This is a genomic window from Aeromicrobium alkaliterrae (assembly GCF_039529015.1).
GTDB lineage: Bacteria > Actinomycetota > Actinomycetes > Propionibacteriales > Nocardioidaceae > Aeromicrobium > Aeromicrobium alkaliterrae.
In genome coordinates, this window is the sequence record NZ_BAAAME010000004.1 from 515,909 (window position 1) to 570,879 (window position 54,971).

Sequence of the window (54,971 nt, forward strand, 5' to 3'; positions counted from 1 at the left end):
GGCCCCTCGTCGTTCGTGCCGGGCGGCGGTGACGCCTCAGTCCTGCGTGGGCACCTCGCCCGTGACGAGGTAGACGACGCGGCGCGCCATCGAGACGGCGTGGTCGCCGATGCGCTCGTAGTAGCGGCCGAGCAGCGCGAGGTCGATCGCCGGCTCGACGCCGTGCGACCAGCTGTCGCTGAGCAGCACGCGGAACAGCTCCTTGCGGAGCTTGTCCATCTCGTCGTCGGTGTCCTCGAGCTTCTCGGCGGCGACGAGGTCACGGTTCGCGACGATGCGCGAGGCCGCGTGGATCATCTGGTCGGCGACCGAGGCCATCGCCATGATCGTCGGCTGGAGGTTGGTCGGCACGGCGACCTCCGGCGTGCGCAGACGCGACACCTTCGCGACGTGGACCGACAGGTCCCCCATCCGCTCGAGGTCGGTCAGCATGCGCAGGGTCGCGACGAGCTGGCGCAGGTCGGTGGCCACCGGCTGCTGGGTGGCGAGGAGCAGGAGCGCGCGCTCCTCGATGCCCTCGATGGTCTCGTCGATGACCTTGTCGCCGTCGATGACCTGCTCGGCAAGCGGGGCGTCGGCGTTGAGGAGGGCGGCGGTGGCAGCGGCGACGGCGCGACGCACGGAGCCCGTGAGGGTCACCATGTCGTCGACGATCGCGTCGAGCTGCTCGTAGTAGAGATCACGCATGTCGTAGAGGCTAGTCCGAGGCGGTGAACGAGGGGCGACCTCCGGTGAACGAAGGGTGAACGGCCGCAGAAAGCCCCGCGATGTCGGGGGTCGGAAGGCAAGGTCCAGGTGAACAGCGCCGTACGATCACGACTGTGGACACAGAAGTCGCGTGGGTGCTCTCGGGAGCCGTGGGACTCGTGCTCGGCGCCGCGATCACCTTCATCTGGAAGGCCGACGAGAAGCGGCGGATCGAGCCCGAGGCCGTCGAGGCACCCCTCGTCCCGCCGGGCGCCGAGGCCGTGCTGCGGTCGCTGGCCTCCTCGGCCGTGCTGGTCGACACCGGCGACGAGGTGACGCAGACGTCGGCACCCGCCGTCGCGCTGGGCATCGTGCGCGAGGGTCACCTGTACCCCGAGGCGCTCCTGGAGCTCGTGCGCCAGGTGCGTCGTGACGGACAGATCCGCGAGGCCGACGTGGAGGTGCCCGTCCGTCGCTCGGCGCCCCTGCAGGTGCACGCCCGGGTGGCGCCCCTCACCTCGCGCCTGATGCTGGTGCTGGCCGAGGACCGCACGCAGGCCCAGCGCCTCGACATGATCCGGCGCGACTTCGTGGCGAACGTCAGCCACGAGCTCAAGACCCCCATCGGCGCGATCAAGCTGCTCGCGGAGGCCGTGTCGGAGGCCACCGACGACCCCGAGGCCGTCACGCGCTTCTCGGCGCGGATGGGTGACGAGGCCGAGCGCCTGACCCGTCTGGTCCAGCAGATCATCGACCTGTCGCGCCTGCAGGCCGACACGTTGAGCGAGGACGCCGTGACGATCAAGGTCGGCGAGCTCGTCGCGGAGGCGTGCGAGCACTCGATGACCGAGGCCGAGTCGAAGGGCATCAGCCTGCGCTCCTCGGTCGACGGCGACCTGTACGTCCACGGCGACCGGGCCCAGCTGCACGCCGCCGTCAGCAACCTGGTCGAGAACGCGGTGACCTACTCCCCCGAGCAGTCCCGGGTCGCGGTCTCCGCGAAGCGGGTCGACGGCGACGTGAAGGTCACCGTGTCCGACAACGGCGTGGGCATCCCCGCCTCCGAGCTGGAGCGCATCTTCGAGCGCTTCTACCGCGTCGACCCCGCCCGTGCGCGGTCGACCGGCGGGACGGGCCTCGGCCTGTCCATCGTCAAGCACGTGGCCGCCAGCAACGGCGGTTCCGTCGAGGTCTGGAGCGAACCTGGACTCGGTTCCACGTTCACGTTGGTGCTCCCGGCGTTCGACTCCGAGATCGATGAGGAGAAGTAAGTGACCAGAGTTCTGGTGGTCGAGGACGAGTCCAGCTACAGCGAGGCTCTCTCGTACGTGCTGCGCAAGGAGGGCTTCGACGTCGCGATCGCGGAGACGGGTCCGGACGCGCTCCTGGAGTTCGACCGGGGCGGCGCCGACATCGTGCTGCTCGACCTGATGCTGCCCGGCCTGTCCGGCACCGAGGTGTGCCGGCAGCTGCGGCAGACGTCGGCGGTGCCGATCATCATGGTCAGCGCCAAGGACACCGAGGTCGACAAGGTCGTGGGTCTCGAGCTCGGGGCCGACGACTACGTGACCAAGCCCTACTCCCCCCGCGAGCTCGTCGCGCGCATCCGCGCAGTCCTGCGCCGGGGAACGGTGGACGAGATCGACGACACCGCGTCGCTCGACGTGGGCCGCATCCGGATGGACGTCGACCGCCACCTCGTCAGCGTCGAGGGCGAGGAGGTTCGCCTGCCGCTCAAGGAGTTCGAGCTGCTGGAGTTCTTCCTGCGCAACCCGGGTCGCGTGCTGACCCGCGGCCAGCTCATCGACCGCGTGTGGGGTGCCGACTACGTCGGCGACACCAAGACCCTCGACGTCCACGTGAAGCGCCTGCGCGCCAAGATCGAGCGCGACCCGGCCAACCCCGTCACCCTGACGACGGTCCGCGGCCTGGGGTACAAGCTCGACGACTGATGGGTGAGCCGAGCGCGCCCCGCGCGCGAGCGTGACGTCACGCAGCGCGGGGTGACGGTGACCCCTTCGAGGCTCGTTCCTCGCACCTCAGGGGCCGGGGTCGGCTGCCCGCGCCCTTCGCGGCACCTCAACCACCGGGGGTGGCGGACGCGGCCTCGAGCGCCGTCGCGACGACCGCCTGGCGGTCGACACCCGCCATCTCGCTGACGGCGTCGGCGAGGTCCTCGACCGTCGCGCACACGCGCTGGCGGCCGGTCGCCGAGGCGACGGTCCAGATCCCGAGCGCCGGACGCACCGCCAGGCCGCTCAGTGCGGACACGGCCGCGGCCGACGCGGCACGCCGACGGGGACCCGCCACGCGCTCGTCGGCCGCGGCGTGACCGCAGGCACCACACATCAGGGCATCACGTCGCCGGAGTTCGGGCCCAGCACCTGCCCGACGAACAGGTTGCCGCCCGGGTTCGAGGCCAGCAGGACGGCGGTCGGCGCGACCTCGTCCGGGGTGCCGAAGCGGCCCAGCGGCAGCTCGGCCCGCTTGGCCCGCTTCCAGTCCTCGTCGATCCCGTCGACGAGCGGCGTCTCGATCGGGCCCGGCGCGATCGCGTTGACGAGCACGCCGTCGCGCGAGACCTCCAGTGCGAGCGACTTCGTCATCGCGATCACACCGGCCTTCGCCGCGGCGTAGTGCGCGAGCGACGACCCGCCCTTGATGCCGAGCTGCGACGCGACGTTGACGATCCGGCCCTCGCCCTGCGGCAGCAGGTGTCGCAGCGCCGAGCGGTTGAGCAGGAAGACGCTCGTCAGGTCGACGTCGATCGTCTGCTGCCACTGCGCCAGCGACATCTCGGCCGCGGGCGACTGCGTCAGGATGCCGTGCGACGTCACCAGGACGTCCAGGCCGCCCAGCAACTCAGCGGCCGTGTCGACCGCCGCGTCGACGGCGGCCTCGTCGGTCGCGTCGACCACGACGTGACCCACCGCGCCGACCGCGGCCGCGCGGTCGCCGACCGCCGGGTCACGGTCGGCGGCGACCACGCGGGCCCCCGCCGCGGTGCAGTGCTCCACGATCGCGAGGCCGATGCCGGAGGCAGCCCCGGTCACGAGGACGCGGCGGCCGGCGAGCAGGTCGGTACGGGGGACGGGCATGGTGCTCCTTCTCTCGGTTGGTGGGTGGTCAGTCGCGCATCGCGACGGTGAGCGCACCGTCGACGACGATCGCCTGACCGCTGACGTAGGACGCGGCGGACGAGGACAGGAAGCCCACGACCTCGGCGACCTCCTCGGGGCGACCGACGCGGCCGGCCGGGATGTACTCGCCGGCCCGCTTCAGCCCGTCCGGGCCGAGCGAGTTGACCGGGTCGCTGGACTGCGGCGTCTCGATCAACCCGGGGATGATGGCGTTGACGCGCACCCCGACCGGCCCGTACTCGACCGCCAGGCTGCGGACGAGCCCCAGCACGCCGGCCTTGGCGGTCGCGTAGTGGGCGTGCGCCTGCCAGCCGTAGACGCCGCCGGCGATCGAGGAGATCGCCGTGATCGAGCCGCCCGCCGTGAGGTGGCGAGCCGCCGCGCGGGCCGTGCGCATGACGCCGTGCAGGTCGACCTGAAGGATGTCGTCCCACTGCTCGTCGGTCATCGTCGCGAAGGCGGCCTCCCGCAGGATGCCGGCGTTCGCGACGGCGACGTCGAGCCGGCCCCAGCGCTCGAGGGCGGCACCCACGAACGCGTCGACCGAGGCGGTCGAGCGGACGTCGACCTCGACGACCGCCCCCTCGCCGCCGACCTCCTGGACGGCGGCGAGGGTCTTCTCGGGGTCGTGCGGGTCGCCGGAGTACGTGCCGATCGCGACCCGGTGGCCGCTGCGGGCCAGGACCACGGCGGTCTCGCGGCCGATGCCGGAGGCCGCGCCGGTGACGACCGCGACGGGAGCCGCGCTCATGCGAGGACCTCCGCGGGCTCCACCGTCAGCTCCGACGGAGCAGGAGCGATCGACTTCGCGGCGAGCACGACGAGGCCGGACAGGACCACGCCGATGGCACCCACGTAGAGCGCGGCGGTCGAGTAGGGCACGGCCGCGGCGGTGAGACCCGTGAGGATGAATCCGCCGATGATGGCGCCCGGCTGGGACATGGCGCCGATGAAGGCGCTGCCCGTCGCCCGGCAGTCGGTGTCGAAGCACTCGGCCTGGAAGAACATGATCGCGGCGTACGGACCGAGCAGGAAGAACAGGCCCATCATGTAGGTCAGGACGACGAAGACCTGGTCGCTCGGGCCGAGCAGCATCGCGGCGAAGAAGCCACCGGAGACGATCCAGCCGAACGCGATCGTGTTGCGGCGACCGAAGCGGTCACCCGCCCAGCCGTGGGCCAGGTAGCCGAGCGCGCCGACCAGGTTCGAGACGACGACGAGCAGGAGGACGCTGGAGGCGTCGATGCCCTTGCCCTTCTCGAGCACCGTGGTGCCGAGCACCGAGAACGTCTGGATCGCGAACCAGTTGAAGATCCAGGCGAGCGACAGGACGATCGTGTTGCGGCGGTGCTTGACGTCGAAGATGCGGCGCAGCGGGGCGGCGACGGCCTCCGTGGCGGTACCGGTCGCAGCAGCGTACTCGGACGCCTCGGCGTCCAGCCCCTCCTTGCGCAGGCGCTTGACCTCCTGCTGGGCGAGGAACTGCGGGCTCTCGTTGAGCTTGCGGCAGACCAGCGCGACGATGATCGCGGGCACCGTGGCGAGCAGGAACGCGAGGCGCCAGGCGTCGGCACCCCAGATCGAGGTGACGATCGCGACGAACCCGGCGGCGAGCAGGGCGCCGATCGGCCAGCCGGTCTGCACCATCGAGTAGACGAAGCCGCGGTTGCGCTTGATCTTCTCGTCCTCGGTCACGGCGTACAGCTCGTTGAGGTACGTCGCGTTGACCGACTGCTCGGCCAGGCCCAGACCGCTGATCGAGCGGACGCCGATGAGCGAGGTCGCGCCCACCGTCGCCGCCGTGGCCGCCGAGGAGGCCGCGGTGCCGCCGACCGAGATGATCATGCCCTTGCGGCGGCCGAGCTTGTCGACGATGGGCCCGACGGCGAGCACGACGAACGCGGTGCCGATGCTGACGAACGTCGAGATCAGGAGCGCGTGGCTGGTGCTCCAGCCGAAGTCCTCCTCGATGCGCGGGAGCAGCGTGCCGAACAGGATGAAGTCGTAGACCGCGATGGTCCACGCGAAGAACGCGATGCCGGTGGCGACGCGGGTCTCGCGCACGCCGACCCGGCGCAGGCCGGGGGTGGTGTTTGTCATGATGGAGTCCTTCCGGGGGATACGTGTCGATACGGGTCGTTCTGGGAGAAGCCGGGTCGGGACGCGTGCCTGCGTCCCGGCTCGGTGCCGCCCTCCCTGGGGTGTCAGGGCTGGCGGGGGTTGCGGGCGATGAAGTCCAGCGCGATGTCGTCCATCGTCGAGAACCGCACGCCCTCGTGGCCGCGCATGTGGGCGATGAGCCGCTCGAGCATCAGCAGCACCTGCGGGCGTCCGGCGACATCGGGGTGGATCGTGAACGCGACGACCCCGTAGTCCTGCTCGCGGTAGACCCAGTCGAACTGGTCCTGCCACATCTGCTCGATGTCGCGGGGGTTCACGAAGCCGTGGCTGTTCGGGCTGCCCTTGATGAACATCATCGGCGGCAGGTCGTCGAGGTACCAGCTCGCCGGGATCTCGACGAGGTCGGTCTCCTCGCCGCGCACGTACGGCTTCATCCACTCCGCGGCGGGCTTGGAGTAGTCGATGCGGGTCCAGGAGTCCTTGACGCGCACGTAGTACGGCTCGAAGTCGCGGTGCATCAGCGAGTGGTCGTAGCGGATGCCCCGCTCGACCAGCAGCTCGTTGGTCACGTGGCTGAACTCCCACCACGGCGCGACGTAGCCCGTGGGGCGGCGGCCGGCGCGGTTCTCGACGAGCTCGATCGTGTAGTCGAGGACGTCGGCCTCCTGCTCGCGCGACATCGCGAGGGGGTTCTCGTGGCTGTAGCCGTGCAGGCCGATCTCGTGGCCCGAGGCGACGACCTGGTCGAACTGCTCGGGGAAGGACTCGACCGAGTGACCCGGCCAGAACCAGGTGGTCTGGATGCCCTCCCGCTCGAAGAGCTGGTTGAGCCGGGGCACGCCGACCTCGCCGGCGAAGACGCCGCGCGAGATGTCGCCGGGCGAGTCCTCACCGCCGTACGAGCCGAGCCAGCCGCCGATCGCATCGACGTCGACGCCGATCGAGACGAAGATCTCCTTGGGCATGGTGGGGGTCCTTTCCGGATGGGGGAATCGTGGGGTCGGTGGTCAGGAGTACGCCGCGAGCCGACGACTGACGTCGGCCCCGACGGGTTCGTGGGACAGGAGCAGGGCCAGCAGGACCCGCACCTGGTACGCCGGCAGGTCGCCGGCGACGTCGGCGCCCGCGCGTACCTNNNACCCCGCCGCCGTTGCCGTAGACGGGGCGCACCGGCCCCTCGGGGACGCGGCTCGAGAGCGAGACGACGACGCCGCGCTCGACGTGTCCCCGGACGGCCTCGACGACGGGCGGGTTGGCGTTGCCGATGCCGGTCGCGGCCAGGACGACGCCCCGCGCTCCCGCGGCGACGGCGGCGTCGAGCAGCCGCGCGTCGGCGCCCGGGTAGAGCGAGACGACGTCGACGCGGACGTCGTCGAACGCCGACGTCGCGCGCGGGAGCGGCTTGAAGCGCTCGGGCCGCTGGTTGATGCGCACCTCGTGGTCCTCGATGCTGCCGAGGGGCCCGGAGTCCAGGGCGCGGAACGGCTGGGGCGCGGTGGTGTGCATCTTGCGGGTGCCGCGGGCGGGCAGGATCACGCCGGAGAAGACGACCAGGACGCCGCTGTCGCGGGAGGTCGGTGCCGCGGCGACCGTGACGGCGTCGCCGAGGTTGCGCGGGCCGTCGCCGTCGACGGTGTCCGCCGAGCGCTGGGCACCCGTCACGACGACGGGGCGCGGGTCGTCGTGGACCAGGTCGAGCAGGAACGCCGTCTCCTCGAGGGTGTCGGTGCCGTGGGTGACCACGATGCCGTCGACCTCGGGGCGCGCGAGCTGCTCGGCGACGGCGTCCTGCACGGTGCGCAGGTCCGCGAGGGTCAGGTTGTAGCTGCCGGCCCGCAGCACGTCGACCGCCTCGACGTCGATCCCGACGACCCCGAGCGAGCGGCTCACCAGCTCGTCGGCACCATCGGTGCTCACCACGGCGTCATCGTCCTGGGGACGCGACGAGATGGTGCCTCCGGTGCTGAGGACGACGACGAGCGGCATGGGGTTCTCACTCCTGGGAGATCGGGGTGAACCGACCGGGTGTGATCGGGCTCACGGATGATCAAACCTCACACAAACGTTTGTGGCAAGCGTTTTGCGCAAACGATTGTGTAAATCTCGTGTCACCGTCACGTTGCCGCGCCCGGTCCCCTAGGCTGGCCGGACGCACACAGGGGAGGCGGCCGCATGAGTCGGAGACGGGAGACCGTGACGCTCCGCATGCTCGCGGACGGGCTCGGCGTCAGCGTCTCGACCGTGTCGCGCGTGCTGAACTCCCCCGGCGACGCTGCCCTCCGCTGGGGCTCGGCGGCCACGATCGAACGCATCCGCGCCTATGCCGACGAACGGGGCTACTCCCCCAATCCGCAGGCCGCGAGCCTGCGCACGTCCCGCTCGGGCTTGGTCGGGGTTCTCGTCCCACGACTGCAGGACTTCGTCCTGGCCACGATCTACGAGGGGATCGAGGAGGCCGCCGTCGAGAACGGCCTGTCGACGTTCGTCACGAACTCCCTGGACGACCCCGGAGCCCAGCGGGCGCGGTCGCAGATGATGATCGACCGCCGCGTCGACGGCATGATCTTCGGCGACGCCCACCTCGACCACCTGGTCGTCGACGAGGTGGCCGACCGCGGAGTGCCGCTCGTGCTGGTCTCGCGACGCGCGGGCGACCACGTCTCGGCGACGTGCGACGACGTCCTGGGCGGGCGACTCGTCGGCGAGCACCTCGTGCGCTCGGGCCGCACCCGTCCGGCGATCCTCGCGGGTCAGGCCTTCGCCTCGACCTCGCACGACCGCGTGCAGGGCGCCGTCGAGGCGTTCGCCGAGGCCGGCATCGAGATCCCGCGGTCGCGCATCGTGCACGGCCCGTTCGACGCTGCGGGCGGTCGCATCGCCGCCGAGCAGCTGCTGGCCGCCGGCGACGTGCCCGACGCCATCTTCGCGACCAACGACTTCGCCGCGATCGGTGCGCTCGGCGTGCTGCGCGACCGCGGGCTGCGCGTGCCGGACGACGTCGCCCTCGTGGGCTACAACGACACCCCGCTGGCCTCGGAGATCCTGGTGCCCCTGACCACGATCCGCTCGCCCATGCACGAGATGGGGCGCCGCGGCGTCGAGCTGCTCATCGAGCTGATCGGTGGCGGTTCCCCCGCGCCCGAGCTGCTGGAGCCGGTGCTCGTCGTGCGCGAGACGGCCTGACCCTCCCGGCCGGGAGGTCAGGACGTCGGCAGCGACTGCACGTGGGCGAGCGCCCGCTCGAGCCAGGACTCGAGGTCGGCCTCGCCGTCGATCGCCTCGGGCGAGACGTGCAGCCAGCCCCGCATCTCGCGGCCGCGCATGACGACGGGCTCGACGCCCGGCTTCTCGAGGAGGGCCGCGGTCTCGCCCGGCTCGCACCGCAGCATCAGGCCGCCCTTCGAGCTGGCCGCAGCGGCCATGCGGCCATCGGCCAGGAACGCGACGCCGCCGAACATGCGGCGCTCATCGGTGACACCTCGCTCGGCGAACCAGTCACGCAGCCGGCCGAGGAGATCAGGGTCGTACGACACGGTGGGACTCCTTCCCCCGCAGCGACCTTCTCATGCGCGGGGTCAGATCAACGACCTTGGTTCGCGACGGCCGCGATCGCGTCGGCCGCGGCCGACGGGTCGAGGTACTCGCCACCGCGCACCGTGGGGCGCAGGTCGGCGTCGAGCTGGTAGACCAGCGGGATGCCAGTCGGGATGTTGAGCCCCACGACCTCGTCCTCGCCGAGACCGTCGAGGTGCTTGACCAGCGCCCGCAGCGAGTTGCCGTGCGCGGTGACGAGCACGGTGCGGCCGTCGAGCAGGTCCGGGACGATCTCGTCGTACCAGTACGGCAGCATGCGGTCGAGCACGTCGGCCAGGCACTCGGTGCGCGGCAGCAGCTCGTCGGGCAGCGACGCATAGCGCGGATCGGCGGCCTGGCTGAACTCCGAGTCGTCGGCCAGCGGCGGCGGCGGGGTCGTGTACGACCGGCGCCACGTCATGAACTGCTCCTCGCCGAACTCCGCAAGGGTCGCCTTCTTGTCCTTGCCCTGCAGCGCGCCGTAGTGGCGCTCGTTGAGGCGCCACGACCGCTTGACCGGGATCCAGTGGCGGTCGATGCCGTCGAGCACGATCTGCGACGTGCGGATCGCGCGCCGCAGGAGCGACGTGTGCGACACGTCGGGCGCGATGCCGGCGTCGGCCAGCAGCTGCGCGCCACGGCCCGCCTCCTCGACGCCCTGCTCGTTGAGGTCGACGTCGACCCAACCGGTGAACAGGTTCTTGGCGTTCCACTCGCTGTGCCCGTGGCGCAGCAGGACGAGCGTGTAAGTCATGGCGTCGACCCTACCCAGCCCGCTCACCCCACGGCGACCCACCAGATGGGTGCGCTCGCGGGGGCCGAGGGCGGTGGGACCTACCGGTCTTCCTTCCAGGGTTCGCCACGCTCGTTCCGGACGCGCTCGAGCGACTGCACGTAGTCGTGCTGGGAGTGCACGCCCGAGAGCGACCACTCGTCGTCGACGACGATCGCGGGAAGCTGGTCGAAGCCCACGTCGAGCGCGCCGATCTCGAGGGACGCGGCGTGCTGGGAGCGGACCGCGTCGCCGTACTCGGTGCTGGCGAGCAGGCCCTCGGCGGTCTCCAGGTCGAGCCCGACGAGCGCGGCGCGCGTCGCGAGGACGAGCGGATCGGCGATGTCGGCACCCTCCAGGAGGTGTGCGCGCCAGAGCTGCTGCGCCAGGTCGAACTGCACCCCCGGGCCCGCCTCGTCGGCCCACGTCAGGAGGCGCCAGGCGTCGAAGGAGTTGGCCTCGACGGCGTCCTCGAAGTTGAGGTCGATGCCCGTGATGCGGGCCGCCCCGGTGACGCGGATGTTGAGCAGCTCGGCCTTGTCGGCCCCGCCGAGACGCTCGGCCAGCGCGGTCATGAGCGGGCGGCCGTTCGAGACGACGTCGGGATCCAGCAGGTGGGCGCGCAGCGTGGTGCGGACCGGCTCGCCCGTGAGGATCGTGTAGGTCGCGGCGGCCCGGGTGAAGCGGGTGGCGCCGATGAACGACCACGGGTCGGTGACGTCGACGAACAGCGTGGCCTTCATGGCCCCCACGCTACCGGCGACTCCTCAGGTCCCTGCGGCCTGTGAGGATGGACCGGTGGAGAGGTCGACGCGATGACCGGCGTGGTGCTCGCCGTGCTGCTGGGCACGGCAGCGATGGTCGCGCTGCTCGCGGTCGTGTTCACGCTGTCCGCGACCCGCAGGTCCGAGCCCGGCCTCGGCGCGCGCCCCCCGGCTCCGCGCGCCGCGGCCGTGCCGAACGGCGGGGTCGCCCCGCCGCCCCGCCCCGGGGCGGTCGACGGCAGCTGGAACGCGATGATCCTCGGCGGCGGCGTGATCGGCGCGATGGGCGGGACCCTCAACGCCACGTTCGGCCGATTCGACCTGGTCGGCGGGTCGCTGTCGTTCACGCGCGACGGTGCCTCCGGCGCCGACTGGACCGCCCCCTGTGGCCACCTGCGGGTCCACCAGCTCGGGCTGGTCGTCGCGAAGGGCGACGTGGAGCTGAACGGTCCGATGGGGCAGGTGCGTGCGACGGTCAGCCGCGAGCGGGTCAACCGGATCACCCGCAACAGCTTCAAGGACGTGCGTGAGCAGGGATACGCCCGTGAGTTCGTGCACGTCCTGCTCCTCAACGGTGCTTTCCACGGCTGACGCGCCCGTGCGATAGCACGTCGACCTGAACGCCGGGCACGACTGACCACGATCTGAGCGCCGGCGCTGAGGGCCTCGTGCCGACCTACGTTCGGGACGTCCGCACGTCCACCGCAGATCGGATCCCGTCATGACCACCCTGTCCCGCGCCCAGGACCCCCTCAAGTTCGCCTACTGGGTCCCCAACGTCTCCGGCGGACTCGTCACCAGCACGATCGAGCAGCGCACCGACTGGAGCTACGACTTCAACGTGAAGGTCGCCCAGCTCGCCGAGCAGGTCGGCTTCGAGTACGCCCTGAGCCAGGTCCGCTACACCGCCTCCTACGGCGCCGACCAGCAGCACGAGTCGACGAGCTTCAGCCTCGGCCTGCTGACCCAGACCGAGAAGCTCAAGGTCATCGCCGCCGTCCACCCCGGCCTGTGGCACCCCGCGGTGCTCGCGAAGTTCATCATCACGGCCGACCACATCTCGAACGGCCGCGCGGCGGTCAACGTCGTCTCCGGCTGGTTCAAGGACGAGTTCACGGGCCTCGGCGAGCCGTGGCTCGAGCACGACGAGCGCTACCGCCGCAGCGAGGAGTTCATCCGCGTCCTGCGCGGGCTGTGGGAGTCGAACGGCAAGGGCGAGGGCTTCGAGCACCGCGGCGACTTCTACCGGATCCACGACTTCACGCTGCAGCCCGGACCCGTCGACGTGCCGGGCCGCCCGCACCCGGAGATCTTCCAGGGCGGCAACTCCACGGCCGCCCGCCGCAACGGCGGCACCGTGGCCGACTGGTACTTCTCGAACGGCAAGGACTTCGACGGGTTCACCGAGCAGTACCTCGAGGTGAACCAGAACGCCGCCCTGGCCGGCCGCGAGGGCCAGGTGCGCTTCGGCCTCAACGGCTTCGTCGTGGCCCGCGACTCCGAGGACGAGGCGCACTCCGTGCTCGAAGAGATCATCGCGAAGGCGAACCCGGAGGCCGTCGAGGGCTTCCGCCAGGCCGTGCAGCAGGCCGGATCCTCGACCGGCGACGGCAAGGGCATGTGGTCGGACTCCACGACCCGCGACCTCGTCCAGTACAACGACGGCTTCCGGACCGGCCTGATCGGTACGCCCGAGCAGATCGCGACGCGCATCGTCGAGTTCAAGAAGCGCGGAGTGGACCTGTTCCTCCTCGGCTTCCTGCACTACCTGGAGGACATCGCCTACTTCGGCGAGAAGGTCCTGCCGCTCGTGCGCGAGCTCGAGGCGCAGGCCGTGCGCGACGGCGAGCTCGCGCCCACCCCCTGACCCACAACTGAATACGCCCCACCCCTGAGAAACGCAGGTGCCCGCCGGGGCGGACAGGCCCCGGCGGGCGTCATCCCTGAGACAGAGACAAGGAACAGACTATGACCATCACCGTCCACGAGGCCCTGACCTCGTCACCCTGGGCCGGCCAGAGCCCGCCCACGTCCGCCGAGGGCTGGCTCGCCCGCGCCGCCGAGGTCGCCGGGATCCTCGCCGTCGACGCCGTGCAGCGCGACCGCGAGCAGGCGGTCCCGACCGCCGAGGTCCAGCTGCTGAAGGACGCCGGCCTCGTCACGCTGCTCGGCCCCGTCGAGCACGGCGGCGCCGGCCAGAGCTGGGAGACCGCGTACCGCGTGATCCGCGAGATCGCGTCCGGTGACGGCTCGATCGGCCAGCTCATCGGCTACCACTACCTGTGGGCGTGGGCCGTCCGGCTCGTCGGCACCCCGGAGCAGATCGCCGCGGTCGAGGAGCTCTACACCACCGAGAACCTGTTCTTCGGCGGCGCCGTCAACCCGCGCGACAACGACCTGACCATCACCGAGGACGGCGACGAGCTCGTCTACAACGGCCGCAAGTCGTTCTCGACCGGGTCCAAGGTCAGCGACCTGACGGTGCTCGAGGGCGTGCTCGAAGGCACCGAGAAGCACATCTTCGCGATCGTCCCGAGCCAGCAGGACGGCATCGTGTTCCACGACGACTGGGACAACCTCGGCCAGCGCCTGACCGAGTCCGGCGGGGTCACGATCACCGACGTCCGCATCCCGTGGGCGTCGGCGGCCGGCTACGTCGACAAGGAGCACGTCGAGCTGACCTACGGCACGCTCAACCTGCCGACGATCCAGCTCATCTTCAGCAACTTCTACCTCGGCATCGCCCAGGGCGGTCTCAAGACCGCCACGGCCTACACGCGCGACAACACGCGCGCCTGGCCCTACGGCGGCGACGACAAGGCCCAGGCGCGCGACGAGTGGTACCTGCTGGAGGGCTACGGCCGGCTCCAGTCCCAGCTGTGGGCCGCCGAGGCGCTCGCCGACGACGCAGCCCGCGAGATCTCGGCCCTGCTGCACGCCGAGCGTGAGGCGCTCACGCCCGAGCAGCGTGGACACGCCGCGGTCCGGATCGCCGCGGTCAAGCAGCTCGCGACCGACGTCGCGCTCGAGGTCGGCACCAAGATCTACGAGCTCACCGGTGCCCGGGCCACGAGCAACAAGGTCGGTCTCGACCTGTTCTGGCGCAACGCCCGTACCCACACGCTGCACGACCCGGTGGCCTACAAGCGGCGCGAGGTCGGAGCGTTCGCGCTGCTCGGCGAGCTGCCCGAGCCGACCTGGTACACGTGAGCGTCGGCGCCTAGCACGCATCACGGATCGTGCCGGGCAGTCTCGCCCCCTGGGGACTGCCCGGCACGATCACGCCGGACATGGACGATCGACGAGAACAGCAGCCCGACCCACCCGAGAGGCACCACCATGGCCAAGCAGATCGTCCCCTTCACCGTCACCGGCAGCGGCACCGGCGTCGCGCAGTCCCTGACCGTCGCCGGCGACCACGCCCACACCTTCGAGTCCGACACCTACCCCGCGTTCGGAGGCGCCGACGCCGCCCCGAGCCCCCTGGCCTACACGCTCGGCGCGCTGACCTCCTGCAACCAGATCTCCGCCCAGCTCGTGGCGAAGGACCTGGGCGTGACGCTCGGCGAGTTCACGTTCTCGGCCACGGGCGACTTCGACCCGTCGGTCTTCGTCGGCGGCGCGGACGGCAACGCCAACTTCGACGCCGTGCGGGTCGAGGCCTCGGTCCAGACCGACGCCGACGACGCGACCTTCGCGAAGCTCGTGAGCGAGCTCGAGCGCCGCTGCCCCGTGACCCAGCTGTTCCAGCGCAGCGGACTCGACTACACCTCGACCTGGTCGGCGCTCCCCCTGGAGGCCTCCGCTTGAGCGACACCGCGCCGACCTCGGTCGTGGACCAGGTGCTCGCGGCGGTCTCCGAGCTGCTGCCGGAGATCGCCGCGAGCGCGGCCGAGCGCGACCGCACGAGATCGCTCCCGCGGTACGTGCTCGACCTCCTCTCGTCGGCCGGGGCCTTCTCGGTCACGGTCCCCACCACCCACGGGGGGCCCGGGGGCGGCGCGGCCGTGGCGTTCGAGGTCACGCGCCTGCTCGCCACGGCCGACCCCAACGTCGCGCAGATCCCGCAGAGCCACTTCGTGTACCTGCGGCTCGCCGAGCTCGCGGGCAGCGCGTCGCTGCTCGACGAGCTCTTCGGTGCGGTCCTGACCGGTGAGCGCGTCGCCAACGCCCAGTCCGAGCGCACGGGTCGCACCGTGACCGACCAGACCACGCGGATGCGTCTCGTCGACGGCGCCACCGTGGTCGACGGCCGCAAGTTCTACTGCACCGGCAGCCTGACCGCCGACTGGATCGCCGTGCTGGGCCGCGACGAGGACGACGTCGAGCAGGTCGGCTTCGTCCGCGCCGGCACCTCCGGCCTGACGATCGTCGACGACTGGACCGGCATGGGCCAGCGCACGACCGCGAGCGGGACCATCACCTTCGAGGGGGTCCGCGTCGACCCGAGCCACGTCGTCCCCCGGCAGCGAGCCGTGACCGGACCCCACGGCTACGGCGCCTTCGCGCAGGGCCTGCACGCGGCGATCGACGTTGGCATCGCACGCGGGGCGCTGACCGAGGCAGCCGCGTTCGTCCGCTCCTCCACGCGCCCGTGGTTCGAGGCCGACGTCGAGCGCGCCGAGCAGGACCCGCTCCTCGTGCAGCGCTTCGGCGAGCTCGAGGTCGACGTGCGCGCAGCCGAGTCGGCGCTGGTCGTCGCCGGTGCGGCGGTCGACGCGATCGCGTCGGCCCCGCCGAGCCGGGTCGACGACGTCGCCCGCGAGGCCTCGCTCCAGGTCGCGGCGGCCAAGGTGCTCGGCGACCGCGCCGCACTCGCCGTGACGTCGGCCCTGTTCGAGCTCGGGAGCACCCGCTCGAGCGACGACGGGCTCAACCTGCACCGCCACTGGCGCAACGCCCGCACCCACACGCTCCACGACCCGGTCCGCTGGAAGCTGCAGCACCTGGGACGCTGGTCCGTAGCCGGCACCCCACCCCCGAGAGGACCCCAGTTCTGATGAGCCTGACCTTTGACTGGTTCCTGCCCACGACCGGCGACAGCCGCGCCCTGGTGGGCGGCGGACACAGCGTGCCGAGCGACCTGGGCCGCGCGGGCGGCTCGATCGACACCGCCGGACGGTTCCGCGAGCCCGACCTGCGCTACCTCGCCCACGTGGCGCGCACCGCGGAGGACCTCGGCTTCGACGCGGTCCTGACCCCGACCGGCACGCCGTGCGAGGACGCGTGGGTCGTGGCGTCGGCGCTGATCCCCGAGACGGAGCGGCTCAAGTTCCTCGTCGCCCTGCGTCCGGGACTGATCAGCCCCACCCTGCTGGCCCAGATGGCCTCGACGTTCCAGCGTCTCTCCGACAACCGTCTGCTCCTGAACGTCGTGGTCGGCGGCGATCCCTCCGAGCAGCTCCGGTTCGGCGACCGGGTCACGAAGGACGCCCGGTACGAGCGGGCCTCGGAGTTCCTGCAGGTCTTCCGGCAGGCGTTCACCGACCAGGGCAGCTCGTTCACCGGCGCGTACTACGACGTCGAGGACGCCCGCACCCGACAGCCCGCCCCCGTGCCCGAGATCTACCTGGGCGGGTCGTCGGCCGCCGCCGGGCCCGTCACCGCCGCGCACACCGACGTCTACCTGACGTGGGGCGAGCCGCCGGCCGCCGTCGCGGAGAAGATCGCCTGGATCCGTGGGCTCGCCGAGGCCGAGGGGCGCACCGTGCGGTTCGGCGTGCGGCTGCACACGATCTCGCGTGACCACTCCGAGGACGCCTGGGGCGTCGCCGACGCGATGCTCGCCCAGCTGGACCCGGCCGAGGTCGCGAAGGCGCAGGAGGTCCTGAAGACGAGCGAGTCCGAGGGTCAGCGGCGCATGCGCGAGCTGCACGGCGGCGCGTTCGACCCGAAGGACGCCCGCTCGCTCGAGGTGCACCCGGCGCTGTGGTCAGGGGTGGGCCTGATGCGCAGCGGCGCCGGCACCGCCCTGGTCGGCAGCCACACCGAGGTCGCCGACCTGATCGCGGAGTACGCGGCGGTCGGCATCGAGGAGTTCGTGATGTCGGGGTACCCGCACGTCGAGGAGGCGTACTGGTTCGCCGAGGGCGTCCTGCCGATCCTGCGCCGCCGCGGCCTCATCACCTGACTCCGCTCCCCCAGATGTGGTGGCCCGTCCGGGGTTTGACCGCGGGCGAATGCCGGACACGCCAGCACATCTGGGTAGGGCGGTCGGTCAGAAGGCCTGGTGGGTGCCGAAGGTGCGCTTCCAGTAGGTCAGCGGGGCCGAGGGGGTCGAGTCGGCGCCGATCACGTCGCCGATGAGCAGCACGTGGTCGCCGGCCTCGACGAGCTGGGCGAGCCGCAGCGCGACCCAGGCGTGGCGATCGCCGAGCGCCGGAGCGCCGTTCTCGACGCGCCACAGGACGTCGGCGAACTTGTCGTCGCCCTTGCCGGCGAAGCGCAGGGCCACCTGGTCGTGATGGGCGGCCAGCACGTTGACACCGACCACGGAGCCGATCCCCAGACGGGTCAGCAGGTTCGAGCTGCGGTCGAGGGCGAACGTCAGCATCGGCGGGTCCATCGAGAGCGACATGAACGCGCTGACGGTCGTGCCGTGGGGGACGCCGTCGGTCAGGGTCGTGACGACCGAGACCGACGCCGTCACGTTGCCCATCGCGCCACGGAAGGCACGCTGGACCGAGGTCTCCGGCAGTCCGGTCGTCGAGGTCATGGCTCCGACGGTAGGCGCTCGCGCCAGCAACGCTCGCCGATCCCAGATGCCGGACGCGCGACGCGGGTCACGCCTGGGGACGGCCCCCGACCATCCACCCACTGAGACGAGCCATCCGCAGCGTGGACTCACGGCTACGTTGCTCGCTCGTGACCCGACCCACGCCGACCCAGCGCGCCCGCACCGTGCTGCCGCACGTGCTGCTGCTCGCCGGCCTGCTCGCGCTGTGGACGATCGTGGCGGTCTCGGACGTCGTGTCGCCCTCCTACCTGACCCCCAGCCCGCTGGAGGTCTGGGACGCGTTCGTGCGCGCCAACTCCGACCACCCCATCGGCGGCGGCGTCGACCGGATCGTGCGCGGCGAGGAGAACTACTACCTCTGGGAGCACCTGCTCGCGAGCCTGCAGCGCATCGGCCTGGGCCTGGCGTTCGCGATCGTGGTCGGCATCCCGCTCGGCCTGCTGATGGGCGTCCGAGCGATCGGGTCGCTGCTCGGTCCGTACGTCGACTTCCTGCGGTCGATCCCGCCGCTCGCCTACATCGGCTTCCTGGTGGCGTGGTTCGGCATCTACGACACCTCCAAGGTGTGGCTGCTGTTCCTCGCCGCGTTCCCGCCCATCGCCCTCGCGACGCTCAACGGCGTCCGCGGGATCCGCGAGGACTACCTCGACGCGATCCGCACCCTGGGCGCCGGGCGCCTCGGCACGGTCCGGCTCGTCGTGCTTCCGGCGACGCTGCCGGACATCCTCAGCGGCCTGCGGGTCGCCGTCGGCTTCGCGTGGACCACCGTGGTCGCCGCGGAGCTCGTCAACGGACTGCCAGGCATCGGTGGCCTGGCCTATCTCTCGGGGTCGCAGAACAAGATCGCCCTGTCGGTCGCCTGCATCATCGTCATCGGCCTCACCGCAGTCGCCCTTGACCTCCTCATCCGCACCGCGGAACGACAGCTCGCCGGTTGGCGAGGGAAGGACTGACCATGAAGACCCGCTCCACGACCCGCTGGGGGGCCGCGCTCGCCGCGACCGCCGCCCTGCTCCTGTCCGCCTGCAGCCTCGGCGGCGAGGAGACCGCCGCCGACAGCAGCGCCTGCCCCTGGGAGGCCGACGAGTCGGTCGACACCACGGTGCGGATCGGCTACCAGAAGATCCCCAACGGCGACGTCGTCGTCAAGGACCAGAAGATCCTCGAGAACTGCCTCCCGAACGCGACGATCGAGTGGAGCAACTTCGCCTCCGGCGGCGACGTCATCCAGGCCTTTGGCGGCGGCAGCCTCGACATCGGCCTGGCCGGGTCCTCGCCCAGCACCCGCGCGCTCTCCGAGCCGCTGAACCTGCCGGTCTCGGTCATCTGGATCCACGACGTGATCGGCTCGGCCGAGTCGCTCGTGGTGCAGGAGGGCGTCGCGACCGACATCGTCGGCCTCAAGGGCAAGACGATCGCGACGCCGTTCGGCTCGACCGCGCACTTCTCGCTGCTGCAGGCGATCGCCGACGCCGGTCAGGACCCGACCGAGTACAACCTCGTGAACTCCGAGCCCGAGCAGATCGCGCCGGCCTGGGGCCGCGGCGACATCGACGCGGCCTGGATCTGGGACCCGACGCTCAGCCAGCTCAAGGACGAGGGCGGCGAGGTCATCCTGACCAGCGAGGACACCGCGGAGGCCGGCAAGCCGACGTACGACCTGGCGATCGCCGACAACGCCTTCATCGCCGACAACCCGAAGGTCCTCGAGACCTGGGCCCGCGCGCAGGACTACGCCGTCACGCAGATCGCCGAGGACCCGGACAAGGCCGCGGAGAGCGTCGCCGTCGAGGTGGGCGTGTCGACCGACGAGGCCAAGGGCCTGTTCGACGGCTTCGTGTTCCTGACCGCTGAGGAGCAGGCCAGCGCCGACTGGCTGGGCGGCAAGCTCGGCGAGAACCTGTTCGCCACGGCGCAATTCCTGCTGACCCAGGACGGCATCGCCGCCGTGGCCGACGCCTCGGTCTACGCCGCAGGTGTCGACGCGGGTCCGGCCGAGGCTGCGGCAGCCGCGCAGGGGGACTGAGCGGCGTGACGCAGCACGAGGTCGTCGTCCGTGGACTGGAGCACGAGTTCCGGTCCACGGGCGGCGCCGTGCGTGCGCTCGACCGGATCGACCTGACGATCGAGCCCGGCGAGCTGGTCACGCTCGCCGGGCCCTCGGGCTGCGGCAAGAGCACGCTGCTGCGGATCCTGGCCGGGCTCACCGCGCCGACCGTGGGGACCGTCCACGTGGGCGACGAGCTCGTCGAGCGCCCTGGCGCCGATCGCGGGGTCGTGTTCCAGCGCCCGACGCTCTACCCGTGGCTCGACGTCCGGGCCAACGTCGAGATCGGCCTCAAGCTGCGCGGCGTGCCGAAGGACGAGCGGCGCGAGGCGGCCGAGCGCCAGCTCGCGACGGTCGGTCTGGCGGACTTCGCGGACAAGCGGCCGTACGAGCTCTCCGGCGGCATGCAGCAGCGCGCCCAGATCGCCCGGGTGCTCGCGAACGACCCCGACATCATCTTGATGGACGAGCCGTTCGGCGCCCTCGACGCGCTAACCCGCGAACGGCTGCAGGCAGAGCTGCTCAACCTCTGGCGGCGCACGGGCAAGACGATCCTGTTCATCACCCACAGCGTCGACGAGGCGGTGTACCTCGGCTCCCGCGTGCTCGTCATGAGCCCGCGGCCCGGCCGGATCGTGTTCGACGAGCCGGCGCGCTTCCTCCGCGACGGCTCCCCCGTCCCGACCGACGAGGTCCGCACCCTGCCGGAGTTCGTCGACCTCACGACCCGCGTCCGCGACGCCATCAGCCACTGAACCCTCCGCACGCCCTTCGAGGCTCCTCGTTCCTCGTCGCGCCTCAGGGCCCGGGAACGGGACCGCCCCCTGAGGTGCGACGAAGGAGCCTCGAAGGGGGCACCGCCACCACCTCGCCTCTAGCGGGTCAGGTGGTCGAGGAAGGCGATCAGCAGCGCCTCGCGCAGCCGCGGCGGGGCGACGTCGAGCAGGGCGTTGACCGGGGCCATCTGGGCCGGTGCTTCCACGGCACCGCCCTCGCCGGCGAGCCCGGCGACCTGGAGCAACCCGGCGAACGCGGCGTCGTCGAGCGTCGCGGGGTCGATCGCCTCGGCCGCCGCCCGCAGACCCTCGTCAACCTGGATCGGCCCGCGCTCGACGGCCGTGCCCACGGCGGTCCGCAGCGCGTCGAGGAACTCGGGCACCGAGGCGGCCGTGGCCGCGGAGAGGCTGACGTGGAGCGTGGCCGGTGAGCCGGCGAAACCCATCTGGGGCTGCACGAACCAGCCCTGCTCGAGCATCAGGTCGCTGATCGTGAACACGTCGCACGTCTCGTCGGCGGCGATCGCGACCAGCGTGGAGTCGGGCTGGGCGACGACGTCGAGGTGCGGGACGTCGGCGATCCCCGCCACGACCGCTGCGGTCCCCTCCAGCGCCGTGCCGACGAGCCGCGCGTAGCCCTCGTCGCCGAAGTACTGGACGACCGCCCACGCCGCCGCGAGCGGTCCGCCCGACTTGGTCGACTGCACGGTGGAGTTGAGCATCGTGTAGCCGGGCCAGTCGGCGCTGGCGAAGAACTGGTCGCGCCGCAGGTCCGGCGTGGCGTGCAGCAGCAGCGAGACGCCTTTCGGCGCGTAGGCGTACTTGTGGAGGTCGGCCGAGATGCTGGTGACGCCCTCGACCGCGAAGTCCCAGGCCGGCGCGTCCGGGGTCCACGGCAGCACCCAGCCGCCGATGCAGGCGTCGACGTGGAACCGCAGCCCCCGCTCGCTCGTCAGGGCCGCGATCTGCTCGATCGGGTCGATCACGCCGTGCGCGTAGGACGGGGCGGAGGCTGCGACGAGGACGACACGGCCTGCGTGATCGTCGATCGCGGCGGCCATCGCGGCCGGATCGGCACGGTAGGTCACCGGGTCGACCGGCACGGCGACGCGCTCGACGCCGAAGTAGTGAGCCGCCTTGTGGAACGCGGCGTGGATCGTGGTCGGCACGACCATGACGGGGCGCTCGACCGCGGCAGCATCGCGTGCGGTCTTGACGGCCAGCAGGATCGACTCGGTCCCCCCGGAGGTGACGGTGCCGACGACCCCGTCCGAGCCGTGGAACAGGCGCCGCGCCGTCGCGACGAGGTCGGTCTCCATCCGCAGCAGGCTCGGGAAGGCCGTGGGGTCGAGGCCGTTCGTCGAGCCGTACATCGCCAGGGCGCGACGGCCGAGCTCGTCGGCCTCGGCGACGCCCGAGTCGTAGACGTAGGCGAGGGTCCGGCCACCGTGGGTGGGGAGGTCGCCCGCACGCAGGTCCTCCAGCTCGGCCAGCACGTCGGCGGCCGGCAGGGGCGCCGGGCCCTGGGCGGCGGGATCAGGCAGGGCCACGGCGGATCTCCTCGTCGAGTCGGTAGCCCCGCAGGGCCAGCAGGCTGGCCGCGACGATCGCGGCCGGCAGCAGGGTGAATCCGAGGCGGATCGCGAGCACGGTGCCGTCGGACTGGGTCACGTCGACCTCCGCGGACGACGACACGTACCCGCCGGCTGCGAGCACCAGGGCGAACACCGCAGGGCCGAGGGCCAGGCCCAGGGTCTCGCCGGCGGTCCACACGCCCGTGAACACGCCGACCCGGTTCTCGCCCGTGCGGGCCGCGTCGCGTGCGGCCACGTCGGGCAGCATCGCCATCGGGAACACCTGGGCGCCCGCGTAGCCGACGCCGACCACGGCCGCACCTGCGTACGCGAGGGCGGGCAGGCCTGGCAGTGCCGCACCGATCAGCAGCATGCCGACCACCATCGCCAGTGTCGCGAGGACGTACCCGGACCGCTTCGTGCGGGTGCGGGAGTACCGCTCCCACAGCGGCGTCACGAGCAGCGCGGGCCCGACGAAGGCCGCGAACAGGATGGTGGCGGCGGCCGTGGTGTCGAGCACGTCGTCGGCGACGTACGCGACCCCCGCGAGCATCGTGCCCACGCCGAGGGCCTGCAGCACGAAGGTCAGCAGGAGTGGCCGGAAGTCCGCCGAGCCGGCGACGAGGCGGAGCTGGTCGCGGAAGCTGCCGCTCGGGGTCTCGACCCGGTGCTCCGGCGCGCCCCGCGTTCCCCACCAGGCGCCGACGACTCCGACCACGAGGATCACGGCGACGTACAGACCCATCAGCCGGTACCCGGCGGGCGAGTCCTTCCCGACCGCGTCGACGACCATCGGCGCGGTGGCACCCGACAGCAGGATCGCGACCGCGAGGATCGCGACCCGCCACGTCATGAGACGCGTGCGCTCGTCGTAGTCGAGCGTCAGCTCGGCCGGCATCGCGACGTACGGCACCTGGAAGAACGCGTACGCCGTGGCGCAGAGCAGGAAGGTCACGACGACCCACGCCGCCGCCAGGCCCGTCGGCTCGCTCGGGCCGGCGAACATCAGCGCGAAGAAGAGGGCCAGCGCCAGTCCGCCTCGCAGCAGGAACGGGTGCCGGCGACCGGCCGGGTGTGTGCTGCGGTCGCTGATGCGGCCCGCGACCGGGTTGAGCACGACGTCCCAGGCCTTCGGCAGGAACACGATGACCCCGGCGAGCACCGCCGCGACGCCGAGCGTGTCGGTCAGGTACGGCAGCAGCAGGAGGCCCGGGACCGTGCCGAACGTGCCGGTCGCGACGCTGCCGAGGCCGTACCCGCGCCGCACCCGGGCGGGCAGGGCCGCGGCAGTGGCGTCGGTCATGCTCGCCAGGCTAGGCCAGACCGGGGTCCGATCGGCTCACGTCCCGCACCTCGAGTCGCTCGCCGCCCCGCCACCTCCGCCCCCTGAGGTGCGACGAGGTACGAGGAGCCTCGAAGGGGGCACCTCAACCAGCGGAGGTGTCGTCGTCCTTCGGGCGCAGGTGGGTGAAGGCCTCGAGGTTGCGGGTCGACTCGCCCCGCAGCTCCCGCCAGGCCCACTCCTTGCGGATCGACGTCGCGAAGCCGAGCTCGAGGATCGTGTTGAACGACTCGTCGGCGTAGGTCAGGACGGCGCCGAGCAGGCGGTCGACCTCGTCGGCGGTGACGGCGTGGAGCGGGATGCGTCCGTCGAGGTAGATGTCGCCCGCGGAGTCGACCGCGAACGCGACCCCGAACATCTTGAGGTTGCGCTCGAGCAGCCAGCGGTAGACGCCCTCGTGGTTCTCGTCGGGCCGGCGTGCGACGAAGGCGTGGATGCCGAGCGCGTGCTTGCCGACCTCGAGGCGGACGTTGGTCTTCAGCTTGCGCTCGCCGGGCAGGTCGACCTCGAACACTCCCGGGGAGTGCTCGACGTGCTCGATCTCGGCGTCGGCGAGCGCCTGGGCGATGACGTCACGTGCGGACATGCAGGGCTCCCTCCTGGGCAGCGGCGTAGGACTCGAGCGTGCGGGCGGCCGTGACGTCCCAGCCGAAGCCCTCGGCGTGCAGGACCGCCTTGGCGCCCATCGCGTCGCGCAGGCCCTGGTCGGTCAGGAGCGGACGCAGCGCTGCGGCGTACGCGGCCGGGTCCTGCCGGTCGACCAAGATCCCGCTGACGCCGTCGGAGACCGCGGTCGGCAGGCCTCCGACCCGCGCCGCGACGACCGGCGTCCCGCAGGCCTGGGCCTCGATCGCGACCAGCCCGAACGACTCGTTGTGCGACGGGACGCAGACGACCGTGGCGGCGGCGTACCAGTCGGCCAGCTCGTGCTGCGGCACGGTGGGCTCGAAGCGGACCAGGTCGTCGAGCCCGAGGGTGTGCGTCAGCTCGGCGAGGGCCGTGGGCCGGTCGAGGCCCGAGCCCGAGGCCCCGCCCACGACGGCGACCTGGAGCCGCGAGCGCAGCGACGGGTCGTCGGCGACGAGGCGGGCCGCGGCGGCCACGACGAGGTCGGGCGCCTTGAGCGGCTGGATGCGTCCCGCGAACAGGACCAGCGCCGCGTCGGGGTCGATGCCGAGCCGTGCTCGTGCCTCGGCCTGCCGACCGGCGCGGAAGCGGTCGAGGTCGACGCCCGGGTGCACCACGTCGACGCGGGACGGGTCGGCGTCGTAGAGGTCGACGAGCTGCGACCGCTCGTCGTCGGTGTTCGCGACGAGACGATCGGCGAGCCGCACGATCTCCTCCTCGCCCCAGACGCGGCCCCGCGGCTCGGGGGCGTCGCCCTCGGCCAGGCTGGCGTTCTTGACCTTCGCCATCGTGTGCATCGAGTGCACCAGCGGGATGCCCCAGCGCTCCCGCACGACCGTGCCCACCTGGCCGGACAGCCAGTAGTGCGAGTGCACGAGGTCGAAGTAGCGGGGGCCGTGCTCGGCCTCGACCCGCAGGACGTCGCGGACGAAGGCGCACAGCTGGGCCGGCAGGTCCTCCTTGCGCAGGCCCTCGAACGGCCCGGCGGCGACGTGCCGCACCGTGATGCCGGGGGCGACCGCGGCGAACGGCTCCTGGTGGCGCGAGGTGGCGCGCGTGAACATCTCGACCTCGACGCCCGCGGCGGCGAGCCGCTTCGACAGCTCCAGGACGTAGACGTTCATGCCGCCGGCGTCACCGTCGCCCGGCTGCGCCAGGGGCGAGGTGTGGGCCGACAGCATGGCGACCCGACGAACACTCACGCGTCCATCATCGCTCACGGCACGGAATCAGCGAATCGTCGCCTCCCTGACCTGTGCGTCGCCTACGATCCAGCCATGACGACGACCCGCCGCCTACTGATCCTGACGACCCTCACCTTCGCAAGCCTCCTGCTGGCCGGATGCGGAGGCACCACCGAGACAGAGCGCGACGAGGACGGCGCCGTCACCGAGACGAACGAGGACGCCAGCGTCTTCGACGTCAAGGTCGGCGACTGCTACATCCTCCCGGACAGCTCCGGCTCCTCGGGAACCTCCGAGGTCGACACCATCACGGCCGTGCCGTGCAGCGACCCGCACGAGGCCGAGGCCTACCACGAGGTCGAGCTCGACAGCGGTGACTACCCGGGCGATGCCGAGATCCAGGCCGCCGTGGAGGAGGCCTGCGCACCGGCCTTCGACACCTTCGTGGGCCTGCCCTACGAGGAGTCCACGCTGGACGTGTACCAGCTCTTCCCGACGCAGGACACGTGGGAGCAGCTCGACGACCGCCTGATCTCGTGCCTCATCTACGACCCCGCCAACGCCGAGCTGACCGGCACCCTCGAGGGCGCAGCGCGCTGACCCCCGTTTCCCGCCTGCTGCGCCCCCGCGCGACGATGGACGCATGACGAACATGCGAACCGCCGTCGTGACCGGGGCCAGCAGCGGGATCGGCGCCGCCACTGCTCGTGAGCTCGCCGCCGCGGGTTTCCACGTCTACTGCGCGGCGCGCCGGCTCGACCGCCTGGAGGCGCTCGCCGCCGAGATCGGCGGCACCGCGGTCAGCTGCGACGTGACCGACGCGGCCGACGTCGCCCGCCTGGCCGAGACGGTCGGCGGCACGCTCGACGTCCTGGTCAACAACGCCGGGGGCGCGCTGGGCGTCGATCCCGTCGCCGAGGCCGACGTCGACCACTGGCGTCGGATGTTCGAGATCAACGTGATCGGCACGGTCCAGGTGACGTCCGCCCTGGTCCCGGCCCTCGACGCGAGCGGCGCCGGCACGATCGTCAACATCGGCTCGACCGCGGGCCACTGGGTCTACGAGGGCGGCGGCGGCTACGTCGCGGCCAAGCACGCGGTCGCCGCGGCGACCGAGACGCTGCGGCTGGAGCTCAACGGGCGACCGATCCGGGTCACCGAGATCGCGCCCGGCATGGTGCAGACCGAGGAGTTCTCGCTCGTGCGGCTCGGATCGCAGGAACGGGCCGACGCGGTGTACGACGGCGTCGAGGACCCGCTCAGCGCCGAGGACATCGCCCAGACGATCGGCTGGGTCGTCGGCCGGCCCGCGCACGTCAACGTCGACCTCCTGGTGATCCGCCCGCTCGCCCAGGCCAGCAACAAGAAGGTTCACCGCGGCCCGCTCCTGCGCCGCCCCTGACCACCCCCGCCCCGGGCGGTGACTTAGGGACGTGTCCCCGCCCCCGGGCGGTGAGTGAGGGACGTGTGCGGGGTCCCGACAGGTCCCTCACTCACCGCCCGGGGGCGGGAGAGGTCTCTCGCTCACCGCTCCGGGCGGGGCGGAGGGCCCAGGGCAGGACGAGCAGCGCCCAGACCACCGAGAGCACGATGATCTCGACCGCGACGTACCAGGGCCACGCTGGCAGCAGGTCGAGCGCGGAGGCCCGCTGCGGCTTGCGGTTGACGTAGCCGTAGTTCGTGCCCGCCGCGACGTTGAACGCGTAGACGCCGACGAGCCACACCAGCGTCGCCGCGACCGCGCGCTTGTACGTGCGCCACGTGGGTCCGATCCCAAGGCCCGGCACGAGCCAGAACCCCGCCCAGATGATCAGGACGTGCATCGCCCAGAACATCAGGAACCGCGGCTCGGGGAACGGCGACGACAGGTCCGGCGTCAGCATCCCCTGCATCGTCAGCGTCAGGCCCCAGAGCCACGTGATCGTCGCGGTCGTCTTGTTGCCGGTCCAGAGCGCGTGCACCGCGACCATCCAGGCCAGGTCGCACAGCTGCAGCGGCAGCGACGTGTTCAGGCTCCACTCGTCCGGCGTGAACTGCAGGATCTGCAGCGGCACCGTGACCGCCGCGACCGCGACCGCACCGGCCCGTGAAGCCGCCGTGGCGGCCGGCGTGCCCCGACGGGAACGCCCCGCCAGGACGACCAAGACGATCCCCACCGCGAAGATCGCGAGCACCGCCAGGTGCGAGGTGTCGTACGCCTCGAAGTCGTCGGCCGCGAGCATGGCCGCAGAGTAGCGCGGGAAGTGGTTGCCCCGGGGAACGAACGGCGACCCCTGGGTGTTGACTGCTCTCGTGGACCAGACGCCGACTTCCGGGAGCTCGACGCCGGAGGGACGCGTGGAGCGAGGCCCGGGAGGCGTGGCCTACGGCGTGGCGGCCTACCTGTTCTGGGGCTTCATGCCGCTGTACTGGCCGCTGCTGGATCCCGCGGACCCCCTCGAGGCGCTGGCGCACCGCGTCGTGTGGTCGATCGTGTTCGTCGGGCTGCTGCTGACGCTGACCCGCCGCTGGGGCTCGTTCCTGGCGATCCTGCGGCAGCCGCGCCTCGTGGTGCTGCTGTTCCTCGCGTCGGTCGTGATCGCGGTCAACTGGGGCGCCTTCATCTACGGCGTCACGAACGATCGCGTCATCGAGACCTCGCTGGGGTACTTCATCAACCCCCTCGTCACGGTGCTCGTCGGGGTGTTCGTGCTCGGTGAGAACCTGCGGCGCCTGCAGTGGACCGCCGTGGCGATCGGCTTCGTCGCGGTCGTGATCCTGACCGTCGACTACGGCCGGCTGCCGCTCGTGGCGCTGGCCGTCGCGTTCTCGTTCGCGGCCTACGGGTTCCTGAAGAAGAAGGTCTCGCTCGGCACGATCGAGACCCTCGGCGTCGAGACCCTGCTGCTCTCGCCGTTCGCGCTCGCGTTCCTCGTCTGGCTCGGCGTGCAGGGCACGCTGGCGTTCGGCCACGCCGGCACCGGCAACGCGCTGCTGCTCGCGGGCACCGGCGTCGTGACCGCGATCCCGCTGCTGCTGTTCGGCGCGGCCGCGACCCGGTTGAAGCTCTCGACGATCGGGCTGCTGCAGTACCTCGGGCCGGCGCTGCAGTTCGTCGTCGGTCTCCTGATCTTCAAGGAGACGATGACGTCAGCGCGCTGGGGCGGATTCGCCCTCGTCTGGCTCGCGCTGGTGCTCTTCACGGTCGATGCCCTGCGGAGCCGCAAGCGCCCCGTCCCGGTCGCCCCGGTCCCCGTCTGAGGTCGCCCCTGACTCGACCAAGGTTTCGAGGCTCGTCGCTAGAGCTCCTCGCACCTCAACCACCGGTGGTTGAGGTGCGAGTGCCGCCTGCGGCGCGAGCCTCGAAACCTGAGGCTCGCGCAGGGGGTCAGCCGAGGCGGGTGGCGACGGCGTCGCAGAGCTGCTCGAGCGCGGCGCGAGCCGGGATGTCGGGCAGCGAGTGCAGCAGGGCGCGCGCGGCGTCGGCCTCGGCGTGGACGTAGGAGCGGGCCTCGTCCATCGCCGGATGGGCGCGCAGGGCCGTGAGCGCCTCGGCGTGCTCGGCGTCGTCGACGAGCGGCTTGGAGAGCAGCTCGCGCAGGCGCGCATCGGCCGGGTCGCTCGACTGCAGGGCCAGGAGGACCGGCAGCGTGGGGACGCCCTCGCGCAGGTCGGTGCCGGGCGTCTTGCCCGACTCCCCCGTCTCGCTGGCGATGTCGATGATGTCGTCGCGCAGCTGGAACGCCGCGCCGATGCGCTCGCCGAACTCGGTCAGCGCGCGCTCGACCTCGACCGGTGCCGCCGACATCATGGCGCCGAAGCGGGCCGCCGTGGCGATCAGCGAGCCGGTCTTGTCGGCGACGACCTCGAGGTAGTGCTTGAGCGGATCGGACTCGCCGGGGCCGATCGTCTCGCGGATCTGGCCGTGGACCAGGCGCGAGAACGTGCGGGCCTGGATGCGGACCGCCTCGGGGCCGAGCGAGGCCACGATCTCGGACGCCTGCGCGAAGAGGAAGTCGCCGACGAGGATCGCGAGGGTGTTGTCCCAGCGGGCGTTGGCGCTGAGCGCACCACGGCGCTTGTCGGCCTCGTCCATGACGTCGTCGTGATACAGCGTGGCCAGGTGGGTCAGCTCGACCACGACGGCCGACGGCACGACGCCCGGGGCAGCCGGGTCGCCGAACTCGGCGCTGAGCGTGACGAGCAGCGGCCGGAACCGCTTGCCGCCGGCGCGCAGCAGGTGCGTGGCGGCCTCGGCGACGAACGGCTCGTCGCTGTGCGCCGCGTCGGCCAGCTGCCGCTCGATCTCGGAGACCCCGGCGAGGATCCTGGCCTCCAGGGCCGGGTCGTCGACCGTGACGGGCAGCGCCGACGACGGGGTCTGCCCCGAGCCCACTGACTGCCCTGCGCCTGCTGCCGGCACTGCGCCTCCTGGTCGTTCGAGGGCACCCGTCAAGGGATCAGGGAGCCCGTCTGCTGCACCAACTCAAGCACAGGGCCAGGAGCGATGCCGAGGATCACCGTACCGATGGCCGCCACCACCACGACAGTCGTGGTGATCACAGCGCCTGAGGCGACCGCCAAGCCGTCCGGATCGGTGAAGAACATCACCGTGATCATGCGGACGTAGAAGAAGGCCGCGACGGCACTGACGACCACGCCGAGGACCACGACGGGCCAGTATCCGGCGCCGCCAGCCTCGATGAACACCGACAGCTTGCCGACGAACCCGCCGGTCAGCGGGATGCCCGCGAACGACAGCATGAAGATCGCGAAGCTGACGCCCAGGATCGGGTTCTGACGGCCCAGGCCGGCCCACCGGGTGGTGGCCGTGGCCTCGCCGCCGGCGTCACGGACCAGCATCACGACGGCGAACGCGCCGATCGAGGCCAGACCGTAGGTGATCAGGTAGAACAGCACCGCCGAGGCGTCGCTGCCGCTCAGCACGCCCGTCAGCAGGAAGCCCGCGTGGGCGACCGACGAGTAGGCCAGCATGCGCTTGACGTCGGTCTGCGCGATCGCGAACAACGAGCCGACCACCATCGTCAGGCCGGCCACCACCGCGACGACGGGCTGCCAGTCGGTCTCGGTCGAGGCGAACAGCACCCGCATCAGCGCGACGAACGCCGCCGCCTTGGTGCCGGCGGCCATGAACGCGGTGACCGGGGTAGGGGCACCGACGTACACGTCGGGGGTCCAGGCGTGGAACGGGACGGCACCGACCTTGAACAGCAGGCCGACCGCCATCAGCGCCACCGCGGCGATGCGCAGCTCGGGGTCGTCGTGCAGCTCGCCCAGGGCGCCGATCGCGAACGAGCCGGAGTAGCCGTACGCCAGCGCGACGCCGTAGAGGAAGAACGCCGAGCTGAACGCGCCGAGCACGAAGTACTTGAGCGCGGCCTCCTGGCTGACGAGCCGACGACGCCGGGCGATGCCGCACAGCAGGTACAGCGGCAGGCTCAGGACCTCGAGCGCGACGAACATCGTCAGCAGGTCGGAGCTCGCGGCGAACAGCATCATGCCGAGCAGCGCGAACATCGCGAGCGGGAAGATCTCGGTGTGCTCGACCCGGGCGCGGATCGCCTCGGCTTCCTCGGGCGAGCCCGGGCGGTCGGCGGCGCGGCCCGTGAAGGCGCTGAGCCCGGCGTCGAGCGTGCGGTCGGCGAACAGCAGCACGCCGAGCAGGCCGAAGACCGCGAGCATCATCCAGGTGATGACGCTGGCCTCGTCGGCCACGACCGTTCGCCCCGGGTCGTCGGTGACGCCGAGGTCGCCGCCGACGTAGACCACGATGCTGGCGACGAGCGCCGCGACGCTGGCTCCGGTGGCCAGCCCGGTCTGCACCACGAAGCGGGGACCGCGCGGGCAGAACGCCTCGACGAGCACGCCGACGAGGGCGGCCGCCGCGACGATCAGGACGGGTGAGAGGAGCGCGAAGTCGAGCTCGGGAGCCGGGATCACGGCAGACCTCCCAGGACGAGGGCCACGGCCGGGTTGACCAGGTCGAGCATCGGCTGCGGGAACAGGCCGAGCCCGATGATGACGACGACGAGCGGGGTGAGCGCGGCAACCTCACGGGCGGTCAGGTCGGTGACGACCTTCGCCTGCTCGGTCAGCGGACCCGTCATGGTGCGTTGGTAGAGCACGAGCACGTAGACCGCGGCGAGCACGATGCCGAGCGTCGCGATCACCGCCAGCGGCACGTTGACCGTGAAGGTGCCCGCGAGCACGAGGAACTCGCTCACGAACGGGGCGAGACCGGGCAGCGACAGGCTCGAGAGGCCCGCGATCAGCAGGATGCCCGACATGACCGGAGCGATCTTCTGCACGCCGCCGAAGGCCGAGATCTCCGCCGAGCCGCGCCGGCTGATCATGATGCCGGTGACCAGGAACAGCGCCGCGGTCGAGAGACCGTGGTTGAACATGTAGAGCACCGAGCCGGACGTCGAGGTCTGCGTGAACGCGAAGATGCCCAGGATGATGAAGCCGAAGTGCGAGACCGAGGTGTACGCCACGAGGCGGCGGATGTCGGTCGAACCGATCGCCGCGAGCGCGCCGTAGACGATGCTCACGACCGCGAGCGCCATGATCGTGGGCGAGGCCCAGTCGGCGGCGCCGGGGAACAGCTCCAGGCCCCAGCGGATCATGCCGAACGTGCCGACCTTGTCGATCACGCTGACCATCAGCACCGAGGTCGCCGGGGTGGCCGAGGCAGCCGCCTCCGGCAGCCACGTGTGGAACGGCCACAGCGGCGCCTTCACCGCGAAGGCCGCCATGAAGCCCAGGAACAGCAGCTTCTCGGTGTTCTCCCCGAACGCGATCTGCGAGAGGTCGGCGAGCCGGTAGCTCGCCTCGCCGGCGTCGGCGGACACGACGTAGAGGCCCACGACCGCGGCGAGCATCAGGAGCCCGCCGAGCAGGTTGTAGAGCAGGAACGTGAGGGCGGCCTTCTGGCGCCCCTTCCCGCCGTAGCTGCCGATCAGGAAGTAGATCGGCACCAGCGTGGCCTCGAAGGCGACGTAGAACAGGAACGCGTCGGTCGCGGTGAACACCAGGATCGCCAGGCCCTCGAGCACCAGCATCCACGCGACGTACGAGTTCGCGCTGCGGTTGCCGGGCAGCTCGTCGCGGTAGGCCGCGAGGAGCACGACGGGGGTCAGGATCACGGTCAGCAGCACGAGCGTCAGCCCGATGCCGTTCAGGCCCACGGAGTACCAGGCGCCGAGCGGCTCGATCCAGGAGTGCTCCTCGACCATCTGGTAGCCGCCCGCGTCGACGTCGAAGCGCGCTGCGGCCACGAGGGCCACGGCCAGCGCGACGAGGCTGACGCCGAGGGCCGCGTGACGGGCCACGAGCTGCTGCGAGCGGTTCCCGCGGGGCAGCAGGGTCACCAGGAGGGCGCCGACGATCGGCACCGCGGCGAGCAGGCTGATCATCGCCAGATCACCACCAGCAGCGCGAGGGTCAGCGCCAGCGCACCGAGGAACACCCCGAGCGCGTAGGACCGGACGAAGCCGTTCTGCCAGGAGCGCATCGCGGTGGCGCCCTCGCCGATCAGCTCGACGAAGCCCGTGATCGCGCGGTGCAGGCCGTGCTGGTCGAACCGCGCCAGGCCGCGGGCCAGACCCATCGTCGGCCGCACGGCGACCCACTCGTTGACGGTGTCGCCGTAAAGGTCGTTGCGGGCGAAGCGGGTCAGGATCGAGACCTTCTCGGGCGTCTCACCCTCGACCTCACGACGCCCGTAGGTGGCCCACGCGATCGCGACTCCGGCGGCGACGACGAGGGTCACCAGCGCGGACACCGCGATGGGCGCCAGCTCGACCCCGCCGATGACGACCTCGTGGTGCTCGGTGTGGCCCACGACCGGCTCGAGCCAGTCGGTGATCCAGTCGCCCAGCAGCAGGATGCCGCCCAGCACGGAGGCCGCGGCCAGCACCATGAGCGGCACGGTCATGACGCGCGGCGACTCGTGCGGGTGCACCTCGTCCTTCCAGCGCTTCTGGCCGGCGAACGTCATCGCCATCAGACGGGTCATGTAGAACGCCGTGATGCCGGCGCCGAGGACCGTCGCCAGGCCGATCCAGACGTTGTGCGCGAGTGCCGCCTCGATGATCTTGTCCTTGCTGAAGAAGCCCGAGAACCCGGGGAAGCCGATGATCGCGAGGTAGCCCAGGCCGAACGTCGCGAACGTGACGGGCAGGGCCGTGCGCAGGGCGCCGTAGTGCCGCATGTTCACGTCGTCGTCCATCGCGTGCATGACCGAGCCGGCCCCGAGGAACATGTTGGCCTTGAAGAAACCGTGGGTCACGAGGTGGAAGATCGCGAACGCGTAGCCCGCGGGTCCGAGTCCGGCGGCCAGCATCATGTAGCCGATCTGACTCATCGTGGATCCGGCCAGAGCCTTCTTGATGTCGTCCTTCGCGCAACCGATGATCGCGCCGGCGATCAGGGTCACCAGACCCACGATCACGACGGCCGTGCGCGCCGTCTCGGAGGCGTCGAAGATCGCGTTGCTGCGCACCACGAGGTAGACGCCGGCCGTGACCATCGTGGCCGCGTGGATCAGGGCCGAGACCGGGGTCGGGCCCTCCATCGCGTCCAGCAGCCAGCTCTGCAGCGGCACCTGGGCGGACTTGCCGCAGGCGCCCAGCAGGAGCAGGAGGCCGAGCGCGGTGATGGTGTTGGCCGTGGCACCGGCCACCGAGTCGCCGACCGCGGCGATCTCCGTGGTGCCGAACTCCTTGAACATCAGCATGATCGCGAGCGCCATGCCGATGTCGCCGACGCGGTTGACGACGAACGCCTTCTTGGCCGCGGCCGCCGCCGACGGCTTGTGCTGCCAGAACCCGATCAGCAGGTACGACGCCAGGCCGACGCCCTCCCAGCCCAGGAACAGCACCAGGTAGTCGCCCGCCAGCACCAGCACGAGCATCGCGGCGACGAAGAGGTTGAGGAACGCGAAGAACCGGCGGCGCCGGTCGTCGTGCTCCATGTAGCCGATCGAGTAGACGTGGATCAGCGTGCCGACGCCCGTGATGAGCAGGACGAACAGCGCGGCCAGCGGGTCGTAGACGAACGACATCTCGACGTGGAAGGCGCCTGATCCTTGGGGGCCGGTGGAGATCCAGGTGAACAGCGACTCGGTGACGGTGCGGTCGTCGTGGTCACGGCCGAGCAGCTGGACGAACAGCACCAGGCCCCACACGAACGACGCGGCCGAGGCCGCCGTGGCGATGAGGTGTCCGAACCGGTCGGACTCCTTGCCCCAGGTCAGCAGGAGCGCCGCACCCAGGGCCGGGAAGGCGACGAGGAGCCAGATGATCATCCGCGGACCTGCCTGACCTCGTCGACGCTGATCGAGCCACGCGAGCGGTGGATCGCGATGATGATCGCCAGGCCCACGACGACCTCCGCCGCCGCGACGACCATGACGAAGAACGCGGCGAGCTGGCCGTCGAGGTTGCCGTGCTCGCGGGCGAAGGCGACGAACGCCAGGTTGGTCGCGTTGAGCATGAGCTCGACGCACATGAACACGATCAGCGCGTTGCGGCGCACGAGGACGCCGACGGCGCCGATCGTGAACAGGATCATCGACAGGCTAAGCAGGTCGTTCACGGCTGCTCCTCCTCGTCCTCAGCACCGGCACCGAGTCCGGGGCCGGTGACCGGCGGGCGGATGACCTGCCCGCGCTTGACGAGGCTGCCGGGCACCGAGGACTCCAGCGGGGTGCCGTCGGGCAGCAGCGCGGGGGCGTCGACCGCGTTGTGGCGGGCGTAGACGCCGGGGGTCGGCGCGTTGCCGGGGTGCTTGCCGTCGGCGCCGAAGTCGCGGATGCGCCGGGCGGCGAGCTCGGCCTGGCTGGCCTTGGGCGTGAGGCGGTCCTGGTGGGCCAGGACCATCGCGCCGAGCACCGCCGTGACGAGCAGCGCCGCCGTGAACTGGAACGCGAGCACGTAGGGCCCGAACATCAGGGCAGCCAGGCCCTCGACATTCTCGTCCTCCACCGCGGCGACCGGGGCGGAGAAGCCGTTCGCGACGACCTGGCCGATGCCGATCACCAGCAGGACGCCGAAGGCCAGACCGACGAAGGCAGCGGCGACGCGCTGGCCCGGGATCGGCTCGGTGACGGCCTGCGGACCGGACTCGACGCCGACCAGCATCACGACGAACAGGAACAGCATCATGATCGCGCCGGTGTAGACGATGATCTGCACCGCGAACAGGAACGGGGCCCCGTTGGCGGCGTACAGGATCGCGAGCCCGATCATCACGACGGCGAGCGCCAGCGCGGCGTGCACGGCCTTGCGGGCGAAGAGGAGCCCCAGGGCGGCGATCACGATGATCGGCGCCACGACCCCGAACGCGGTCATCGGACGACCTCCGGGCCCTGAGGTGCGACGAGGCACGAGGAGCCTCGAAGGGCGCACCTCAACCACCGGTGGTTGAGGTGCGAGGCCGCCCGCGGCCGAGCCTCGAAACCTCGCGCGGCGCTCACTCGCCGACCTCGACGATCGGCAGCTGCTTGCCGCGGTAGTAGTCGTGGTGGTCGTCGCTGATCTGCATCGCGTGCGGCGGCTCGGTCATGCCGGGCAGCAGCGGGGCGAGCAGGTCGGACTTCTCGTAGATCAGCGCCTCGCGGTTGTCGTCGGCCAGCTCGTACTCGTTGGTCATCGTGAGGGCGCGCGTGGGGCAGGCCTCGATGCACAGCCCGCACAGGATGCAGCGCAGGTAGTTGATCTGGTACACGCGGCCGTACCGCTCCCCCGGGCTGAAGCGACCCTCCCCGTTGGCGCTCTCGTCGTTCGACGCCCCCTCGACGTAGATCGCGTCGGCCGGGCAAGCCCACGCGCACAACTCGCAGCCGACGCACTTCTCGAGCCCGTCGGGCCAGCGGTTGAGCTGGTGACGGCCGTGGAAGCGCGGTGCGGTGGGCACCTTCTCGAACGGATACTGCTCCGTCACGACCTTCTTGAACATCGTGCGGAACGTGACGCCGAACCCGGCGACCGGGTCCCACAGGTTGCCCTTGACGCTCATCGCGACACCTCCATGAGGAAGAAACGGTATGGCGGCGTCGCGATGAGGGGCCCTCGGTTCACTCGCTGGCGCTCGTTCATCGGACCTCCTCCTTGGTCGAGTCGGTGTCCTGGAAAGGCAGCGGGACGGGATAGCCGTCGGCGGACGAGCCCGTGGCCGGGTCCGGCCGGTCAGGCGCGGGCTTCTCGCGACGCAGCGCGATGAACGCGAGCAGCAGCACCGCGACCGCGACGCCCGCCCAGTTCACGACCGCGTCGTCGATCGAGCCCTCGTTCTGCAGCTTCCGCAGGACGATCACGACGAAGATCCAGGCCAGCGAGAACGGGATCAGGACCTTCCAGCCGAGGGCCATGAACTGGTCGTACCGCATGCGGGGCAGGGTGCCGCGCAGCCAGATGAACAGGAAGATGAAGAACAGGGTCTTGCCGAGGAACCACAGGACGGGCCAGTAGCCCTCGTTCGCGCCCTCCCAGACCTGCGCGAGGACGAACGGCGCGCGCCAGCCGCCGAGGAACAGCGTCGTCGCGAGCGCCGAGACCGTGACCATGTTGATGTACTCGGCCAGGAAGAACAGCGCGAACTTCAGCGAGCTGTACTCGGTGTGGAAGCCGCCGACGAGCTCGCCCTCGGCCTCGGGAAGGTCGAACGGCGCGCGGTTGGTCTCGCCGACCATCGAGATCAGGTAGACCACGAACGACGGCAGCAGCGGCAGGAAGTACCAGAGGTCGGTCTGGGCCGAGACGATCTCCGAGGTCGACATCGAGCCGGCGTAGAGGAAGACCGTCACGAAGCTGAGGCCCATCGCGACCTCGTAGCTGATGACCTGGGCGCTCGAGCGGAGGCCGCCGAGCAGCGCGTAGGTCGAGCCGGACGACCAGCCCGCGAGCACGATGCCGTAGACGCCGATCGAGGTGACGGCCAGGACGTAGAGCACCGCGACCGGCATGTCGGTCAGCTGCAGCGGCGTCACGGTGTCGGTGAACGGGATCGTGACCTCGGGCCCGAACGGGATGACCGACCAGGCGAGGAAGGCCGGGATCGTGGCCAGGATGGGCGCGAGGACGTAGACGACCTTGTCGGCCGCCTTGACGACGATGTCCTCCTTGAGCGCGAGCTTCACGCCGTCGGCGAGGCTCTGCAGCAGGCCGAACGGGCCGTGCACGTTGGGGCCCACACGGTGCTGCATGCGGGCCACGACGCGGCGCTCGAGCCAGATGTTGAACAGCGTGTAGACCACGAGGATCACGAAGATCAGCAGCGCCTTCAGCGCCACGACCCAGAACGGCTCGTTCCCGAAGACCTCACTCATGATTCACCGCCATCGGTCGGGCTGGCGGCGACCACGAGCCGAGCGCAGCGAGGCCGGCGCCCAGGCGCAGCCTGGCAGCGGCGAGGAACGAGCCGCTGGTCGAGCGAAGCGAGGCGCCTCATGCGTCGTCCCCCGACGTCGCGGTGGTGACGCTGCCGTGGCCGAGGCCGAGCTCGCGCAGGTTGACGCCGTTGTTGCCGGGCACCCACACGACGTCGTCGGGCAGGTCGTCGACGACCGCCGGGAACGCCGCCGTTCCGCCGAGCACGACCGTGCCGCCGTCGGCGACCCCGAGCGAGGACCAGGTGGCGGCGCTCGCGCGGGCGACGGGGCGCCGGGCGGTGGCCTTGTACTCGGCCTGGCCGTCCTGGCCGCGGCCGTCGTCGATGAGCTGGCGCCAGGTCGAGACGACGACCTGGCCGGCTGCCGGGCGTGACGCGGCGGCTGAGGCCGCCGACGGGCCCTCGGGGTGACGGCCGTCCCAGCGTCCGACCGAGTCGTGGTCGGCCAGGGAGTCGGCGGTCGTGCGGAACCCGATCGGCCGCGCCATCTCCTCGGCGATGCCGGCCAGGACCCGGGTGTCGGTGATCGAGCCGGGCTCGTGGATCGCGGTGTCGAAGCCGCGACGACGGCCCTCCCACGTGACGAACGTGCCGGACTTCTCGACGGGCGGGGCGACCGGCAGCACGACGTCGGCGTGCTCGGTGACCTCGCTGCGCCGGACCTCGAGGCTGACGACGACCCGTGCCGCAGCCAGCGCCGCACGGGCGCGCGCCGAGTCGGGCAGGTCGGCGATCTCGACGCCGCCGACGACGAGCCCCTGGAGCGCGTGGTCGGCCGCGTCGTCGACGATGCCCTCGACGTCGCGACCGCGCACGCCGGGGATCGTGGCGACCTTCCAGGCGGCGGCCAGGTCGGCGCGCGCCTCGGCGTCGGTCACGGGGCGGGCGCCGGGCAGGAGGTTGGGCAGGAGCCCGGCCTCGACCGCGGCGCGGTCGCCCGCACGGCGCGGCACCCAGGCGATGCGCGGACCGTCGAGCGCGGCGACGGCGGACAGCAGGCCGGGCACGAGCGCGGCCCGCTCGCCCACCAGGACGATGTCGCCGGCACCGAGGTCGAGCGCGGCGAGGGCCTCGGTCTCGTGGCCGGGGACGGCTCGGACGAGCTCGGCGGAGAGCTTCTCGCTGCCCCGGCTGCGGTGGCTCGCGACCGTGAGGACCTTCAGCCCCCGCGCCCGCACGGCCTTGCGCAGGCGCAGGAAGATCGACGACGCCTCGTCCTCGGGCTCGAGCGCCACGAGCACGACACGGCGGGTGCGCTCGAGCTCGGCGTAGGTAACGCCCAGCCCGGTGCCGGCCACGTGGGCGGCGAGGAAGTCGGCCTCCTCCGGGCCCACGGCGCGCGAGCGGAAGTCGACGTCGTTGGTGCCGAGCGAGACGCGGGCGAAGGCCGACCACGCATGGGCGTCCTCGAGCGTCAGGCGGCCACCGGGCAGCACGCCCACCGAGCCGCGCACGCCCTCGAGGAGGCGACCCGCGACGGCCAGGGCTCCGGGCCACGACATGGGCTGCAGCTCGCCGTTCTCGTCACGCACGAGCGGCGTGCGGAGGCGGTCGTCCTGCCGGGTCCAGGTGAACGCGAAGCGGTCCTTGTCGCTGATCCACTCCTCGTTGACCTCCGGGTCGTCGCCGGCGAGGCGGCGCGTGACCGAGCCGCGGCGGTGGTCGATGCGGACCGAGGCGCCACACGCGTCGTGCTCGGCGACCGAGGGCACCGAGACGAGGTCGAACGGGCGGGAGCGGAAGCGGTAGTCGGCGCTGGTCAGGGCACCGACGGGGCAGATCTGGATCGTGTTGCCGGAGAAGTAGGAGTGGAACGGCTCGGTGCCGCCCGCGTCGTGGTCGTCGGTGCTGGGCCCGACGCCGATCTGCTGGTGCGCACCGCGCTCGACGAGAGCGATGAACGGATCGCCGGCGACCTGGTCGGAGAACCGCGTGCAGCGCGCGCACAGGACGCAGCGCTCGCGGTCGAGCAGCACCTGCGCCGAGACCGGCACGGGCTTGGCGAACGTCCGCTTGGTCTCGTGGAAGCGGGACTCGCCGCGGCCGTGGCTCATCGCCTGGTTCTGCAGCGGGCACTCGCCGCCCTTGTCGCAGACGGGGCAGTCGAGCGGGTGGTTGACGAGCAGGAACTCCATCGTGCCGCGCTGCGCCGTGGCGGCGACCTCGGACGTGAGCTGCGTGCGCACGACCATGCCGGGCGCGACCTCGAGCGTGCAGGAGGCCTGCGGCTTGGGGAACCCACGGCCGTTGCCGGCGTCGGGGACGTCGACGAGGCACTGCCGGCAGGCGCCGACGGGCTCGAGCAGCGGGTGGTCGCAGAAGCGCGGGATCTCGATGCCGACGAGCTCGGCAGCACGGATCACGAGGGTGCCCTTCGGGACGCTGATGCCGACGTCGTCGATCGTGACGTTCACGAGCTCCGCCGGAGCCTGTGCCTCGGGATTGGCCTCGAGCGTCATGCGGTCACCGCCTGGAAGAGGGTCGACGCGGCCGGCGGGAACAGCTCGGAGGACGGGGTGTGCATGCCGGCCTCGAACTCCTCGCGGAAGTGCTGGATCGCCGAGGTGATGGGGCTCGTAGCGCCGTCGCCCAGCGCGCAGAACGAGCGGCCGAGGATGTTGCCGCACAGCTCCTGCAGCAGCTCGATGTCGCCCTCGCGACCCTCACCGGAGTCGAGGCGACGCAGCACCTGCACGAGCCACCATGTGCCCTCGCGACACGGCGTGCACTTGCCGCAGGACTCGTGCTTGTAGAACTCGGTCCAGCGCAGCACGCACCGCACGACCGACGTGGTCTGGTCGAAGACCTGCAGGGCCTTGGTGCCGAGCATGGATCCGGCGGCGCCGACGCCCTCGTAGTCGAGCGGCACGTCGAGGTGCTCGGCCGTGAGGATGGGGGTCGAGGACCCGCCCGGGGTCCAGAACTTGAGCTCGCTGCCGTCGCGCAGCCCGCCGCCGAGCTCGAGGAGCTCGCGCAGGGTGATGCCCAGAGGAGCCTCGTACTGGCCGGGGCGCTTGACGTGGCCCGAGAGCGAGTAGAGCGTGAACCCCTTGCTCTTCTCGGTGCCCATCGAGCCGAACCACGCGATGCCGTGGTCGACGATCGCGGGGACCGACGCGATCGACTCGACGTTGTTGATCACGGTGGGCGAGGCGTACAGGCCCGCGACGGCGGGGAAGGGCGGGCGCAGTCGCGGCTGGCCGCGGCGACCCTCGAGCGAGTCGAGCAGCGCCGTCTCCTCACCGCAGATGTAGGCGCCGGCGCCGGCGTGCACCACGAGGTCGAGGTTCTGCCCCGAGCCGCCGATGTCGGTGCCGAGGTGACCGGCCTCGTAAGCCTCGCGCACGGCCGCGCGCAGGCGCCGCACGACGTGCAGCACCTCGCCGCGGACGTAGATGAAGGCCTGCTCCGCTCCGATCGCGCGCGAGGCGATGATGACGCCCTCCACCAGCGTGTGCGGGCTGGCCATCATGAGCGGGATGTCCTTGCAGGTGCCCGGCTCGGACTCGTCGGCGTTGACCACGAGGTAGGTGGGGTTGGGGTTGTCCTTCGGGATGAACGACCACTTCATGCCCGTGGGGAACCCGGCGCCGCCGCGACCGCGCAGGCCCGACTCCTTGACGAGCTCGATCAGGTCGGCCGGGCTCATCGCGAGCGCCTTGCCGAGCGCGCGGTAGCCGCCGCGCTCGGTGTAGGCCTCGAGCGTCCAGGCCCGGTCGTCGGCCCAGCCCGCGCTCAGCACGGGTGTCAGCACGTCAGTCATCTCCGCCTTCTTCCGCCCGTGGCCCGGAACCCCCGCCGGACGCGTCCTGCCGGTCGCCGGCCCCGCCCTCGACGTCGGCCTCGGATTCCTCGGCCACGGTCTCCGACTCGGCGCGCGACGTGTCGGCTCGCGCTGACGCGCTCGCCTTGCTCGCGTCGGGGGCTTCGCTCGCGACGCTCGTCGTGGCTGGGTGGGAGCCGGCCTCGCTGCTCGGGGCTGTCCACCCACGCTCGTTCGCGATCTCGAGACCGGCGAGCGAGGCTCCTGCCGCAGCGGGGCCCTCGTCGACACGGCCGTCCTCGAAACCCGCGAGCACCCGCTCGGCCTCGCGCCAGGACGTGATCGTGGCGCCGCGCGGCGACGCCACCTCCTCGCCTGCGCGCAGCTTGTCGACCAGGTCGACCGCGCTGCTCGGGTCCTGGCCGTCGAAGAACTCCCAGTTGACCATCACCACCGGGGCGAAGTCGCAGGCCGCGTTGCACTCGACGCGCTCCAGCGTGACCTGGCCGTCGGCCGTGGTCTCGTCGTTGCCGACCTCGAGGTGGTCGGAGAGGCGCTCGAAGATCGCGTCGCCGCCCATCACGGCGCACAGCGTGTTGGTGCAGACGCCGACGTGGTGCGTGCCCATCGGGCGCCGCTTGTACATCGTGTAGAACGTCGCGACGCCCGAGACCTCGGCGGCCGTGAGCCCCAGCAGCTCGGCGCACGTCTCGATGCCGGCGGCCGTCACGTGGCCCTCGACCGACTGCAGCAGGTGCAGCATCGGCAGGAGCGCCGACCGCGCCTGCGGATACCGCCCCATCAGCTGCTTCAGCTCAGCCAACGTGGTGTCGTCGATCCCACTCATCGGCCACCACCGTCCGTCACCACGGGCCGAGCGCAGCGAGGCAAGGGTCCGCGCGGAGCGCGGCCGCGGTGAGGGACGAGCCGCGGGTCGGCCGGTGTGACCGCGCCGACGAGCTCTAGCGAGTCGCGCGGGCTCACCGGTCGACACCCCCCATCACGGGGTCGATGCTGGCGATCGCGACGATGACGTCGGAGATCATGCTGCCCTCGCTCATGATCGAGGTGCCCTGCAGGTTGACGAACGACGGATCGCGGAAGTGCACGCGGTACGGGCGGGTGCCGCCGTCGGAGACCGCGTGGCAGCCGATCTCGCCGCGCGGCGACTCGACCGCCGCGTAGACCTGGCCGGGCGGGACCCGGAAGCCCTCGGTCACGAGCTTGAAGTGGTGGATCAGCGCCTCCATCGACTCGCCCATGATGTGCGCGATGTGCTCCGGGGAGTTGCCCTGGCCGTCGGCGCCGACCGAAAGCTGCGCGGGCCAGGCGATCTTGCGGTCGGCGACCATAACCGGGTCGCCCTGGCTCGCGGCGAGACGGTCGACGGCCTGCTCGACGATGCGCAGCGACTCCCACATCTCATCGAGGCGGACGCGGAAGCGGCCGTAGGCGTCGGGCTCGTCCCACGTGACGACGTCGAAGTCGTAGGTCTCGTAGCCCCAGTACGGCTGCGTGCGGCGCAGGTCCCAGTCGTAGCCCGTGGCCCGGACGACCGGCCCCGTCAGGCCGAGCGCGAGGCAGCCCGCGAGCTCGAGGTGGCCGACGCCCTTGAGGCGGCGCTTGAAGATCGGGTTGGCGTTGCAGAGCGCCGCGTACTCGGGCAGGCGCTTCTTGAGCAGCGCGACGGTGTCGCGGACCCGCTGCAGGCCGTCGTCCGGGAGGTCCTGGGCGACGCCACCCGGGCGGAAGTAGGCGTGGTTCATGCGCAGGCCGCTGATCGCCTCGAAGCAGTCGAGGATCAGCTCTCGGTCGCGGAACCCGCACGTCATGACGGTGAGGGCGCCGATCTCCATGCCGCCCGTGGCCAGGCAGACGAGGTGCGAGCTGATGCGGTTGAGCTCGAGCATCAGGATGCGGATGTCCATCGCGCGCTGCGGGACCTGGTCCTCGATCTGCAGGAGCTTCTCGACCGCCGCGACGTAGGCGGCCTCGTTCGAGAACGGGGCCACGTAGTCCATGCGGGTGCAGAAGGTGACCCCCTGCGTCCACGTGCGGAACTCCATGTTCTTCTCGATGCCCGTGTGCAGGTAGCCGATGCCGGCCCGTGCGTCGGTGACGGACTCGCCGTCGATCTCGAGGATCAGGCGGAGCACGCCGTGGGTCGAGGGGTGCTGCGGGCCCATGTTGACGACGATGTGGTCGCCGTCGGCCAGCGACGGGTCGATCGTGTCCCAGTCCTGGCCCGTGACGGTGAAGACGGGGCCCTCGGTGGAGTCCGTCGTGCTCGCGTACGGATCGGTCGTCGTCATCGTGAGCCTCCTGACTGCTCGAGGCTTCGAGGCTCCTCGCAGAGCTCGTCGCACCTCAGCCACCGGTGGTTGAGGTGCGAGGCCGCCTGCGGCCGAGCCTCGAAACCTCCCGCAGATGCGCGCATCAGCTGTACCTCCGCCGCTCGTCGGGGGCCGGGATCGTCGCGCCCTTGTACTCGACCGGGATACCGCCCAGCGGGTAGTCCTTGCGCTGCGGGTGGCCGGGCCAGTCGTCGGGCATGAGGATGCGGGTGAGCCCGGGGTGGCCGTCGAAGACGATGCCGAACATGTCGTACGTCTCGCGCTCGTGCCAGTCGGCCGTGGGGTAGACCGGCGTGATGCTGGGCAGGTGCGGGTCGGCGTCGGGCACCGACACCTCGACGCGGATGCGACGGCGGAAGCTCATCGAGAGCAGGTGGATCGCGACGTGCAGCTCGCGGCCCGTCTCGCCCGGGTAGTGGACGCCCGACAGCGAGGAGCAGAGCTCGAAGCGCAGCGTGGGGTCGTCGCGCAGGTGGCGCACGGCCTCGACGAGGTGCTCGCGGGTGACGTGGAACGTGATCTCGCCGCGGTCGACGACGACCTTCTCGATCGCGCCGGACACACCGGCCTCGAGGTGCTCGGCGACCTCGTCGAACCAGCCGCCGTAGGGGGCGGTGCTGGCCGGCGGCAGGACGATGGCGCTCGTGAGGCCGCCGAAGCCGCTGGTGTCGCCCGACCCGCGGACGCCGAACGCGCCCTCGCGGACCCCGATGACCTCGAGCTGCTGCGCGTCGCTGGGCACGACCGCGTCGTCGGCGGTCTCGTCGTGCTCCTGAGTCACCTGAGGAGACCCTTCTGCGCGAGGGTCGGGGTGGCCGAGAGCGCGACGGTCTCCTGCTCGCGGATCTCGAGCTCGCGGTTCACGCCGAGCTTGGTGTGCTGGACCTTGTCGTGGAGCTTGAGCACCGCGTCGATCAGCATCTCGGGGCGCGGCGGGCAGCCCGGCAGGTACATGTCGACCGGCACGACGTGGTCGACGCCCTGCACGATCGCGTAGTTGTTGAACATGCCGCCCGAGCTGGCGCACACGCCCATCGCGAGCACGTACTTCGGCTCGGCCATCTGGTCGTAGATCTGCCGCAGGACCGGCGCCATCTTGTTGCTGACGCGGCCGGCCACGATCATCAGGTCGGCCTGGCGGGGGCTGGGGCGGAAGACCTCCATGCCGAACCGCGAGGAGTCGAAGCGCGGGGCCCCGAACGTCATCATCTCGATCGCGCAGCAGGCCAGGCCGAACGTGGCGGGCCAGAACGACGCCTTGCGCATGTATCCGGCCAGGCCCTCGACCGTCGACAGCAGGACTCCGCTGGGGAGCTTCTCCTCAAGACCCATCAGGTCCACTCCATTCCACCGCGACGCCACTCGTAGGCGTAGACGATCGTGAGGTTGACGAGGAAGAGCAGCACCGCGAAGACCGCGAACCACGTCAGCTGGTCGAAGGCGACCGCGAAGGGGTAGAGGAAGACGATCTCGATGTCGAAGACGATGAACATCATCGCGGTGAAGAAGTACTTGACGCTGACCTTGCCGCCGCCGTCGGGCAGGGGGCTCGGCGAGATGCCGGACTCGTACCGGTCGAGCTTCGCGCGGTTGTACCGGCGGGGGCCCGTGAGGGGGGCGATCGCGATGCTGAAGATCGCGAATCCGGCCGCGAGGGCACCCAGGATCAAGATCGGGGTGTAGGCGTCCATCTCACCTCCCGCAGGGCATTCGGTCGGATGACTGACGGCGTCTGTGATTCGCACCACATCGCCGTCCGTGACACACGCTACGCCCGCCTGGGGGCACCCTGTTACTTAGGTCACACTAAGCGAGTCGCAGGCGCGAATCGGTGCTCGCCGATGAGGCAGCATGGGTCCGTGAACGCTGCTCCTCGACGTCTCCTCGTGGCGGGTCGGCCCGGCGCCGGCAAGTCGACGCTGGCGCGTCGCATCGCCGAGGCCGCGGACCTGCCGTACACCGAGCTGGACGCCCTCCACCACGGACCCAGCTGGAACGCGCGACCGGAGTTCGACGACGACGTCCTGGCGCTCGCGCAGTCGCCGGCGTGGATCACCGAGTGGCAGTACCCGCAGGCCCGCCCCGTGCTGGCCGCGCACGCCGACGCGATCGTGTGGCTCGACCTGCCCGTGCGGGTCACGATGACCCGGCTGACGCGGCGCACCGTGAGCCGCGTGCGGAACCGGACCGAGCTGTGGGCCGGCAACGTCGAGCCGCCGCTGCGGACGATCTTCACCGAGCCGAACCACATCATCCGCTGGGCCTGGCGCACCCGCCACGACTACCGCACCCTGGTCCCCGAGGCGCAGGCCGCGAACCCGAGCCTGCAGGTCGTCCACCTGCAGTCACAGAAGCAGGCCTCGGCCTACCTCAGGACCCTCCGCCCCCACTCCCCCTGAACGACCGCTCGCGAGTGAATTCCCGCCCCTCCGCGAGTGGATTCCCGCCCCTGATCAGGCGGGCTTGACCGAGTGGTGGAGGGCGACGATCCCGCCGGAGAGGTTGTGCCACTCGACGCGACCCCAGCCGGCCTCGACGAGGCGCAGCGCGAGACCCTTCTGGTCGGGCCAGGCGCGGATGGACTCCGCGAGGTAGACGTACGAGTCCGGGTTGGACGAGACGGCGCGCGCGACGGGCGGCAGCGCCCGCATCAGGTAGTTGACGTACAGACCCCGGAACGGCTTCCACGTCGGCGTGCTGAACTCGCACACGACGACCCGACCACCGGGCTTCGTGACCCGGTGCAGCTCGCGCAGCCCCTCGACGGGGTCGTGGATGTTGCGCAGCCCGAAGGAGATCGTCACGGCGTCGAACGAGTCGTCCGCGAACGGGAGGCGCATCCCGTCGCCCGCAGTGAACGGCAGCGCCGGGAACTGCTGCTTGCCGACCCGCAGCATGCCGAGCGAGAAGTCGCACGGCACGACGTGGGCGCCGGCGTCGGCGAACGGCTGGCTGGAGGTGCCGGTGCCGGCCGCCAGGTCGAGGATGCGCTCGCCCGGCTGCGGCGCGACGAGGTCGACCACGGCCTTGCGCCAGCGGCGGTCCTGACCCATCGAGAGGACGTCGTTGGTGATGTCGTAGCGCTTGGCGACCTGGTCGAACATGCTCGCGACCTCGCGGGGGTCCTTGTCCAGGTCGGCTCGACTCACCGGATCACTCTCCCACGGGTAATGTGGATCGTCGTGACCAACCCCGCCGGACCCGCCGCCTCGGACGCCCCCGAGCGCCTGCTGGTGCGCACGCGCCCGGTCGAGGTCGACGATCTGCTGGCGCTGCTGCCCGAGCGTGACTTCCTCGCGTGGGTGCACGACGGCGACGGCATCGTCGGATGGGGCCGCGCCGCTTCGTTCGACGTCACGGGCCCCGACCGCTTCGCCGCCGCGTCGCGGTGGTGGGACGAGCTGCGGCACCAGGCCGTCGTGCGCGACGAGATCGAGGCAGCGGGCTCCGGTCTGGTGGCCTTCGGCACGTTCGACTTCGCCGCCGACGGCGCGGGCCACCTCACGGTTCCCGAGGTCGTCGTGGGGCGCCGCGACGGCCGGGCGTGGGTCTCGACGATCGGCAGCGCGATCGGACCCGCACCCGAGCTGCGTCCGACCCGGCGCCCCGACCGTCCCGGACCCGTCACGTTCGACGACGGCGACGTCGCCGCGTGGACGGCCACGGTCGCCGCGGCCGTCGAGCGGATCGAGGCCGACCAGCTCGACAAGGTCGTCCTGGCCCGCGACTGCCGCGCCGACTTCGAGCGTCCCCTCGACGTGCGCTGGCCGCTGACCCGTCTGGCCCGCGACTACCCCGCCTGCTGGACGTTCCACGTCGACGGCTTCTTCGGGTCGACGCCCGAGATGCTGCTGCGGCTCGACAGCGGACTCGTGACGTCGCGCGTGCTGGCCGGCACGATCCGCCGCACCGGCGACGACGCTCACGACGCGGCCCTGGCGGGCTCGCTGGCCCGGTCGAGCAAGGACCTCGAGGAGCACGAGTACGCCGTGCGCTCGGTGTCGGACGCGCTGCAGGCGCACTGCTCGGCGGTCACCCGCTCGGAGGCACCGTTCGTGCTGCACCTGCCGAACGTCATGCACCTCGCGACCGACATCGCCGGGGTCGTGCCGGACGGCACGTCGGTGCTCTCGGTCGTCGCCGACCTGCATCCGTCCGCCGCCGTGGGCGGCACCCCGACCGCCGAGGCGGTCCGGCTCATCGCGCAGATCGAGGGCCTGGACCGGGGCCGCTACGCCGGACCGGTCGGCTGGATCGACGGTCACGGCGACGGCGAGTGGGGCATCGGGCTCCGCTCGGCCGAGCTGGCGCCCGACGGTCGCTCCGCCCGCCTCTTCGCGGGCTGCGGCATCGTCGCCGACTCGGTGCCCGCCGACGAGCTGGCCGAGTCCGAGGCCAAGCTGATCCCCGTGCGCACGGCGCTCTCCCCCCGCGACTAGGACCTCCCCCCGCGACTAGGACCTCCCCTCGCGAGTGGATTCCCGCCCCTCCGCGAGTGGATTCCCGCCCCTCGTGGCGCCACCAGGGGCGGGAACTCACTCGCCGCAGGGCGGGAACTCACTCGCCGCGGGGCGGGAATTCACTCGCGAGCGGTCGTTCAGGTGGGGAGGGGGGACTGCAGCGTGGGGTACCGCGGGGTGAGGGCGTCGCCGGAGGACGTGCCGCGCAGGCGGCGGCCGATCCAGGGGCCGGCGTGCTCCTTGGCCCAGGCCACGTTGGCCTGACGACGCTCGGCGGCCGAGGACGGCGGCGGGGGCGGGAGGACCAGCGGCTCGAGGTCGTGCTCGACACCCAGCGCGTCGAGCACCGCGATCGCCATGCGCTGGTGCCCGGCGCTCGACATGTGCATGCGGTCGGTGTCCCAGAGCTGGTCGCTGCGGTACTCACGCAGACGCCAGAAGTCGACCAGCGTCGCCCCGTGCCGCTCCGCGACCTCGCGCACGAGCTCGTTGTAGATCGCGAACCGGCCGCGCAGGAACGCGAACACCGGCGCCTCACCGGGGTCGTACGCCGTGAACATCACCACGTGCGCGCGGGCCGCCAGCTGCCCGACGGCCGCGTCGTACTCCGCGACGAGCGCGTCGAGGTCGATGCGCGGACGCAGCACGTCGTTCGCCCCGGCGTAGATCGAGACGAGGTCCGGGTCGAGCGACAGCGCCGGCGCGATCTGTTCGGCCAGGATCGGCCGCAGCTTGCGTCCACGGATCGCGAGATTGGCGTAGGTCAGCTCGGGATCGTGCTGCGCGAGGGCGGCGGCAGATCGGTCGGCCCACCCGCGAACCCCGTTGGGGCGTCCGGGATCGGCGTCGCCGACGCCTTCGGTGAAGGAGTCTCCGAGGGCGACGAATCGGCGGAATCGCATGGCGTCAGGCTAGACGGGAGCTCCATGGCGACGGCGCCCGCCGGCAGCACGGGCGGCGTCAGCGCCGGGTAGCGCGGCGTCAGGCCGTCGCCCAGCGAGCGGCCCCGCACGCGGCGGAAGAACCACGGCACGGCGTGCCGCATCAACCACGCGACCCGCTGCCGGCGGGTGCGGGCGACGGTGGCTGCCGGCTCGATCGTCAGGGTGTGCGGGATGCCGATGGCCTCGCACACCGCACCGGCGACGATCTCGTGGCCGGGCGTCGCGAGGTGCAGGCGGTCGTCGCCCCAGAGGCGGCGCTCACCGAGGTCGAGCACGTCCCACAGGTCGACGACCGTCGCGCCGTGCTTGCGGGCGATCTTGCGGACGAGCTCGTTGTAGATCGCGATCCGCCCCCGGAACGGCCGGAAGACCCACACGGGCTCGGGGTCGCTGATCGTGAACAGCAGCACCCGTGCCCCCGTGGCGCGCACCCGCGCCACGACGTCCTCGTACACCGCCATGAGCTCGTCCATCCGCACCCGCAGGTGCATCAGGTCGTTGACCCCGGCGAACATCGCGACGAGGTCGGGTCGGAGCGCGAGCGCCGGTCCGAGCTGCTCGGACACGATCTGGTCGAGTCGCTTGCCACGGATCGCGAGGTTGGCGTACTGCACGCCGGGCGTCGCGACCGACATCTGCTCGGCGACCCGGTCGGCCCAGCCGCGCACCCCGTTGGGCAGCAGCGGGTCGGGGTCGCCCATTCCCTCGGTGAAGGAGTCACCGAGGGCCACGAAGCGCCGATGGATGATCCGCCTGTTCACGTGTCCAGGCTACGGGGATGCGAGCCAGCGGCCGACACGTGTCTGGTGAACGACACGTGGCTCCGCGGCCAAATCTCGGGCGCCCCGTCACCGCAGCGTCTTGCGTCCCCCGTAGAGCAGGTTGATCAGCAGGGCCGCGTTCTTGTCGGTCGCCTCGTCGCGCTGCATCGACGTGAGGTTGAGCAGCGGCTTGAAGCGCTGGCGCGTGATCGCCTTGGCGTAGGTGAACTCGCGCAGGCCGTCCGGGCCGTGGATGCGACCGAACCCCGACTGGCCGACACCGCCGAACGGCAGCGACGGCACCCCGGCGAACATCGCCACGGCGTTGATCGAGGTCATGCCCGACCGCACGCGCTCGGCGATCGAGACCGCGCGACGCTTGCCGTAGACCGAGCCGGCGAGCCCGTACTCCGTGGCGTTGGTGAGCTGCACCGCCTCGTCCATGTCGTCGACCGGGTTGACCACGAGCGTGGGGCCGAAGGTCTCCTCGGTGATCGCGGCGGAGTCCTCGGGGACGTGCGTGATGATCGTCGGCTGCACGAAGCGCTCGCCCACCGCGCCCGCGCCGCCGAGCACGACGCGTCCGCCCTTGGCGATCGCGTCGTCGATGTGGCGCTGGATGACCTCGAGCTGCGAGGGCATCGTGATGGGGCCGATCAGCGAGTCGTTGGCGGCGTGCGCCGTGACGGTGCGGGCCTGCTCGAGCAGCTCGGCCATGAACGGCTCGAACACCGCGCGGTGCACGTAGACGCGCTCGGCACCGATGCAGGTCTGGCCCGCGTTCGACATGCCGGACCACAGCGCACCCTCGGCGGCGGCCGCCAGGTCGGCGTCCTCGTCGACGATGACCGAGTCCTTGCCGCCGGCCTCGATCACGACCGGGACCAGGTTCTCGGCGCACGCCGCCATCACGCGCTTGCCGGTGTTGGCCGAGCCCGTGAACGCGACCTTGTCGACGCCCGCGCGGCACAGCGCCGCACCGGTCTCGCCGTAGCCCGTCACGAGCTGCAGCACGGGGCGTCCGCCGACCACCTCGGTGAAGGTGTCGACGAGCCAGCGGCCCACGCCGGGCGTGTACTCGCTGGGCTTGAAGACGACGCCGTTGCCCGCCGCGAGCGCGTAGGTGATCGAGCCGAGCGGGGTGAAGACCGGGTAGTTCCACGGCCCGATCACGCCGACGACGCCCAGCGGGTTGTAGCGGACGGACGAGGCGTGGTTGATCGCGAAGACACCGGAGGAGACCGACGTGGCGCCGAGGACCTTCTTGGCGTTCTTGGCCGCCCAGTTCACGTGGTCGATCGCCAGCCCGATCTCGAGCTGGGCGTCGCCGTGCGGCTTGCCCGTCTCGAGGTGCACGAGCTGCGAGAGCTGCGCGAGGCGGCGCGTGATGACGCTGCGCCACTGCAGCAGGAACTCCTTGCGGCCCTCGAAGCCGATGTCGCGCCACCAGATCGCGGCCAGGCGCGAGCGCTCGACGGCGGCCTCGACCTCCTCGGCGCTGTGGATCGCGTGCACGCCGACGACGTCGCCCGTGCGCGGGTCCAGCGACTCGAACGAGGGGCCCTCACGGACCGGCAGCGAGGAGATGGGCGGCTCCCCCGCACCGAACAGCGGGCCGGACAGCTCGGGACCAGTGGGGCTCGTGGTCATCGGGACTCCTTGATGAGGTCGGCGGCCTTCTCGCCGATCATGATGGTGGGGGCGTTCGTGTTGCCGCGCGGCACGCGGGGCATGACGGAGGCGTCGGCGACGCGCAGACCCTCGACGCCCATGACCCGCAGGTCGGCGTCGACGACCTTGCCGAGCGAGCACGTGCCGACCGGGTGGTAGACGGTCTGGCCCATCCGGGCGATCGCGGCGATGATCTCGTCGTCGGTGGGCGTCCAGGTGCCCGGCGCCCACGGCTTGTCGATGAGCTTCGTGAGCGGACCGACCGAGGCGACCTCGAAGGCCGTGCGCATGCCGACCAGGATGCGGTCGAGGTCGGACGGGTCGGAGTAGTACGCCGGGTCGATCTCGGGGTGCCAGGTCGGGTCGGCCGAGCGCAGCGTGATCTGGCCGACGCTCTCGACCCGCACCAGCGTGGGGGCGATGACCAGGCCGCGCTTGGTCTGCTCGTGCAGCCCGTTGTCCCAGAAGCCGGTGGGCAGGGTGTGCAGCTGCAGGTCGGGGGCCGGCTGGTCGGGGCTCGAGCGGAAGAACGCCCCGGACTCGGCCACGTTCGAGCTCAACGGGCCGCGGCCCAGCTTCTGGGCCTTGAGCAGGTTGACCAGGTTGAGGTTCTCGGCGAGGTCGGTCGTGTTCTTGGTGTCGAACAGGACTGCGGTGATGGGGTGGTCCTGGAGGTTCTTGCCCACCTCCGGGGAGTCGACCTTGACCTCGATGCCGTGCTCACGCAGGTGCGCGCCGGGGCCGACGCCGGAGAGCATCAGCAGCTGCGGGCTGTTGACGGCGCCACCGGACAGGATGATCTCGGCATCAGCGTTCACCGTCTCGGTGACGCCGTGACGCTGGTACGTGACGCCCGTGGCGCGCGTGCCGTCGATCTCGATCCTCGTCACGTACGCCTCGGTGCGCACCGTCAGGTTCGGACGGTCCATCGCGGGCCGGATGAAGGCGTCGGCGACCGACCAGCGACGGCCCTTGCGGCACGTGACCTGGTACAGGCCGGCACCCTCCTGCTCGGCGCCGTTGAAGTCGTCGGTGGGCTTGAAGCCCGCGGCGACCGCGGAGTCGACGAAGGCGTGGGTGAGCTCGTGGTCGTAGCGGCGGTCCTCGACCCAGAGCGGGCCGTCGGTGCCGTGGTACTCGCCGCCGAGACGGCGGTTGCCCTCGGACCGCTTGAAGTACGGGAGGACGTCGTCGTAGCCCCAGCCCTCGGCGCCGTACACGTCGCGCCACTCGTCGTAGTCGGCGCGGTTGCCGCGGATGTAGATCATCGCGTTCATCGACGTGCACCCGCCGAGCGCCTTCATGCGCGGCCAGTCGGAGCGGCGTCCGGACAGCATCTTCTGCGGCGTCGTGCGGTACGCCCAGTCCCACTTGGTGCGGAACAGCGTCGAGAAGCCCGCAGGCAGGTGGATCATGTCGTCGTCGTCCATCGGGCCCGCCTCCAGCAGCAGCACCCGGACCTGGGGGTCCTCGCTCAGCCGCGCGGCGATGACGCCGCCCGCGCTGCCGGACCCGATGACGACGTAGTCGAATACCTCAGCGTTGTGACCCACGCCACCCACCGTACTCGCGGTCGGTTGACCGTGCCAGTGTCGCTGTCAGAATGCGGACCGGACGGCGGCGGCCACCGCCGCGGCATCGGCTCGACGGGTGCTGCGGTCGAGCCGGACCTCCACGACGGCGAGGCCCGACGGCGACGCCGCGAGCACCTCGGCGAGGTCGTCGACCGCGACCCGGCGGTGCGGCACTCCGTGGGCCCGGCAGAGGGCGGCGAGGTCGCTGCCGGTCGGCGTCGCGTACACGCGCTCGAACGCCTCGGCGTAGGCGACGTCGCCCTGCTCGAGAAGGCTGAAGATCGCGCCGCCGTCGTCGTTGGCGACGACGATCGTGAGGTCGGGACGTGGCTCGTGCGGCCCGATCAGCAGGCCGTTCGCGCCGTGCAGGAAGGTCAGGTCGCCCATCACGGCCAGGCTCGGGCGAGCCTCGGCGAGGGCGACACCGATCGCGGTCGACACCATCCCGTCGATCCCCGCGAGGCCGCGGTTGGCCACGACCAGGTCGGGCGACGGGCCAGGGGCGACCAAGTCGAGATCGCGCACGATCGAGGAGGACCCGATCACCAGGGGCCCGCCCGTGGCGGCCCGCCAGACCGTCTCGGCCAGCCGGTGCGCAGGCGGGGTCACGGCATCGATCGCCGCACGGGCGACGCGGTCGGCCTCGGCCCACGCCGACAGCCAGTCGGACTCGTCGGGCTCAGGAGTGCTGACGAACGGGGTGAACGTGACGTTCGGGCCGGCCACCCCGGGGAAGGTCGACGCGTCGCCGACGTGCACCACCTCGATGTCACGCCGCGCGAGGAGGCGGGTGACGGGCCGAGAGAGCGTGGCGTGACCGAAGCTCACGACGCGCTCGATCCGCTCGGCGAGCGGGTGCACGTCCAGGAGGAGCCGGTAGGTGCTCAGGGCCTGCGCGTCACGCACGCCGGAGCTCGGCTCGGCGAACAGGGGCCAACCGCCGTCCTCGGCGGCTGCCGCGGCCCGCTGGTCGCGCATCGCGTCGCCGGCCAGCACGACGGTGCGGCGGCCCGGCTCGAGGTACGAGCCCTGCCCGTGGACCTCGAGCAGCGCCCGGTCGGGGTCGGCGCTCGCGAACTGCCAGTCGACGGCCTCGACGAGCGGCTCGTCGAGCTCGAGGTTGAGGTGCACAGGCCCCCGCAGCGGCCAGTCGGGGAGGTCGCCCGGCGTCTCGACGAACCGCACGCCCGGGAAGATGTGGCGCTGCTCGGTGGTCTGGTTCGCGCCCGTGGCGCGCAGGCGGGCTGGGCGGTCGGCCGTCACCGCGACGACCTCGACGCCCGAGTGCAGCGCCTCGAGCATCGCGGGGTGCAGGTTCGCCACGGCGGTGCCGGAGGTCGTGACCACCGGGACCGTCACCCCGCGCGCCTTCGACAAGCCGAGCGCGAGGAAGCCCGCCTCGCGCTCGTCGACCCGGACGTGGAGGCGGAGGAGCCCCTGCTGGTCCGCTGCGTGCAGCGCGAGGGCGAGGGGGCCCGAGCGGGAGCCCGGCGCCAGCACGGCGTCGCTGGCCCCGAGGGCGAGGAGGCGCTCGACGAGCTCGCGCGCCGTGTCGGTCGAGCGGCTCACGCGAGGCCTCCGGCGTGGCCCTCGACGCGGGCGAGCCGGTCGAGCCACCACGTCGTGCGCTCGGCGTCGGCCCGCACACCCGCGAGGCCGCTCGCCCCCACGACGCCCTGGCTGCCCATCCCGCCTGAGCCTCAGGCGCTGA

54 protein-coding genes and 1 pseudogene are annotated in these 54,971 nt (G+C 71.5%); 17 read left to right on the forward strand and 38 right to left on the reverse strand.

The features are described from left to right. Nucleotides 1–36: 36 nt before the first annotated feature. Entirely contained in the window at nucleotides 37–687 is a 651-nt protein-coding gene (gene phoU, locus ABD127_RS10580; protein WP_344201005.1) for a phosphate signaling complex protein PhoU, read from the reverse strand. A gap of 134 nt (nucleotides 688–821) precedes the next feature. Between phoU and ABD127_RS10585 the strand changes: the two genes are divergently transcribed. Then, nucleotides 822–1,958 (forward strand): sensor histidine kinase, encoded by a 1,137-nt coding sequence (locus ABD127_RS10585; RefSeq protein ID WP_344201008.1) that lies wholly within the window; start codon nucleotides 822–824, stop codon nucleotides 1,956–1,958. Then, nucleotides 1,959–2,639 (forward strand): winged helix-turn-helix domain-containing protein, encoded by a 681-nt coding sequence (locus ABD127_RS10590; protein WP_344201011.1) that lies wholly within the window; start codon nucleotides 1,959–1,961, stop codon nucleotides 2,637–2,639. Nucleotides 2,640–2,766: 127 nt separating this feature from the next. On the opposite strand, the gene ABD127_RS10595 is transcribed toward ABD127_RS10590, so the two are convergent. From ABD127_RS10595 to ABD127_RS10620, 6 genes are all read right to left on the reverse strand, one after another. Further along, nucleotides 2,767–2,958 carry a hypothetical protein gene (locus tag ABD127_RS10595; RefSeq protein ID WP_344201013.1) on the reverse strand — a complete coding sequence of 64 codons (192 nt, stop codon included), beginning with the start codon at nucleotides 2,956–2,958 and terminating at the stop codon, nucleotides 2,767–2,769. A gap of 77 nt (nucleotides 2,959–3,035) precedes the next feature. Next, nucleotides 3,036–3,785 carry an SDR family NAD(P)-dependent oxidoreductase gene (locus tag ABD127_RS10600; RefSeq protein WP_344201016.1) on the reverse strand — a complete coding sequence of 250 codons (750 nt, stop codon included), beginning with the start codon at nucleotides 3,783–3,785 and terminating at the stop codon, nucleotides 3,036–3,038. Between the two features lie 28 nt (nucleotides 3,786–3,813). Then, on the reverse strand, nucleotides 3,814–4,578 hold the full coding sequence (locus ABD127_RS10605; RefSeq protein WP_344201019.1) for an SDR family NAD(P)-dependent oxidoreductase: 765 nt from the start codon (nucleotides 4,576–4,578) through the stop codon (nucleotides 3,814–3,816). Then, entirely contained in the window at nucleotides 4,575–5,927 is a 1,353-nt protein-coding gene (locus ABD127_RS10610; RefSeq protein ID WP_344201022.1) for an MFS transporter, read from the reverse strand. Before ABD127_RS10610 ends, ABD127_RS10605 begins: the two co-directional genes overlap by 4 nt. Nucleotides 5,928–6,031: 104 nt before the next feature. Continuing rightward, nucleotides 6,032–6,913, reverse strand: coding sequence for a polysaccharide deacetylase family protein (locus ABD127_RS10615; RefSeq protein ID WP_344201024.1), 882 nt, complete (start codon nucleotides 6,911–6,913; stop codon nucleotides 6,032–6,034). Continuing rightward, a complete protein-coding gene (locus ABD127_RS10620) occupies nucleotides 6,837–7,934 on the reverse strand; it encodes an asparaginase (protein WP_425545811.1) in 1,098 nt (365 codons plus the stop codon). The genes ABD127_RS10615 and ABD127_RS10620 overlap by 77 nt, the downstream gene beginning before the upstream one ends. A 186-nt stretch (nucleotides 7,935–8,120) precedes the next feature. Here ABD127_RS10620 and ABD127_RS10625 point away from each other — a divergent pair, with 186 nt between their 5' ends. Then, nucleotides 8,121–9,131 carry a LacI family DNA-binding transcriptional regulator gene (locus ABD127_RS10625; protein ID WP_344201028.1) on the forward strand — a complete coding sequence of 337 codons (1,011 nt, stop codon included), beginning with the start codon at nucleotides 8,121–8,123 and terminating at the stop codon, nucleotides 9,129–9,131. Nucleotides 9,132–9,148: 17 nt separating this feature from the next. Here ABD127_RS10625 and ABD127_RS10630 read toward each other — a convergent pair whose 3' ends face one another. The 3 genes from ABD127_RS10630 to ABD127_RS10640 form a co-directional block, all read right to left on the reverse strand. Further along, complete coding sequence (locus ABD127_RS10630; protein WP_344201030.1) at nucleotides 9,149–9,481, reverse strand: TfoX/Sxy family protein; 333 nt, start codon at nucleotides 9,479–9,481, stop codon at nucleotides 9,149–9,151. A gap of 47 nt (nucleotides 9,482–9,528) precedes the next feature. Then, nucleotides 9,529–10,275, reverse strand: a complete 747-nt coding sequence (locus ABD127_RS10635) for a phosphoglyceromutase (protein WP_344201032.1) — start codon at nucleotides 10,273–10,275, stop codon at nucleotides 9,529–9,531. Between the two features lie 80 nt (nucleotides 10,276–10,355). Beyond that, nucleotides 10,356–11,036 carry a DsbA family oxidoreductase gene (locus ABD127_RS10640; protein ID WP_344201035.1) on the reverse strand — a complete coding sequence of 227 codons (681 nt, stop codon included), beginning with the start codon at nucleotides 11,034–11,036 and terminating at the stop codon, nucleotides 10,356–10,358. Between the two features lie 72 nt (nucleotides 11,037–11,108). Between ABD127_RS10640 and ABD127_RS10645 the strand changes: the two genes are divergently transcribed. From ABD127_RS10645 to ABD127_RS10670, 6 genes are all read left to right on the forward strand, one after another. Beyond that, nucleotides 11,109–11,648, forward strand: a complete 540-nt coding sequence (locus ABD127_RS10645; RefSeq protein WP_344201038.1) for a hypothetical protein — start codon at nucleotides 11,109–11,111, stop codon at nucleotides 11,646–11,648. A 130-nt stretch (nucleotides 11,649–11,778) separates the two neighbouring features. Next, nucleotides 11,779–12,924 carry a dimethylsulfone monooxygenase SfnG gene (gene sfnG, locus ABD127_RS10650; RefSeq protein WP_344201041.1) on the forward strand — a complete coding sequence of 382 codons (1,146 nt, stop codon included), beginning with the start codon at nucleotides 11,779–11,781 and terminating at the stop codon, nucleotides 12,922–12,924. A 101-nt stretch (nucleotides 12,925–13,025) separates the two neighbouring features. Then, entirely contained in the window at nucleotides 13,026–14,267 is a 1,242-nt protein-coding gene (locus tag ABD127_RS10655) for an acyl-CoA dehydrogenase family protein (RefSeq protein WP_344201044.1), read from the forward strand. Between the two features lie 129 nt (nucleotides 14,268–14,396). Then, nucleotides 14,397–14,867: an OsmC family protein gene (locus ABD127_RS10660; protein ID WP_344201046.1), complete on the forward strand. Its 471-nt coding sequence runs from the start codon at nucleotides 14,397–14,399 to the stop codon at nucleotides 14,865–14,867. Then, nucleotides 14,864–16,057: an SfnB family sulfur acquisition oxidoreductase gene (locus ABD127_RS10665; RefSeq protein ID WP_344201049.1), complete on the forward strand. Its 1,194-nt coding sequence runs from the start codon at nucleotides 14,864–14,866 to the stop codon at nucleotides 16,055–16,057. Before ABD127_RS10660 ends, ABD127_RS10665 begins: the two co-directional genes overlap by 4 nt. Continuing rightward, on the forward strand, nucleotides 16,057–17,187 hold the full coding sequence (locus ABD127_RS10670; RefSeq protein ID WP_344201052.1) for an LLM class flavin-dependent oxidoreductase: 1,131 nt from the start codon (nucleotides 16,057–16,059) through the stop codon (nucleotides 17,185–17,187). The genes ABD127_RS10665 and ABD127_RS10670 overlap by 1 nt, the downstream gene beginning before the upstream one ends. Before the next feature lie 87 nt (nucleotides 17,188–17,274). Here ABD127_RS10670 and ABD127_RS10675 read toward each other — a convergent pair whose 3' ends face one another. After that, the gene (locus ABD127_RS10675; RefSeq protein WP_344201055.1) at nucleotides 17,275–17,772 is read right to left on the reverse strand and encodes a flavin reductase family protein; all 498 of its coding nucleotides are present in this window, start codon (nucleotides 17,770–17,772) and stop codon (nucleotides 17,275–17,277) included. Between the two features lie 149 nt (nucleotides 17,773–17,921). On the opposite strand from ABD127_RS10675, the gene ABD127_RS10680 reads away from it, so the two are divergent. Genes ABD127_RS10680 through ABD127_RS10690 form a run of 3 tightly spaced genes read left to right on the forward strand, consistent with a single transcriptional unit; the run spans nucleotide 17,922 to nucleotide 20,595 of the window. Further along, on the forward strand, nucleotides 17,922–18,746 hold the full coding sequence (locus tag ABD127_RS10680) for an ABC transporter permease (protein ID WP_344201058.1): 825 nt from the start codon (nucleotides 17,922–17,924) through the stop codon (nucleotides 18,744–18,746). Between the two features lie 2 nt (nucleotides 18,747–18,748). After that, the gene (locus ABD127_RS10685) at nucleotides 18,749–19,819 is read left to right on the forward strand and encodes a taurine ABC transporter substrate-binding protein (RefSeq protein WP_344201061.1); all 1,071 of its coding nucleotides are present in this window, start codon (nucleotides 18,749–18,751) and stop codon (nucleotides 19,817–19,819) included. A 5-nt stretch (nucleotides 19,820–19,824) separates the two neighbouring features. Then, nucleotides 19,825–20,595 carry an ABC transporter ATP-binding protein gene (locus ABD127_RS10690; RefSeq protein ID WP_344201064.1) on the forward strand — a complete coding sequence of 257 codons (771 nt, stop codon included), beginning with the start codon at nucleotides 19,825–19,827 and terminating at the stop codon, nucleotides 20,593–20,595. 119 nt (nucleotides 20,596–20,714) lie between these two features. Here the strand turns inward: ABD127_RS10690 and ABD127_RS10695 are convergent, their stop codons facing one another. The 4 genes from ABD127_RS10695 to mshA all read right to left on the reverse strand — a co-directional run bounded on the left by ABD127_RS10695 (nucleotide 20,715) and on the right by mshA (nucleotide 25,361). Beyond that, entirely contained in the window at nucleotides 20,715–22,166 is a 1,452-nt protein-coding gene (locus ABD127_RS10695; protein ID WP_344201067.1) for a pyridoxal phosphate-dependent decarboxylase family protein, read from the reverse strand. Continuing rightward, nucleotides 22,153–23,493 carry an MFS transporter gene (locus tag ABD127_RS10700; protein WP_344201069.1) on the reverse strand — a complete coding sequence of 447 codons (1,341 nt, stop codon included), beginning with the start codon at nucleotides 23,491–23,493 and terminating at the stop codon, nucleotides 22,153–22,155. Before ABD127_RS10700 ends, ABD127_RS10695 begins: the two co-directional genes overlap by 14 nt. A 124-nt stretch (nucleotides 23,494–23,617) precedes the next feature. Beyond that, entirely contained in the window at nucleotides 23,618–24,118 is a 501-nt protein-coding gene (locus ABD127_RS10705; RefSeq protein ID WP_344201072.1) for a type III secretion system chaperone family protein, read from the reverse strand. Then, nucleotides 24,105–25,361, reverse strand: a complete 1,257-nt coding sequence (gene mshA / locus ABD127_RS10710) for a D-inositol-3-phosphate glycosyltransferase (RefSeq protein WP_344201075.1) — start codon at nucleotides 25,359–25,361, stop codon at nucleotides 24,105–24,107. The genes ABD127_RS10705 and mshA overlap by 14 nt, the downstream gene beginning before the upstream one ends. Nucleotides 25,362–25,436: 75 nt before the next feature. Here mshA and ABD127_RS10715 point away from each other — a divergent pair, with 75 nt between their 5' ends. Both ABD127_RS10715 and ABD127_RS10720 read left to right on the forward strand, forming a co-directional pair. Continuing rightward, complete coding sequence (locus ABD127_RS10715; RefSeq protein ID WP_344201078.1) at nucleotides 25,437–25,943, forward strand: septum formation family protein; 507 nt, start codon at nucleotides 25,437–25,439, stop codon at nucleotides 25,941–25,943. A gap of 43 nt (nucleotides 25,944–25,986) precedes the next feature. After that, the gene (locus tag ABD127_RS10720) at nucleotides 25,987–26,745 is read left to right on the forward strand and encodes an SDR family NAD(P)-dependent oxidoreductase (protein WP_344201080.1); all 759 of its coding nucleotides are present in this window, start codon (nucleotides 25,987–25,989) and stop codon (nucleotides 26,743–26,745) included. Between the two features lie 91 nt (nucleotides 26,746–26,836). Here the strand turns inward: ABD127_RS10720 and ABD127_RS10725 are convergent, their stop codons facing one another. Next, nucleotides 26,837–27,565, reverse strand: a complete 729-nt coding sequence (locus tag ABD127_RS10725; protein ID WP_344201083.1) for a YwaF family protein — start codon at nucleotides 27,563–27,565, stop codon at nucleotides 26,837–26,839. A gap of 115 nt (nucleotides 27,566–27,680) precedes the next feature. On the opposite strand from ABD127_RS10725, the gene rarD reads away from it, so the two are divergent. Beyond that, nucleotides 27,681–28,583, forward strand: coding sequence for an EamA family transporter RarD (rarD, locus tag ABD127_RS10730; RefSeq protein WP_344201084.1), 903 nt, complete (start codon nucleotides 27,681–27,683; stop codon nucleotides 28,581–28,583). A 127-nt stretch (nucleotides 28,584–28,710) separates the two neighbouring features. Here the strand turns inward: rarD and ABD127_RS10735 are convergent, their stop codons facing one another. The 15 genes from ABD127_RS10735 to ABD127_RS10805 form a co-directional block, all read right to left on the reverse strand. Beyond that, the gene (locus ABD127_RS10735; protein ID WP_344201087.1) at nucleotides 28,711–29,745 is read right to left on the reverse strand and encodes a polyprenyl synthetase family protein; all 1,035 of its coding nucleotides are present in this window, start codon (nucleotides 29,743–29,745) and stop codon (nucleotides 28,711–28,713) included. Nucleotides 29,746–29,774: 29 nt separating this feature from the next. Continuing rightward, nucleotides 29,775–31,283, reverse strand: a complete 1,509-nt coding sequence (gene nuoN, locus ABD127_RS10740) for an NADH-quinone oxidoreductase subunit NuoN (protein WP_344201090.1) — start codon at nucleotides 31,281–31,283, stop codon at nucleotides 29,775–29,777. Next, the gene (locus ABD127_RS10745; RefSeq protein WP_344201092.1) at nucleotides 31,280–32,758 is read right to left on the reverse strand and encodes an NADH-quinone oxidoreductase subunit M; all 1,479 of its coding nucleotides are present in this window, start codon (nucleotides 32,756–32,758) and stop codon (nucleotides 31,280–31,282) included. Before ABD127_RS10745 ends, nuoN begins: the two co-directional genes overlap by 4 nt. After that, the gene (gene nuoL / locus ABD127_RS10750; RefSeq protein WP_344201095.1) at nucleotides 32,755–34,650 is read right to left on the reverse strand and encodes an NADH-quinone oxidoreductase subunit L; all 1,896 of its coding nucleotides are present in this window, start codon (nucleotides 34,648–34,650) and stop codon (nucleotides 32,755–32,757) included. Before nuoL ends, ABD127_RS10745 begins: the two co-directional genes overlap by 4 nt. Continuing rightward, nucleotides 34,647–34,916: an NADH-quinone oxidoreductase subunit NuoK gene (nuoK, locus tag ABD127_RS10755; RefSeq protein WP_229055155.1), complete on the reverse strand. Its 270-nt coding sequence runs from the start codon at nucleotides 34,914–34,916 to the stop codon at nucleotides 34,647–34,649. The genes nuoL and nuoK overlap by 4 nt, the downstream gene beginning before the upstream one ends. 20 nt (nucleotides 34,917–34,936) lie before the next feature. Next, complete coding sequence (locus tag ABD127_RS10760; RefSeq protein WP_344201100.1) at nucleotides 34,937–35,695, reverse strand: NADH-quinone oxidoreductase subunit J; 759 nt, start codon at nucleotides 35,693–35,695, stop codon at nucleotides 34,937–34,939. Nucleotides 35,696–35,816: 121 nt separating this feature from the next. Next, nucleotides 35,817–36,362 carry an NADH-quinone oxidoreductase subunit NuoI gene (gene nuoI / locus ABD127_RS10765; protein WP_344201103.1) on the reverse strand — a complete coding sequence of 182 codons (546 nt, stop codon included), beginning with the start codon at nucleotides 36,360–36,362 and terminating at the stop codon, nucleotides 35,817–35,819. Nucleotides 36,363–36,438: 76 nt separating this feature from the next. Then, the gene (gene nuoH, locus ABD127_RS10770; RefSeq protein WP_344201106.1) at nucleotides 36,439–37,671 is read right to left on the reverse strand and encodes an NADH-quinone oxidoreductase subunit NuoH; all 1,233 of its coding nucleotides are present in this window, start codon (nucleotides 37,669–37,671) and stop codon (nucleotides 36,439–36,441) included. 118 nt (nucleotides 37,672–37,789) lie between these two features. Next, complete coding sequence (locus tag ABD127_RS10775; protein WP_344201109.1) at nucleotides 37,790–40,192, reverse strand: NADH-quinone oxidoreductase subunit G; 2,403 nt, start codon at nucleotides 40,190–40,192, stop codon at nucleotides 37,790–37,792. Beyond that, nucleotides 40,189–41,496: an NADH-quinone oxidoreductase subunit NuoF gene (nuoF, locus tag ABD127_RS10780; RefSeq protein WP_344201112.1), complete on the reverse strand. Its 1,308-nt coding sequence runs from the start codon at nucleotides 41,494–41,496 to the stop codon at nucleotides 40,189–40,191. Before nuoF ends, ABD127_RS10775 begins: the two co-directional genes overlap by 4 nt. Then, nucleotides 41,489–42,343 (reverse strand): NADH-quinone oxidoreductase subunit NuoE, encoded by an 855-nt coding sequence (gene nuoE, locus ABD127_RS10785; RefSeq protein WP_344201115.1) that lies wholly within the window; start codon nucleotides 42,341–42,343, stop codon nucleotides 41,489–41,491. The genes nuoF and nuoE overlap by 8 nt, the downstream gene beginning before the upstream one ends. A gap of 133 nt (nucleotides 42,344–42,476) precedes the next feature. Beyond that, the gene (locus ABD127_RS10790) at nucleotides 42,477–43,808 is read right to left on the reverse strand and encodes an NADH-quinone oxidoreductase subunit D (protein ID WP_344201117.1); all 1,332 of its coding nucleotides are present in this window, start codon (nucleotides 43,806–43,808) and stop codon (nucleotides 42,477–42,479) included. Nucleotides 43,809–43,932: 124 nt separating this feature from the next. Beyond that, nucleotides 43,933–44,631, reverse strand: coding sequence for an NADH-quinone oxidoreductase subunit C (locus tag ABD127_RS10795; protein ID WP_344201120.1), 699 nt, complete (start codon nucleotides 44,629–44,631; stop codon nucleotides 43,933–43,935). After that, a complete protein-coding gene (locus ABD127_RS10800; RefSeq protein ID WP_344201123.1) occupies nucleotides 44,628–45,182 on the reverse strand; it encodes a NuoB/complex I 20 kDa subunit family protein in 555 nt (184 codons plus the stop codon). Before ABD127_RS10800 ends, ABD127_RS10795 begins: the two co-directional genes overlap by 4 nt. Next, on the reverse strand, nucleotides 45,182–45,541 hold the full coding sequence (locus tag ABD127_RS10805) for an NADH-quinone oxidoreductase subunit A (RefSeq protein ID WP_344201125.1): 360 nt from the start codon (nucleotides 45,539–45,541) through the stop codon (nucleotides 45,182–45,184). The genes ABD127_RS10800 and ABD127_RS10805 overlap by 1 nt, the downstream gene beginning before the upstream one ends. A 168-nt stretch (nucleotides 45,542–45,709) precedes the next feature. Between ABD127_RS10805 and ABD127_RS10810 the strand changes: the two genes are divergently transcribed. Continuing rightward, nucleotides 45,710–46,249, forward strand: a complete 540-nt coding sequence (locus tag ABD127_RS10810; RefSeq protein WP_344201127.1) for a P-loop NTPase family protein — start codon at nucleotides 45,710–45,712, stop codon at nucleotides 46,247–46,249. 54 nt (nucleotides 46,250–46,303) lie between these two features. On the opposite strand, the gene ABD127_RS10815 is transcribed toward ABD127_RS10810, so the two are convergent. Beyond that, on the reverse strand, nucleotides 46,304–46,999 hold the full coding sequence (locus ABD127_RS10815; protein WP_344201129.1) for a demethylmenaquinone methyltransferase: 696 nt from the start codon (nucleotides 46,997–46,999) through the stop codon (nucleotides 46,304–46,306). Nucleotides 47,000–47,032: 33 nt separating this feature from the next. On the opposite strand from ABD127_RS10815, the gene ABD127_RS10820 reads away from it, so the two are divergent. Then, nucleotides 47,033–48,289, forward strand: a complete 1,257-nt coding sequence (locus tag ABD127_RS10820) for an isochorismate synthase (RefSeq protein ID WP_344201131.1) — start codon at nucleotides 47,033–47,035, stop codon at nucleotides 48,287–48,289. A 158-nt stretch (nucleotides 48,290–48,447) separates the two neighbouring features. On the opposite strand, the gene ABD127_RS10825 is transcribed toward ABD127_RS10820, so the two are convergent. The 6 genes and pseudogenes from ABD127_RS10825 to ABD127_RS10850 all read right to left on the reverse strand — a co-directional run bounded on the left by ABD127_RS10825 (nucleotide 48,448) and on the right by ABD127_RS10850 (nucleotide 54,948). Then, on the reverse strand, nucleotides 48,448–49,212 hold the full coding sequence (locus tag ABD127_RS10825) for an SGNH/GDSL hydrolase family protein (protein WP_344201133.1): 765 nt from the start codon (nucleotides 49,210–49,212) through the stop codon (nucleotides 48,448–48,450). 248 nt (nucleotides 49,213–49,460) lie between these two features. Beyond that, a pseudogene (locus tag ABD127_RS10830) lies at nucleotides 49,461–50,015 on the reverse strand (SGNH/GDSL hydrolase family protein); the annotation flags it as partial. A gap of 87 nt (nucleotides 50,016–50,102) precedes the next feature. Next, a complete protein-coding gene (locus ABD127_RS10835) occupies nucleotides 50,103–51,665 on the reverse strand; it encodes an aldehyde dehydrogenase family protein (RefSeq protein ID WP_344201136.1) in 1,563 nt (520 codons plus the stop codon). Then, nucleotides 51,662–53,239, reverse strand: a complete 1,578-nt coding sequence (locus ABD127_RS10840) for a GMC family oxidoreductase (protein ID WP_344201138.1) — start codon at nucleotides 53,237–53,239, stop codon at nucleotides 51,662–51,664. Before ABD127_RS10840 ends, ABD127_RS10835 begins: the two co-directional genes overlap by 4 nt. Before the next feature lie 45 nt (nucleotides 53,240–53,284). Continuing rightward, nucleotides 53,285–54,829, reverse strand: a complete 1,545-nt coding sequence (gene menD / locus ABD127_RS10845) for a 2-succinyl-5-enolpyruvyl-6-hydroxy-3-cyclohexene-1-carboxylate synthase (protein WP_344201140.1) — start codon at nucleotides 54,827–54,829, stop codon at nucleotides 53,285–53,287. Continuing rightward, nucleotides 54,826–54,948, reverse strand: a complete 123-nt coding sequence (locus ABD127_RS10850; RefSeq protein ID WP_344201142.1) for a hypothetical protein — start codon at nucleotides 54,946–54,948, stop codon at nucleotides 54,826–54,828. Before ABD127_RS10850 ends, menD begins: the two co-directional genes overlap by 4 nt. Nucleotides 54,949–54,971: the final 23 nt, after the last annotated feature.

What these genes read in the sequence shown, in the direction of transcription:
- phoU (WP_344201005.1), bottom strand. Translation starts at nt 687, where the DNA reads ATGCGTGATCTCTACTACGAGCAGCTCGACGCGATCGTCGACGACATG.
- ABD127_RS10600 (WP_344201016.1), bottom strand. Translation starts at nt 3,785, where the DNA reads ATGCCCGTCCCCCGTACCGACCTGCTCGCCGGCCGCCGCGTCCTCGTG.
- ABD127_RS10605 (WP_344201019.1), bottom strand. Translation starts at nt 4,578, where the DNA reads ATGAGCGCGGCTCCCGTCGCGGTCGTCACCGGCGCGGCCTCCGGCATC.
- ABD127_RS10610 (WP_344201022.1), bottom strand. Translation starts at nt 5,927, where the DNA reads ATGACAAACACCACCCCCGGCCTGCGCCGGGTCGGCGTGCGCGAGACC.
- ABD127_RS10615 (WP_344201024.1), bottom strand. Translation starts at nt 6,913, where the DNA reads ATGCCCAAGGAGATCTTCGTCTCGATCGGCGTCGACGTCGATGCGATC.
- ABD127_RS10625 (WP_344201028.1), top strand. Translation starts at nt 8,121, where the DNA reads ATGAGTCGGAGACGGGAGACCGTGACGCTCCGCATGCTCGCGGACGGG.
- ABD127_RS10635 (WP_344201032.1), bottom strand. Translation starts at nt 10,275, where the DNA reads ATGACTTACACGCTCGTCCTGCTGCGCCACGGGCACAGCGAGTGGAAC.
- ABD127_RS10640 (WP_344201035.1), bottom strand. Translation starts at nt 11,036, where the DNA reads ATGAAGGCCACGCTGTTCGTCGACGTCACCGACCCGTGGTCGTTCATC.
- ABD127_RS10645 (WP_344201038.1), top strand. Translation starts at nt 11,109, where the DNA reads ATGACCGGCGTGGTGCTCGCCGTGCTGCTGGGCACGGCAGCGATGGTC.
- sfnG (WP_344201041.1), top strand. Translation starts at nt 11,779, where the DNA reads ATGACCACCCTGTCCCGCGCCCAGGACCCCCTCAAGTTCGCCTACTGG.
- ABD127_RS10655 (WP_344201044.1), top strand. Translation starts at nt 13,026, where the DNA reads ATGACCATCACCGTCCACGAGGCCCTGACCTCGTCACCCTGGGCCGGC.
- ABD127_RS10660 (WP_344201046.1), top strand. Translation starts at nt 14,397, where the DNA reads ATGGCCAAGCAGATCGTCCCCTTCACCGTCACCGGCAGCGGCACCGGC.
- ABD127_RS10670 (WP_344201052.1), top strand. Translation starts at nt 16,057, where the DNA reads ATGAGCCTGACCTTTGACTGGTTCCTGCCCACGACCGGCGACAGCCGC.
- ABD127_RS10675 (WP_344201055.1), bottom strand. Translation starts at nt 17,772, where the DNA reads ATGACCTCGACGACCGGACTGCCGGAGACCTCGGTCCAGCGTGCCTTC.
- ABD127_RS10685 (WP_344201061.1), top strand. Translation starts at nt 18,749, where the DNA reads ATGAAGACCCGCTCCACGACCCGCTGGGGGGCCGCGCTCGCCGCGACC.
- ABD127_RS10700 (WP_344201069.1), bottom strand. Translation starts at nt 23,493, where the DNA reads ATGACCGACGCCACTGCCGCGGCCCTGCCCGCCCGGGTGCGGCGCGGG.
- ABD127_RS10705 (WP_344201072.1), bottom strand. Translation starts at nt 24,118, where the DNA reads ATGTCCGCACGTGACGTCATCGCCCAGGCGCTCGCCGACGCCGAGATC.
- ABD127_RS10715 (WP_344201078.1), top strand. Translation starts at nt 25,437, where the DNA reads ATGACGACGACCCGCCGCCTACTGATCCTGACGACCCTCACCTTCGCA.
- ABD127_RS10720 (WP_344201080.1), top strand. Translation starts at nt 25,987, where the DNA reads ATGACGAACATGCGAACCGCCGTCGTGACCGGGGCCAGCAGCGGGATC.
- ABD127_RS10725 (WP_344201083.1), bottom strand. Translation starts at nt 27,565, where the DNA reads ATGCTCGCGGCCGACGACTTCGAGGCGTACGACACCTCGCACCTGGCG.
- ABD127_RS10745 (WP_344201092.1), bottom strand. Translation starts at nt 32,758, where the DNA reads ATGATCAGCCTGCTCGCCGCGGTGCCGATCGTCGGCGCCCTCCTGGTG.
- nuoL (WP_344201095.1), bottom strand. Translation starts at nt 34,650, where the DNA reads ATGATCATCTGGCTCCTCGTCGCCTTCCCGGCCCTGGGTGCGGCGCTC.
- nuoK (WP_229055155.1), bottom strand. Translation starts at nt 34,916, where the DNA reads ATGATCCTGTTCACGATCGGCGCCGTCGGCGTCCTCGTGCGCCGCAAC.
- ABD127_RS10760 (WP_344201100.1), bottom strand. Translation starts at nt 35,695, where the DNA reads ATGACCGCGTTCGGGGTCGTGGCGCCGATCATCGTGATCGCCGCCCTG.
- nuoI (WP_344201103.1), bottom strand. Translation starts at nt 36,362, where the DNA reads ATGAGCGTCAAGGGCAACCTGTGGGACCCGGTCGCCGGGTTCGGCGTC.
- nuoH (WP_344201106.1), bottom strand. Translation starts at nt 37,671, where the DNA reads ATGAGTGAGGTCTTCGGGAACGAGCCGTTCTGGGTCGTGGCGCTGAAG.
- ABD127_RS10775 (WP_344201109.1), bottom strand. Translation starts at nt 40,192, where the DNA reads ATGACGCTCGAGGCCAATCCCGAGGCACAGGCTCCGGCGGAGCTCGTG.
- nuoF (WP_344201112.1), bottom strand. Translation starts at nt 41,496, where the DNA reads ATGACTGACGTGCTGACACCCGTGCTGAGCGCGGGCTGGGCCGACGAC.
- nuoE (WP_344201115.1), bottom strand. Translation starts at nt 42,343, where the DNA reads ATGAGTGGGATCGACGACACCACGTTGGCTGAGCTGAAGCAGCTGATG.
- ABD127_RS10790 (WP_344201117.1), bottom strand. Translation starts at nt 43,808, where the DNA reads ATGACGACGACCGATCCGTACGCGAGCACGACGGACTCCACCGAGGGC.
- ABD127_RS10800 (WP_344201123.1), bottom strand. Translation starts at nt 45,182, where the DNA reads ATGGGTCTTGAGGAGAAGCTCCCCAGCGGAGTCCTGCTGTCGACGGTC.
- ABD127_RS10805 (WP_344201125.1), bottom strand. Translation starts at nt 45,541, where the DNA reads ATGGACGCCTACACCCCGATCTTGATCCTGGGTGCCCTCGCGGCCGGA.
- ABD127_RS10825 (WP_344201133.1), bottom strand. Translation starts at nt 49,212, where the DNA reads ATGCGATTCCGCCGATTCGTCGCCCTCGGAGACTCCTTCACCGAAGGC.
- ABD127_RS10835 (WP_344201136.1), bottom strand. Translation starts at nt 51,665, where the DNA reads ATGACCACGAGCCCCACTGGTCCCGAGCTGTCCGGCCCGCTGTTCGGT.
- ABD127_RS10850 (WP_344201142.1), bottom strand. Translation starts at nt 54,948, where the DNA reads ATGGGCAGCCAGGGCGTCGTGGGGGCGAGCGGCCTCGCGGGTGTGCGG.